At 66.4% G+C, this 57671-nt stretch carries 51 protein-coding genes and 1 pseudogene (2 of these 52 cut by a window edge); 19 read left to right on the top strand and 33 right to left on the bottom strand.

From position 1 onward, the window contains the following. The 14 genes from CBI38_RS02270 to glf all read right to left on the bottom strand — a co-directional run. Positions 1-214: the 5' portion of an acyl-CoA carboxylase subunit beta gene (locus CBI38_RS02270; protein WP_109326052.1), read on the bottom strand. It extends 1331 nt beyond the left edge of the window; the window shows 214 of its 1545 coding nt (coding positions 1-214); it begins with the start codon at positions 212-214; its stop codon lies beyond the left edge, outside the window. After that, on the bottom strand, positions 214-5205 hold the full coding sequence (gene pks13, locus CBI38_RS02265) for a polyketide synthase Pks13 (protein ID WP_109326049.1): 4992 nt from the start codon (positions 5203-5205) through the stop codon (positions 214-216). The genes CBI38_RS02270 and pks13 overlap by 1 nt, the downstream gene beginning before the upstream one ends. A 115-nt stretch (positions 5206-5320) precedes the next feature. After that, entirely contained in the window at positions 5321-7216 is a 1896-nt protein-coding gene (fadD32, locus tag CBI38_RS02260; protein WP_109326048.1) for a long-chain-fatty-acid--AMP ligase FadD32, read from the bottom strand. A gap of 187 nt (positions 7217-7403) precedes the next feature. Further along, the gene (locus CBI38_RS02255) at positions 7404-8393 is read right to left on the bottom strand and encodes an LLM class F420-dependent oxidoreductase (protein WP_109326047.1); all 990 of its coding nucleotides are present in this window, start codon (positions 8391-8393) and stop codon (positions 7404-7406) included. Between the two features lie 193 nt (positions 8394-8586). After that, a complete protein-coding gene (locus tag CBI38_RS02250) occupies positions 8587-9564 on the bottom strand; it encodes a cutinase family protein (RefSeq protein WP_109326046.1) in 978 nt (325 codons plus the stop codon). Positions 9565-9570: 6 nt separating this feature from the next. Beyond that, on the bottom strand, positions 9571-10137 hold the full coding sequence (locus CBI38_RS02245; protein ID WP_109326045.1) for a DUF732 domain-containing protein: 567 nt from the start codon (positions 10135-10137) through the stop codon (positions 9571-9573). Positions 10138-10243: 106 nt separating this feature from the next. Then, the gene (locus CBI38_RS02240; RefSeq protein WP_109334804.1) at positions 10244-12133 is read right to left on the bottom strand and encodes an alpha/beta hydrolase-fold protein; all 1890 of its coding nucleotides are present in this window, start codon (positions 12131-12133) and stop codon (positions 10244-10246) included. 143 nt (positions 12134-12276) lie between these two features. Beyond that, positions 12277-13272 (bottom strand): alpha/beta hydrolase, encoded by a 996-nt coding sequence (locus CBI38_RS02235; RefSeq protein WP_109326044.1) that lies wholly within the window; start codon positions 13270-13272, stop codon positions 12277-12279. Between the two features lie 280 nt (positions 13273-13552). After that, positions 13553-14563: an alpha/beta hydrolase gene (locus tag CBI38_RS02230; protein ID WP_109326039.1), complete on the bottom strand. Its 1011-nt coding sequence runs from the start codon at positions 14561-14563 to the stop codon at positions 13553-13555. Between the two features lie 335 nt (positions 14564-14898). Continuing rightward, a complete protein-coding gene (locus CBI38_RS02225; protein ID WP_109326038.1) occupies positions 14899-16815 on the bottom strand; it encodes an arabinofuranosyltransferase AftB family protein in 1917 nt (638 codons plus the stop codon). 1 nt (position 16816) lies between these two features. Then, the gene (locus CBI38_RS02220) at positions 16817-17722 is read right to left on the bottom strand and encodes a decaprenyl-phosphate phosphoribosyltransferase (protein WP_109326037.1); all 906 of its coding nucleotides are present in this window, start codon (positions 17720-17722) and stop codon (positions 16817-16819) included. Further along, positions 17719-18237: a phosphatase PAP2 family protein gene (locus CBI38_RS02215; protein ID WP_109326028.1), complete on the bottom strand. Its 519-nt coding sequence runs from the start codon at positions 18235-18237 to the stop codon at positions 17719-17721. The genes CBI38_RS02220 and CBI38_RS02215 overlap by 4 nt, the downstream gene beginning before the upstream one ends. Continuing rightward, a complete protein-coding gene (locus tag CBI38_RS02210; RefSeq protein WP_109326026.1) occupies positions 18218-20134 on the bottom strand; it encodes a glycosyltransferase in 1917 nt (638 codons plus the stop codon). The genes CBI38_RS02215 and CBI38_RS02210 overlap by 20 nt, the downstream gene beginning before the upstream one ends. Then, entirely contained in the window at positions 20131-21378 is a 1248-nt protein-coding gene (gene glf, locus CBI38_RS02205; protein ID WP_374432658.1) for a UDP-galactopyranose mutase, read from the bottom strand. The genes CBI38_RS02210 and glf overlap by 4 nt, the downstream gene beginning before the upstream one ends. A gap of 147 nt (positions 21379-21525) precedes the next feature. On the opposite strand from glf, the gene CBI38_RS02200 reads away from it, so the two are divergent. Continuing rightward, positions 21526-22635, top strand: a complete 1110-nt coding sequence (locus tag CBI38_RS02200; protein ID WP_109326025.1) for a glycosyltransferase — start codon at positions 21526-21528, stop codon at positions 22633-22635. Here the strand turns inward: CBI38_RS02200 and CBI38_RS02195 are convergent. After that, complete coding sequence (locus tag CBI38_RS02195) at positions 22632-24194, bottom strand: SpoIID/LytB domain-containing protein (protein ID WP_109326023.1); 1563 nt, start codon at positions 24192-24194, stop codon at positions 22632-22634. The genes CBI38_RS02200 and CBI38_RS02195 overlap by 4 nt on opposite strands. Positions 24195-24431: 237 nt before the next feature. On the opposite strand from CBI38_RS02195, the gene CBI38_RS02190 reads away from it, so the two are divergent. Continuing rightward, positions 24432-26558 (top strand): N-acetylmuramoyl-L-alanine amidase, encoded by a 2127-nt coding sequence (locus tag CBI38_RS02190; RefSeq protein WP_109326022.1) that lies wholly within the window; start codon positions 24432-24434, stop codon positions 26556-26558. 33 nt (positions 26559-26591) lie between these two features. On the opposite strand, the gene CBI38_RS02185 is transcribed toward CBI38_RS02190, so the two are convergent. From CBI38_RS02185 to CBI38_RS02175, 3 genes are all read right to left on the bottom strand, one after another. Then, positions 26592-27413: an HAD family hydrolase gene (locus CBI38_RS02185; protein ID WP_109326021.1), complete on the bottom strand. Its 822-nt coding sequence runs from the start codon at positions 27411-27413 to the stop codon at positions 26592-26594. 55 nt (positions 27414-27468) lie between these two features. Further along, entirely contained in the window at positions 27469-27645 is a 177-nt protein-coding gene (locus CBI38_RS38785; RefSeq protein ID WP_230990059.1) for a hypothetical protein, read from the bottom strand. Positions 27646-27975: 330 nt separating this feature from the next. Continuing rightward, positions 27976-28731 carry a lysophospholipid acyltransferase family protein gene (locus CBI38_RS02175; RefSeq protein WP_109326020.1) on the bottom strand — a complete coding sequence of 252 codons (756 nt, stop codon included), beginning with the start codon at positions 28729-28731 and terminating at the stop codon, positions 27976-27978. Between the two features lie 90 nt (positions 28732-28821). Here CBI38_RS02175 and CBI38_RS02170 point away from each other — a divergent pair, with 90 nt between their 5' ends. Both CBI38_RS02170 and CBI38_RS02165 read left to right on the top strand, forming a co-directional pair. Beyond that, positions 28822-29700 (top strand): hypothetical protein, encoded by an 879-nt coding sequence (locus tag CBI38_RS02170; RefSeq protein WP_109326019.1) that lies wholly within the window; start codon positions 28822-28824, stop codon positions 29698-29700. Positions 29701-29811: 111 nt separating this feature from the next. Next, on the top strand, positions 29812-31392 hold the full coding sequence (locus tag CBI38_RS02165; protein WP_109326018.1) for a Rieske 2Fe-2S domain-containing protein: 1581 nt from the start codon (positions 29812-29814) through the stop codon (positions 31390-31392). Between the two features lie 51 nt (positions 31393-31443). Here CBI38_RS02165 and CBI38_RS02160 read toward each other — a convergent pair whose 3' ends face one another. From CBI38_RS02160 to CBI38_RS02140, 5 genes are all read right to left on the bottom strand, one after another. Beyond that, entirely contained in the window at positions 31444-32628 is a 1185-nt protein-coding gene (locus CBI38_RS02160) for an MFS transporter (protein WP_109326015.1), read from the bottom strand. A 110-nt stretch (positions 32629-32738) separates the two neighbouring features. Continuing rightward, a complete protein-coding gene (gene bfr, locus CBI38_RS02155; RefSeq protein WP_109326014.1) occupies positions 32739-33224 on the bottom strand; it encodes a bacterioferritin in 486 nt (161 codons plus the stop codon). A 77-nt stretch (positions 33225-33301) separates the two neighbouring features. After that, positions 33302-33484 (bottom strand): (2Fe-2S)-binding protein, encoded by a 183-nt coding sequence (locus CBI38_RS02150; RefSeq protein WP_109326010.1) that lies wholly within the window; start codon positions 33482-33484, stop codon positions 33302-33304. 94 nt (positions 33485-33578) lie between these two features. Further along, entirely contained in the window at positions 33579-34835 is a 1257-nt protein-coding gene (serS, locus tag CBI38_RS02145; protein WP_109326005.1) for a serine--tRNA ligase, read from the bottom strand. A gap of 33 nt (positions 34836-34868) precedes the next feature. Further along, positions 34869-35288: an ankyrin repeat domain-containing protein gene (locus CBI38_RS02140; RefSeq protein ID WP_109326002.1), complete on the bottom strand. Its 420-nt coding sequence runs from the start codon at positions 35286-35288 to the stop codon at positions 34869-34871. Between the two features lie 81 nt (positions 35289-35369). Here CBI38_RS02140 and CBI38_RS02135 point away from each other — a divergent pair, with 81 nt between their 5' ends. The 5 genes from CBI38_RS02135 to CBI38_RS02115 all read left to right on the top strand — a co-directional run bounded on the left by CBI38_RS02135 (position 35370) and on the right by CBI38_RS02115 (position 39313). Further along, positions 35370-36476, top strand: a complete 1107-nt coding sequence (locus CBI38_RS02135; RefSeq protein WP_109326001.1) for a septum formation family protein — start codon at positions 35370-35372, stop codon at positions 36474-36476. Position 36477: 1 nt separating this feature from the next. After that, positions 36478-36828, top strand: coding sequence for a metallopeptidase family protein (locus CBI38_RS02130; protein WP_109326000.1), 351 nt, complete (start codon positions 36478-36480; stop codon positions 36826-36828). A gap of 151 nt (positions 36829-36979) precedes the next feature. Further along, positions 36980-37285, top strand: a complete 306-nt coding sequence (locus CBI38_RS02125) for a PE family protein (RefSeq protein WP_109325999.1) — start codon at positions 36980-36982, stop codon at positions 37283-37285. Between the two features lie 34 nt (positions 37286-37319). Further along, positions 37320-38525 (top strand): PPE family protein, encoded by a 1206-nt coding sequence (locus CBI38_RS02120; RefSeq protein ID WP_109325998.1) that lies wholly within the window; start codon positions 37320-37322, stop codon positions 38523-38525. Further along, positions 38522-39313 (top strand): ESX secretion-associated protein EspG, encoded by a 792-nt coding sequence (locus CBI38_RS02115; RefSeq protein ID WP_109325997.1) that lies wholly within the window; start codon positions 38522-38524, stop codon positions 39311-39313. Before CBI38_RS02120 ends, CBI38_RS02115 begins: the two co-directional genes overlap by 4 nt. Position 39314: 1 nt before the next feature. Here CBI38_RS02115 and CBI38_RS02110 read toward each other — a convergent pair whose 3' ends face one another. The 4 genes from CBI38_RS02110 to CBI38_RS02095 form a co-directional block, all read right to left on the bottom strand. Continuing rightward, a complete protein-coding gene (locus CBI38_RS02110; RefSeq protein ID WP_109325995.1) occupies positions 39315-40709 on the bottom strand; it encodes a lipase maturation factor family protein in 1395 nt (464 codons plus the stop codon). A 64-nt stretch (positions 40710-40773) separates the two neighbouring features. Further along, a complete protein-coding gene (locus tag CBI38_RS02105) occupies positions 40774-41445 on the bottom strand; it encodes a histidine phosphatase family protein (RefSeq protein ID WP_109325990.1) in 672 nt (223 codons plus the stop codon). Next, positions 41442-42377 (bottom strand): prephenate dehydratase, encoded by a 936-nt coding sequence (gene pheA / locus CBI38_RS02100; RefSeq protein ID WP_109325989.1) that lies wholly within the window; start codon positions 42375-42377, stop codon positions 41442-41444. Before pheA ends, CBI38_RS02105 begins: the two co-directional genes overlap by 4 nt. A gap of 35 nt (positions 42378-42412) precedes the next feature. Continuing rightward, positions 42413-43114, bottom strand: coding sequence for a hypothetical protein (locus tag CBI38_RS02095; RefSeq protein ID WP_109334802.1), 702 nt, complete (start codon positions 43112-43114; stop codon positions 42413-42415). A gap of 93 nt (positions 43115-43207) precedes the next feature. Here CBI38_RS02095 and CBI38_RS02090 point away from each other — a divergent pair, with 93 nt between their 5' ends. The 5 genes from CBI38_RS02090 to CBI38_RS02065 all read left to right on the top strand — a co-directional run bounded on the left by CBI38_RS02090 (position 43208) and on the right by CBI38_RS02065 (position 47581). After that, the gene (locus CBI38_RS02090; RefSeq protein WP_109325988.1) at positions 43208-43972 is read left to right on the top strand and encodes a DUF2470 domain-containing protein; all 765 of its coding nucleotides are present in this window, start codon (positions 43208-43210) and stop codon (positions 43970-43972) included. A gap of 42 nt (positions 43973-44014) precedes the next feature. Further along, entirely contained in the window at positions 44015-44827 is an 813-nt protein-coding gene (locus CBI38_RS02085; RefSeq protein WP_109325984.1) for a CPBP family intramembrane glutamic endopeptidase, read from the top strand. 264 nt (positions 44828-45091) lie between these two features. Then, on the top strand, positions 45092-46315 hold the full coding sequence (locus tag CBI38_RS02075) for an LCP family protein (protein ID WP_230990297.1): 1224 nt from the start codon (positions 45092-45094) through the stop codon (positions 46313-46315). A gap of 24 nt (positions 46316-46339) precedes the next feature. After that, entirely contained in the window at positions 46340-46891 is a 552-nt protein-coding gene (locus CBI38_RS02070) for a ferritin (protein WP_109325982.1), read from the top strand. Between the two features lie 144 nt (positions 46892-47035). Then, positions 47036-47581, top strand: a complete 546-nt coding sequence (locus CBI38_RS02065) for a ferritin (RefSeq protein ID WP_109325981.1) — start codon at positions 47036-47038, stop codon at positions 47579-47581. Positions 47582-47649: 68 nt separating this feature from the next. Here CBI38_RS02065 and CBI38_RS02060 read toward each other — a convergent pair whose 3' ends face one another. From CBI38_RS02060 to CBI38_RS02050, 3 genes are read right to left on the bottom strand one after another with little or no spacing between them, the layout of a single operon-like run. Then, entirely contained in the window at positions 47650-48564 is a 915-nt protein-coding gene (locus CBI38_RS02060; protein ID WP_109325966.1) for a DUF5926 family protein, read from the bottom strand. A 33-nt stretch (positions 48565-48597) separates the two neighbouring features. Further along, positions 48598-49359 carry a glycerophosphodiester phosphodiesterase gene (locus tag CBI38_RS02055; protein ID WP_109325965.1) on the bottom strand — a complete coding sequence of 254 codons (762 nt, stop codon included), beginning with the start codon at positions 49357-49359 and terminating at the stop codon, positions 48598-48600. Further along, a complete protein-coding gene (locus CBI38_RS02050) occupies positions 49356-50342 on the bottom strand; it encodes a DUF4328 domain-containing protein (RefSeq protein ID WP_418328306.1) in 987 nt (328 codons plus the stop codon). The genes CBI38_RS02055 and CBI38_RS02050 overlap by 4 nt, the downstream gene beginning before the upstream one ends. A 446-nt stretch (positions 50343-50788) precedes the next feature. Here CBI38_RS02050 and CBI38_RS02040 point away from each other — a divergent pair. Beyond that, positions 50789-52575 (top strand): annotated as a pseudogene (locus CBI38_RS02040) (hypothetical protein). A 17-nt stretch (positions 52576-52592) separates the two neighbouring features. On the opposite strand, the gene CBI38_RS02035 reads toward CBI38_RS02040, so the two are convergent. Next, positions 52593-53462: a S49 family peptidase gene (locus CBI38_RS02035; RefSeq protein ID WP_109325961.1), complete on the bottom strand. Its 870-nt coding sequence runs from the start codon at positions 53460-53462 to the stop codon at positions 52593-52595. A gap of 41 nt (positions 53463-53503) precedes the next feature. On the opposite strand from CBI38_RS02035, the gene CBI38_RS02030 reads away from it, so the two are divergent. Then, positions 53504-54433 carry an LLM class F420-dependent oxidoreductase gene (locus CBI38_RS02030; RefSeq protein WP_109325959.1) on the top strand — a complete coding sequence of 310 codons (930 nt, stop codon included), beginning with the start codon at positions 53504-53506 and terminating at the stop codon, positions 54431-54433. 28 nt (positions 54434-54461) lie between these two features. Next, entirely contained in the window at positions 54462-54953 is a 492-nt protein-coding gene (locus CBI38_RS02025) for a metallophosphoesterase family protein (protein ID WP_109325958.1), read from the top strand. 12 nt (positions 54954-54965) lie between these two features. Here the strand turns inward: CBI38_RS02025 and CBI38_RS02020 are convergent, their stop codons facing one another. Together CBI38_RS02020 and CBI38_RS02015 are read right to left on the bottom strand one after the other, a co-directional pair. Then, entirely contained in the window at positions 54966-55559 is a 594-nt protein-coding gene (locus CBI38_RS02020; RefSeq protein ID WP_109325957.1) for an Rv1733c family protein, read from the bottom strand. 100 nt (positions 55560-55659) lie between these two features. Next, a complete protein-coding gene (locus CBI38_RS02015) occupies positions 55660-56631 on the bottom strand; it encodes an AraC family transcriptional regulator (protein WP_109325956.1) in 972 nt (323 codons plus the stop codon). Between the two features lie 81 nt (positions 56632-56712). Between CBI38_RS02015 and CBI38_RS02010 the strand changes: the two genes are divergently transcribed. Together CBI38_RS02010 and CBI38_RS02005 are read left to right on the top strand one after the other, a co-directional pair. After that, positions 56713-57543 (top strand): Rossmann-fold NAD(P)-binding domain-containing protein, encoded by an 831-nt coding sequence (locus CBI38_RS02010; protein ID WP_109325955.1) that lies wholly within the window; start codon positions 56713-56715, stop codon positions 57541-57543. After that, positions 57543-57671, top strand: partial view of an anthrone oxygenase family protein gene (locus CBI38_RS02005; protein WP_109325950.1) — the start only. The gene runs 339 nt beyond the window's last position; the window shows 129 of its 468 coding nt (coding positions 1-129); its start codon is at positions 57543-57545; its stop codon lies off the right edge, out of view. The genes CBI38_RS02010 and CBI38_RS02005 overlap by 1 nt, the downstream gene beginning before the upstream one ends.

Below are 57671 nucleotides of genomic sequence, written 5' to 3'. Positions count from 1 at the left end.
CGTCGCTGTACAGGGCGTTGGGGTCACCGGGCTGGCGCATCAGCGCGCCCACCTCGATGAAGCTTCCGGGGTCGAGGAGCATGTCGATGCGGTCCCGTGCGCTGGGAATCCCCTTCTTCGCACGTTTGGCGATCGCCTGCTCTCCCGCGGGTTCCTTGGCGACGTCGAGCTTTTCGCGCAGCTCCGCCAGCTTCTCTGCGGTGGTCGTGGTCACTACTGTGCTCCGATTCCGACGGCGTGGATGGCCGCCAGCTTCTTGGTGAGATCGGCCCCGACTTTCGCGATGTAGGGCTCGTCAACGATCTGCAGGTGGTCGCCACCGACGTGGATGATCTCCAGGTTCTGAACCGCGTCACCCCAGCCGCCGTCGGGCTTACGAGTCTTGAAAGCGGGCTCGAGCTGCATGACGTCATCGTGATAGCGGTCGGCCATGTACAGGACCACCTCGCCGTCGTACTGCTCCAGCTCGGCAGTCTGGATGGCCCGATTATCGAGCCACGACGTGCGCTGGTGCTCGATGATGCCGCCCGGAATCTTGGTGCCGCTCAGCTTCAGCAATTCGGTGAGGATCTTGACCTGTTCCTCGTCGCTGCCCGCCGCCGCGAGCTTGTCGTACGGCAGCGGGTAGTCGACGTTGTAGGTCTTCTTCGCGAACGCCGCGTAACGCTGCCAGCGCTTCCGGATTTCGTCCGGAGTCTCCGGCACCTCTTCACCCGCCATGACGGTGTCGATCAGGCCGACGATCCGGACGTCGGCACCCTCGGCCCGCAGCAGCTTCGCCACCGCGTATGCCAGCACACCACCGAGCGACCAGCCGTACAGCACGTACGGCCCATCGCCCTGGATCTCACGGATCAAGGGAAGGTACTCGGCGGCACGCTTCTCGATCGGACCCTCCGTGCGCTCGAACCCGTACATCGGCGTGCCCTCGGGCAGTCGCTTGAGCAGCGGCTCGTACACGACGGTCGAACCGCCGGCCGGGTGGAACACGAATACCGGTACGGCAGTGGACCCTTCGGGACGCGCGCGCAGTGTGCGCACCAACCCGTCGATCTTGCCGGAGTCCTCGAGGAATCCGCGGACCACATTGGCCAGCTCCTCGATGGTCGTGGCATCGAGGACGTCGTCGAACGTGATGTCCCCGTTCGCACGCTCGGACAGGCGTGCGGCCAGCTTCTCCGCCACCTCGTCGCCGACGATCGGCAACGTGTTGAAGATGCCTTTCGCGGACTCACCAGTGACGACGGCCCACGTCGCAAAGGTCAGTCGCTCGGCCGCATCACGCGGTGGGACGTCCGAACCCGTCGCATCGGCGAACGCTTCCTTGCTGTCCATCGAATTGCCGTTCGCGACAACGCGTTCCTGTGGGACGGATTCGGTCACAGCCTCGGACACCGGTGCGGCGGCTTCGGTCACAGACTCCGAAACGTTAGCGGCCTCGGCATCATTGGCGGCCTCCGCATCATTGGCGGCCTCCGCGGCCTCGGCGGCCTCGGCGGCCTCCCTCTCGGCCTTCTGCTTGTCGGCGAGCGCCTGCACCTCTTCACGGTTCTCCACCGCGTATCGCAGGTACTTGCCCACCTCCATGAGGTTGGCGTCCTTGACTGCTTGCAACTGAAGCTGCGGGATGTCGAACTCGTACTCGACGCGGTTCTTGATGCGCACCGCCATCAGCGAGTCGAGGCCCAGTTCGATGAGCGGGATCTCGGCAGGCAGATCTTCGGGTGAGTAACCCATCGACTCCGCAACGATCAGCGCCAGGCGATCGTCCAGCGACTGCGAACCGTTCGGGTCCCATTTGTCCCCGATGTCTTCGACGACCTCGGGCATTTCCTCCACCGGCTCGGTCGCCGGCGCCGCGGTAGCGACAGGTGTCGGAAGCACCTCTCCGGAGGAGACCGCAGCATCGAACAGCAGCGTGAAACCGGACGCGGTCCGGCCATGCACCTGAACGGACGCACCACCGGGATGGGTGGTGAGCGTGGTGGTGAGGGTTCCGTCGGCCGGAACCTCGGCATGGGAAATCGACGCAGTCAGAGCGACATCCGACAGCACCTGGGCCGCGGCGGCGGTGACCAACGCGGGCAGGTCGGTGACGGCATCGGCCTGGACTTCCCACACGTGGCGACCGTCGGGCAACGACACGTGCGCACCGGGAACTCGGTTGTTGCCGCTCGACGTGATGCGGCTGTGCACCCAGTACGGCTTCCGGAGCCACGCCGTGCGCGGCACGGACGCGTAGTCGCCGGCGGGCAGCAACGACGACAGGTCGACCGCGTGTCCGTGGACGTACAGCTGCGCCAGCGCGGCGAGCACACCGAGCGGCTCGTCTTCCTTGCGCTTGAGCGTCTGGATGAGCTGCATGTCGTGCAGACCGGCGTCGAAGGCCGTAGCCGCCACCGACATCAAGGCCACCGGGTTCGGGGCGAGCTCCACGAACGTGGTGTGCCCGCTTCCGACGGCGAGGCGCACGGCGTTGGTGAAGTACACGCTGTGCCGCAGACCCTTGGTCCAGTACTCCTCGCGGTGGATCGGCTCATGGCCGGCGCGGTAGAAGGTGTCCTGATCGACCGACGAGTACACGCCACACTTCAGCTTGGTGGGCTCGATCCCGGCCAGTTCGGCGGCCAGTTCACCCAGCAGCGGGTCCACCTGTGAGGTATGGCTCGCGCCCTTCGTCTGAAGGACCCTGGCCATCTTCTCTTCACCCTCGGCCCGCGCGACGATCGCGTTCACCTCGGACTCGGGTCCGCCGATCACCGTGTGGGTCGGGGCCGCGTACACGCAGACCTCGAGGTGCGGGAAGTCCGGGAGAACGGTCTCGATCTCGGCCGCGCTGTACTCGACGAGCGCCATCAGACGGATGTCATCGCCCTCGAGCGTGGCCTCGGCCTCACCCATCAGACGCGAACGGGCGCAGATCACCCGGACTGCGTCCTCCAGCGGCAGACCACCGGAGATGAACGCCGCCGCGGCCTCGCCCATGGAGTGACCGACCACGGCCTCCGGCTCGGCGCCGTGATGGCGCAGCAACGCCGCCAGGCCGATCTGGATCGTGAAGATGCCGACCTGCGACGTCTCGACGTCGTAGTCGACGCTGTCGTCGAGGAACTTCTCCTTCATGGAGTAGCCGGCCTCGTCCTCGATCAGCGCGTCCACTTCGTCGATGGCCGCAGCGAACACAGCATTCTCGAGATAGAGCTGCTTGGCCATCTTGCGGTGCTGTGAACCGAAGCCCGACAACACCCACACCGGGCCCTTCGACGACGGTGAATCAGCCGAGAACACACCATGACCCGGCTTACCCGCGGCGACCGCACGCAATCCGGTGATCGCCTCGGAACGCGTCTTCGCCAGCACCACGGCCCGGGAACGACCGTGATTGCGGCGCGCGAGGGCACGAGCGACATCGGCGAGGGGCGTGGTGCTGCCCTCTTCCGTCTCGAGCCAGTCGGCGAGATCGGCGGCGGCACGGCGACGTCGGGAAGGCAGCGCGCCCGACACCGGAAGGACGACGGTCTGCTCCACAGCCGCGGTCTCTTCCACAGCCGCGGTCTCATCGACCTGCGCGGCGACGTCTGTCGCGTCGGCGCTGTCTGCGCCGGTGATTTCCTCGCCCGCAACCGGCCCGGTGTATTCACGCACGACGACGTGAGCGTTGGTACCACCGAAACCGAATCCGGAGACACCGGCCACCGCGGCGCCCGAGTAGCGCGGCCAGGCCGCACCTTCCGGGATGACCTGCAGGTGTGCCTTGTCGAACGCGATATACGGGTTGGGTCCCGCATAGTTCAGGGTGGGCGGCAGGGTGTCTTCCTGCATCGCCAGCACGACCTTGATGAGTCCGGCCGCACCGGCGGCTGCCTCGAGATGGCCGAAGTTGGTCTTGGCGGACCCGAGGAGCGCAGGCTTGTCGTCGGCACGTCCACGCCCGACGATGCGGCCGAGCGCGTCGGCCTCGATCGGATCGCCGAGGATGGTGCCGGTGCCGTGAGCTTCGATGTAGTCGACAGCCGAAGGATTGATGCCGGCGTCGCGGTACGCGTGTCGCAGAACGTCGGCCTGAGCGTCCGGGTTCGGGGCCGCGAGACCGTTGGAGCGGCCGTCCTGGTTGACTGCGCTACCGGCGATCACGGCCAGAACCCGGTCGCCGTCGCGCTCGGCATCTTCGAGGCGCTTCAGAACGACGAGTCCGCCGCCTTCTGCACGGATCATGCCGTCGGCGTCAGCGGAGAATGCCTTGATGCGCCCGTTGGCGGCCATCACACCGAGCTGGTCGAACCCGAGGGTCCCGGGGGGCGCGATGAGCATGTTGACGCCACCGGCAAGCGCGACGTCGGATTCACCGGTCCGCAGCGAACGTACCGCCTGGTGGACGGCGACCAGAGAGGAGGAGCACGCCGTGTCGAGCGCGACGGAAGGCCCACGGAAGTCGTAGAAGTAGGAGACACGGTTCGCGACGATCGCTGTCGACGTGCCGGTCAGCGCATACGGGTGAGCGCCGCCCTCGGCACTGACCGCCAGCATCTGATAGTCGTTGGCCGAGCTGCCGATGAACACACCGACCTGCTCGCCCTTGAGATCGCTCGCGGGAATGCGGGCGTGCTCGAGCGCCTCCCAGGTCAACTCCATCGCGAGGCGCTGCTGCGGATCGACGTTGACGACCTCGAGCGGAGACATCGCGAAGAATTCCGCGTCGAAACCCTTCACGTCGTCGAGGTATCCACCCAGCGTGTTGGCCTTCTCGACCGCCGCCTTGATCTGCGGGTCGGCGGTGAATTCCTCCCACCGGCCCTCGGGGAGGTCGGAAATGCCGTCGCGGCCCTGCGCGAGCATCTCCCACATCTCGACGGGGGTCTCCCCCGCTCCCGGGAATCGGGTCGAGAGCCCCACGATCGCGATGTCGTGCGAGTCGGACGTCGGCGCGGACGCGTAGTATGCGGCATCGGCCGAATCGTCGATCTGCTCGGGCTCACCCTCGATGATGCGCGTGGCGAGCGAGGCAATGGTCGGATGCTGATAGGCGACCGTCGCGGTGAGCGTCACACCGACCAGTTCCTCGATCTCGCCGCTCAAGGCGACGGCGTCGCGGGACGAGAGGCCGAACTCTTCCATCGGGCGGTCGTCGGTGATCTGGGCGACCGGCTGGCCGGTAGCGTCGGCGACCCAGTTGCGGAGCCACTCACGCAGCTGCGCAACCGTCATGTCGCCGGCAGACCCCGCCGGTCGGTCCGCATCGCTGGTGGTCGCACTTGCGCTGCTACCCCGGTCTTCATTCAATTCAGCCATCAACTCACCAAGCTACCCGTCAGAAAGTGGACTAGTCGGAAACGCTATCGGGGAATGCCGTCTGCGTGTATCCGCCACGCAGGGTCCCTTCGATGTAGCTCGCCTTGCAGGCGCGGCGGGCGATCTTGCCGCTCGACGTGCGCGGAATCGATCCCGCCGGCACCAACAGAATGTCCCGTGCGGTCACACCGTGCCTGCTCGAGATGGCTGCCCGCACCGTGTCGGAGATGGGCTGCGGATCGGCCTTGCCGGCGCCGGGAGCACGCTCGGCGACGATGACGAGCTGCTCCGAGGAATCGTCGGGGTCGAACGACAGCCCCGATTGTGTGTTTTCGAACACGACCGACGGCAACTGGTTGGCCGGGACGGCGAACGCGGCCACGAAACCGGGCCGAAGGGCGTTACTCGCCTCCTGCGCGGAGAATTCGAGATCCTGCGGGTAGTGGTTGCGGCCGTCGACGATCACGAGGTCCTTCACCCGGCCGGTGATGAACAGCTCACCGTCGATGTAGACGCCGAAATCTCCGGTCCGCATCCAATTGGCGTCCTCGGGTGTGCCCTCGGCGTGACTGCCCTCGGCGAGCCGGTTGATCAGCTTGTTGTGGAACGTTTCCGCGGTCTCGTCGGTGCGACCCCAGTAGCCGGTGCCGATGTTCTCACCGTGCAGCCAGATCTCCCCGACCCGGTCGTCGGGCTGCTCGATGCCCGTCTCCGGATCGACGATCGCCGCCCACTGGCTGCGCGCCACGTATCCGCACGACACCTGCGGGATCGCGTTCTCGGCGTCCTGATCGACCTTGACGACGCGTCCCGCATTGAGTTCATTGCGGTCGACGTAGATGACCCGGGCCTCGTCCGAGTGGCGGGTCGCCGACACGAACAAGGTGGCCTCGGCCATGCCGTACGACGGCTTGATCGCGGTCTTGGGCAGACCGTAGGGCGCGAACGCCTCGTTGAACTTGCGCATCGACGACGTCGTCACCGGCTCGCTGCCGTTGATGAGGCCGATCACGTTACTCAGGTCGAGGCTCTCACCGTTCTTCGGCAGACCGCGGGCGGCCGCGTGCTCGAAGGCGAAGTTGGGGGCAGCGGCGAAGGTGCCCGCGCCGTCCGAAACCGCGGCAAGCTCCTTGATCCAGCGGTACGGACGCTGCACGAAGGCACGCGGACTCATGATGGTGATGTACTTGCCGCCCAGCGCAGGCAGGATGACCGTCAGCAGGCCCATGTCGTGGAACAGTGGCAGCCACGTGACGCCGCGCGAGTTCTCGTTGAGCTCGATGGAGTCGACCATCTGCAGGGCGTTGGTGCCTACGGCACGGTGGGTGATCTCGACACCGGCGGGGACACGCGTGGACCCGGACGTGTACTGCAGGTAGGCGATGTCGTCGAGGTCGATCTCGGGGCGAACCCAACTGTCGCCGACGCTGTCGGGAATGGCGTCGACCGCGATGATCCGAGGGCGTTCGGCTGCGGGAAGTGACCGGAAGAACTGGCGAACACCCGCGGCGGAGGAGGTGGCCGTGAGGATCGCGGAGGGCTTGCAGTCACCGAGGACGGCGTGGAGGCGGTCGGTGTGACCGGGCTCGTCGGGATCGAACAGCGGCACCGCAATGGTGCCGGCGTGGATTGCGGCGAAGAACGAGATGACGTAGTCGAGACCCTGCGGCGCGAGGACGGCGACACGGTCGCCGGGCTTGGTGACCTGCTGGAGGCGGGCGGCGACAGCACGCAGGCGATGACCGAACTGTTCCCAGGTCAGCTCATGGGCTTCGCCGTCACGGTCCCGCGAATAGTCGATGTAGCGGTACGCCAACTCGTCCGAGTTCTCTCGCGTGTGACGCTGGACATAGTCGACCAACGTACTGTCCGAGTCGAGCCGGATATGGCCCTTCTCGTCGATAAAATCATCGAACTTCGCGTTCATTCCATCTCCTCCGAAGCGATCACACAGGCACGCCACCGGCATGCCTGCGCCCCAGACTTCCTTCGCCGAATCGGATCTTGTACAACTCGTGGGGAATCACGCGAAACGCGACTCACCCGAATAAGTGCATCGATTCCAAACCATCGATATGTTACAGATTGGCATCGCCGCCCTCGCTACGCTGCGTCTACTCGCCCTTCAGTTGCGAGATGATCGGCGCGAACGCATCCATCTGTGTGGGGAACACGCCGACGTAGGACATTGTCGTCTTCTCGCGCACCATCCGGATCTGATCGGCGATCTCGTCGAAACTGCCGATCGCCAGGTAGGGCGAGTTGAGGATGTCCTCGACCGAGAGCTTGGCGTCCACCTCGATATTGGGTGGGAAGCCCTGATCGAGCGCCGAGAGTGCCATCTCGGCCGTCTGCTCCCGGTCGTCGGTGATGACGATGGTCGTGATCGTCCAGTTCAGCTCGATGTCGTCGAATCGCTCACCGGCCGCTTCGCGGATCCGCTCGACCCGTTCCATCGTCTTCTCGAGCGTGACCCCCGACAGCAACAGCTTGCCTTCCTTGCTGGTGGGGGTGGCGACGGAGATGATGTCCGCGTACTTGGCGGCAAGAGCCAGCATCTTGGGGCCGCCACCACCGACGGCGATCGGCGGGCGCGGGCCCTGGCGGGGCCGTGGACTGCCGGTCAGGCCCTTGATCTGGTAGTACTTGCCGTCGAAGTTGCATTCCTGGCCGCGCAGCAGCGTGTCGAGAATCTGCAGCGACTCCTCGAGCTTCGCGATGCGCACGCCGGGCCGCTCATAGTCGATGCCACCCTTGTCGAACTCTTCCTTCATCCACCCGGCGCCGATACCGAGCTCGAGGCGTCCACCCGACAACACGTCGATGGTGGCCGCATCTTTGGCGAGGATCGCCGGGTGCCGGAAGCCGTTGGCGAGCACCGCGGTGCCCAAACGGATCTTGTCGGTGGCTATGGCCAGCGCACCGAGCGCGGCGATCGGCCCCACCTGATTGCCCAGGTGATCGGGGATCATGAAGCTGTCGAACCCGAGTTCCTCGGCCTTCTGGGCCAGTTTGACGAACCGGCGCGCGCCGCCCTCGTCTGCATTGCCCTCGCCGCCGGCCGCGAATCGGAACTTACGGGGCGGGCTGGCCTCGGAACTCATGTATCGCTTCTCCTGTGGTGAAACGCCCGCGCAACAGGACGTGAACATCGGTGGGATGGGCACGGGTGGTGCCGCAACAGTGCAGCACTCTACCGGTGCCGAGAAACGCACACTACCGGCGAGTACGAGGCGTGCGTCTCTGTTTGGGACGATTTCCGGATCAGGGACCTCGGCATACCCACCAGTCACAAACTCAACTGTGCGGCGGCGTCGGCGCGGCGGCGATCTTCTCCGCTGCCCACCGCGCCATCCACTGGGTGGCCGTGGTGCCGTTTCCGTCCACGACGTACGAGTTGTACAGCGCGTGGACAGGGTTGTTGTTGTACTCGAGCAGGCGCAGCGCGCTGCCGATCCAATTGCCCGGCGCCAAAGCCCGGGCGGGTGCGTCGCAGATGCCGTCCGACGGTGCGCAGATCTCGACCGTGCGGTCGGCCAGTTCCCCGAAGCCACCGGGACGCGGTCCGGTCATCGTGATGCCCGGAATCTGCAACCCGGCGAGCGACAACTCCGCGCCGACACCGACGACCGGAGCACCGATATTCGTGGCGGCCGAGGGGTCCCGGCGGCCGTCGGCGATGAGTCCGACACCGAGAACGAGGTCTTCCGGGACAGGACCGTCACCGGCGCCGATGCTCGACGCGATGTCGCCCGCGATCACCGCACCCTGCGAGAAGCCGGTCAGCAGGAAGCTCGTCAGCGGGCATTCGGCGTGGCGACGGATGAGAATGTCGTTGGCGGCTGCCATCCCTGCGGCCCGGCTGTTGTTGTACGACTGCTGGCCGTCCGGCGGGAAAGCGACCGGATTGGAGAACTGGGCGACGTACGGAACCGTGTAGACGTCGGCCCGCGACGGCGGAAACTGCTGCTGCAACGGCCGGGACACATTGAGCATCAGCGACGCCGGGTTCGCGGTCGGGTTGTACGGATCATCGGTGGGGCTGGACTCCCACGTTCCCGGGACGACGACGACCTGGACGTCCGGGCAGCTCGCGGATTGCGAATCGGGCCGATCCGGGCCGGGCGGGCTCGGGATGGGTTGGGGGAGCCGCCCCGCAAGGAGATACCAGAGTGCGATCAGTGCCAGCAGAACCACCAGCAGGAAGGCCGCCAGCAGTACGAACTTGCGCAGAAGGCTGCTCTTCTTCCGCGTTCCGCGCCCGGTCCCCGTCATCGGCGTTTACTTGCAGTAGGTCGCGTGCGCGACGTCCACGTAGGTCTGCGCGTCGGCTGTCGCCTGCTCCTGGCTGAGCTCCTTGCCCGCCGCAGCAGCCTCGGAGCCCACCATCGCCGTGACGAACACCATCGTGTCGGCGTCGCTCTTGCCTTCTGCCTTGGACTGGCAGATGAAATCGGCGGTGCTCACCGCCATGGTGCCGTCGGCGGCCGGTTCGATGCCCTTGTCCTTCAGTGCGGCGAGGAACCGCTGACCGTCCGCGCTGACAGGAACCTCACTGGGCCCGGGGAAGTCACCGGGAACTTCTTCGGGCTGCTCGGGCGGCGCGGTCGCCGCCTGGCCGGGGCTCGTCACCGGCGCCGACGAGGTGGCACTTCCGCTGGGAGCAGGCGCCGAACTCTCGGTAGCACTGGACGTGGCCGCTGCCGTGGTGGTGGTCGCGGACGGTGTGGACGTCGCCGTGGAGTCGTCGCTGCCACATCCGACGAGCAATCCGCTTGCTGCAACTGCGATCGCGCCGGTCGCCAGTGCTCGTGCGAAGGTGGTGCTGATACGTAAATGCTGCGGCATCTAATTCCGTCCTAGTTTTCCAAGTCGTTGTCTCTCGACAGGGTACAGACGCAGATCGGGCGGGAACCCGGTCCGCTGGACCGGTCCCGCCCGCTGCCTACGCGCATCAGTGCACTTCGGCCTTACCGTCGATCAGGGTGATGTAGCCGGTCTGGAAATTTTGCTGCACACCGCCGGGGATGACGAATTTGTCACTGATCGGGAAGCCGATCCGGCCGGCTTCGTAGCCGACGCTCTTCCAGGCGTCGAAGATCGGACCATTCTCGATCGCCCAGGCGCCGGACAACGGGCTCCAGTAGATGTTGCCGCCCTCGAACTCGTTGAACCGGCCACCGTCCTTGACTGCGATCTCGCTCGTCTTCGGGAACCCGAGCCATCCGCCTTCATACCCGAGCTCGGCGTACTTGCCCATGATCATCCCCTGCACGCGGTGCGTGCCGTGGGCGGGGCTGTAGTACATGGCGCCGATCTCGAAGCCCTGCACGACACCGTCCTTGCCGGGGGTGGGCACCTCGTCGGCCACCGGGTAACCGAGCGGCCCGCCTTCCCAGCCCTGGCGTGCCCACTCCGCGAGAATGGCCCCGCGGATGGCATGCGCACCGGTTTGCGGTGTCCAGTAGATGGACCCGTGCTCGAAGTGATTGAAACGACCGCGACCGTCCGGTGTGCCCAGCTCGGGTGTGGTCGGGTAGCCGAGTGGCCCTGCCGGACCGCCTGCCGCCTGGTAGGCGCCGCCGATGACCCCGGCAACCGGATGGGTGCCCGTGTCGGACTTGGCGAAGATCCTGCCGAAGCGGAAGTCCTGCACCGTGCCGCCCGCGAGGCTGTACTCGGGTGTGAGGCAGTCCCCGATCCACGGGCTGGCCGCCGCGACCCCGGCAATGGAGCCACCCGTGCCGCACACCGGCTTGTCTGCCTCGATGCCCACGGCGGCGGCGAGCTGCGGCCACAGCTGGTGCAGCTCGAACTGCCAGTACGGCCACGAGTGTGTCCCGGACGGGCGGTAATTGACCTGCGCGGGAATACCCAGCTTGTTGAGCTTGGTGGCGAACGTCTGCGAGGTGAGGCGCGAAAGAATCTCCAGACCCATGCCCGCGTAATTGGTGCTCACGCCCGGAATACCCGACGGCTGGTCGTACGGGCCGGTGGTTCCGCTGCCGCTGGAGATGTACAGGCTGACACCCTTGAGCTTGTCGGCCAAGAGGTACGGGTCGTGCTCTTCCCACGCCGAGCTGGTCGGGGGTCCCCACATGGCGTTCGCGTCGAACCCGCCGGCATCACTCATGGCGTACGCGACGGCCTGCGGCATTCCGAGCGCCGTGGTGGTCAGCATGCCCGACAGTGACGCGGCGAAGTCGAAGAATCCCTGGTTGCGAGCGGCGAGGAACATGGCCGACGTCCCGCCCATGGACAACCCGACCACTCCACGCGTCTGCGTGGTACGCCAGTCGCTCTCGAGGATCGGCGGCAGTTCCTTGGTGAGGAACGTCTCCCACTGGTAATTCTGGCCGTTGTCCTGCGCCACCCAGTCGGAGTAGAAGCTGGACTGACCGCCCACGGGAAGGACGACGTTGATGTTCTTGTCCGCGAAGAACGATTCGGCGTCGGTTTCGAGTGTCCAGCCGTTCTCGTTGTCCTGCGCCCGCAGGCCGTCGAGCATCCAGACCGACGGAAACTTCTCGGTCGGCTTGGAATTCCAATCGCGGGCGAGCAGCAACTGGACCTGAATCGGCACACCCATGGACGGAGAGTTGACCCACAGCGCGACCCGGCGGTCGGACAGCCAGTCGACGTGATGAATCGTCGCGCCACTCGGCGCCTGCGTAGCTACCGGGTCCGCATGCACGGCAACCGGCGCAGCGGACGCGGTGGCGGCCGAGGTGAACCCGACCGCCACCGGCACCACGAGCACAGCGGCGAGCGTGGTGAGGACCCTTCTGCGGACCACTCCGGCCGACACACGCTGACGTTCTGCCTCGAGCAGGCCTACTCGCATGACGTTCACTCTCTCTCTGCGCGTCGAGGCCACAACACGGAACACTGCCTCACGTTCCGGTTCTTTCTACACGCAATCAACTGACGAGTGGGGGCGCCGCGCTGTTACCGCTGGTGCAATTGTTACTTCCGAGCTATTTCCGGCTAGCCGATGGTGTTGCTGAGATCCGGTGCCAGATCATGGATCTGCTGCTGCCAGTACCGCCAGCTGTGGATGCCGCGGGGCGGGAAGCTGTAGGTGACGTTCTTGGCACCGATGGTCGCCATCCGCACCTGGAAGGCGCGGGTGTTGGCCAGCGACAGCGCCTCGAGGCTCGCGCCGGTAGTGGCGTTGAACACGTCCATGACCCCGGTGGGGGCGGCGCCGCCGGGGGCGGGAATGCCGTTCGCGGCGGAAACCCAGACGCGGGTGCCGTTGTCGCGGAGTTTGTTGGCGAAGACGAACGGGTCGTTGCGCAGCCACGCCGGGTTCCACGGCGGGCCCCACATCGCGTCGACGTTGAACCGACCGGCGTCGAGCATCGCGACCCGGATGGCTTCACGCATGCCGGGAGCGGAGATGTTCAGGTACCCGGAGAGCGAACCGGCGTAGTTGAACTGATCCGGGTGGTACGCGGCGAGCGTCAGAGCGGCGCTGCCACCCATCGACAAGCCGATGACTCCGTTGCGGGTGGACTGGAAACCGAGACGGTTCGCAAGCGCGTTGCGGAGTTCCTCCGTGAGGAAGGTCTCCCACTTGTAGGTGACCTTCTGACCGTTGAAGGTCGAGTTCGACAACCAGTCGGAGTAGAAGCTGGACTGGCCGCCGACCGGCTGGACGACGTTGATGTTCTGCGCGGCGAGGAACGGCCCGGCGTCGGTGTTGATTTCCCAGCCGCTGAGGTCGTCCTGGGCGCGGAGGCCGTCGAGCAGGTACACCACGCGGCTGGTGTTGCCGTCCGCTGCACGCCAGATGCGGCTCTTGACCGGGCCCATGCTCGAGTCGACCCAGAAGTCCTGGGCTGCAGGGTCGAAGGCTGCGGATGCGGTCGCGCCGCCGCCCACCATGGTCACGCCCAGCGGCAGTGCTACTGCCAGAGCAATCGCGGCGGCGGTGCGTCTGGCCCACCCGCTCGTTCTCGTCGAACCCCCAACTCGCATGAAATCGTCTTCCCTCCGGTTGATCCCTCGCGCGCCGCGGACGCGGCAACCACTCGAACTCTCGTGAAAATCTCACGTACAGACGCCACCCGCGCAGCGATCGCTGCGCGGGTGGCGTCTCGACGGGATCACCTTACTGACAAAACATGTCGTTGCGCACTCCCGGGTACGAGAATTCCGACCGTTTCCCCGGTTCGGGCTCTCTCCGGACAGACCCGGTCCCGGACGACGAGTGCCGTCCCACCCGGAAGGTGGGACGGCATTCGATGTCGAGCTCAGATCACCAGGCGCCGAGCGTGTCCAGGATCTGTCCGCGGGCCTTCCACAGCTCCGAGCTCCAGTACGGCCACGAGTGTGTGCCGTTGGCGGGGAAGCTGAAGTGGGCGGGAACACCGAGGGTGGCCAGGCGAACCTGGAAGGCGCGGGTGTTGGCCAGTGCGAGCGCCTCGAGTCCCATGCCGTTGGCGGTGTTGTAGTAGTCGATCGGTGCACGCGGGTGGTCGAACTCACCGGGCAGGCCGCTGGCGGCCGAGATGTACATCGACAGGCCCTGCAGACGCGGGGCGAACACGAACGGGTCGTTGCGCAGCCACGCGGGGTTCCACGGCGGGCCCCACATCGCGTCGACGTTGAACCGGCCGGCGTCGAGCATCGCGACCCGGATGGCTTCACGCATGCCGGGAGCGGAGATGTTCAGGTACCCGGAGAGCGAACCGGCGAACTTGAACTGGTCGCGGTGGTACGCGGCGAGCGTCAGAGCGGCGCTGCCACCCATCGACAGGCCGAGAACCGCGTTGTTGGTGCGGGAGACACCGTAGTTCGCGAGGAAGTTGGGAAGCTCCTGAGTCAGGAAGGTCTCCCACTTGTACGTGATGGGCTGGCCGTTGAAGTTGCTGGGCGCGTACCAGTCGGAGTAGAAGCTCGACTCGCCGCCGACCGGCATGACCAGGGTGACATTGTCGTTGCGGTACTGGTCCAGCGCGTTGGTCTCGAAGCTCCACGCGTTGCGGTCGTTGCGGGCACGCAGGCCGTCGAGCAGGTAGAGCGCGGCGCTACCACCACGAGCTGCCCACTGCACCTGGACCTTGATGTTCCCCATCGAAGAAGGAACCCACAGCTCCTCGTATCCACCCGACGGTGCGGTGTGGACGGGGGCGGCGTGAGCGGGTGCTGCCACGGCGACGGCTCCACCAGCGACTCCTGCGGCCACAGGCAGTACCAGTGCGGCGGCACCTACTGCCATCGCACGCTGCTTGAGGCGCTGAGACAACCTCGTTCTGGCAAAACGCATGGATACTGCTCTCTCTCTTCGTCTGCGGACTCCGCCAAGAGGCGGTTCCGGCGGATTCCGTCGGGGAACAGGCGACCTGCCGGCCCGGAACTATCCCGGTTCGGCAGCGGACCTCTTCCAAGTCACACTGCGCTCGGTGGACTGTATGTCACACAAAGTTCCCTGACAAACGCTCGCGGAGCATTTGCCGGGGCACTTTCTCGACCACCTTCACCGATGACTCATCATCGACGTACATCGTGACCGAAGGGCCCGGCGTTACACAAACGAGATGTGACGTTCTGGCATCGAGATCTGCAGGTCGGCCACCGGAGACCGCGCCTGCCCGATTCGGCCTATTTCACCGGTTCCGGAAAAGGTGGCTCGAGATTGCACCGCTGAATTTCATACGCGGGCACCCGATCGAAACGGTAACTCGCGAAATCCAACGCATCCTTGAAATTCTGCTTGAAACGCGGCCAGGTCAGTTCGGACCTATACGAGGTCAACAGTTCCTGTGTCTCTGGGCAGGACAGCGCCACGCGCGCTTCCGTCACCCATTCCTCGTCGAGGAATCCGGGCATCCACGGGTGCTTGTCGATCATTCCCGTGTCGACCACCACCCAGTCGGGATAGAGGTTCTTGTCGTGTCCGATGCGGCCGTCGTCAAGACGCTCGGTGTGGGCCGCGAGCGGATACGCGAGGCCCATCTGGTCGAGAACCTTCACATCGAGCCCGACGTTCATGCTCGTCATGCCCAGGTTGAGGAAATAGACCGTGTGGCCTGCACCGCCCTCTGGGATCGGAAGGGGCGGAGGAACGACGAACCAGTACGTGTAGTCGGGCGACGCGATGAGCAGGCCACCGTCCGGGGTGTCCGCAATGGTTTCCGCCATGGCCCGCATCCGGGGATAGTCCAGATAATCGTCGGCGCGAATGGGATGAGCGTGACCGGTATTGAGCACGTAGAACGCGCGCTCGTCGACAATTCCGGATCGCCCGACGACGGCGCCTTCCGGCATTCCGGTGGTATTGGACGCGAAGAATGCCCACACCACCGTGCCCACCCACAGGAATGCCATCGCGAAGAACATCGAGGTTGCGCGATTTCTCCCCCACGACACCTTCTCGGGAATTCGCACCGGAATAACGGCGACGGGGACGAGGAAACAGAACAGCACGGGAAGGAGAACGCGCCCGTGCATGAAGTCGCCGCCGACACGGAGCGAATAGAGACCCAGAATGAATCCACTGCCGAGAATGAATGCAACCACCGCATTCTGCGTCCGGAGCCGGGCGCGTAGGCGTCGGACACGGCTCCCGCGAGTGTGAGCAACACCATTGCCGAGAGACTTGCTGCGACCCCGCCAGGCGAGCACCACGGCGACGAGAAGGAACAGCAACGGAAGCCACAGGAGGTACGGGCCGACCAGATTCCACAGATACGCGAACCCCTGCGACCACTTGGCGCCACCGGCGTCCTTCGACACCGCGGTGTTGGGATACGGGAGCGCGTAGTAGCCCATCCGCCAGATCTGGTACCCGACCGGCACGATGCCGGCCACGAACACCATGACGGTGCGCGCCACCCAGGTCAGTCCGGGCGCGAGGAAGATCATGGCCAGCGACAGGGCGCCCAGAATAGCCAGTTCGGGTCGCACCAGCGGGCCCATTCCCGCGATGAACGCAAGGATCAGCACAGATCCGGTGGAGGGTGCAGCAGCCTGGCTCCAGCGGATCAGCAGCAGCCACAGCAGCGCGATCCAGAAGATGACCAGGCAACTTTCGAGGCCGGACGTGGCGAAGTCGCGCGCAGGCGGAACCGCGATGTAGACCAGGACACCGGCAGGCAGGAGGAACAGCGTTCCGCCCGAGCCGAACGATCCACCGCGATAGAGCCGGGCCGTGCCCAGCATGGCGAGCACGATGGCTGCCGTGGACAGAACCAGGGCAATCGTGAGGACCACGTACTCGAGCCGGCTCTGGGTGAGCCAGCCGAAAGCGTAGACGATGTAGGTCCAGGCGGTACTGGTGTTCGCCTCGACGCGTTCACCTGCGTTGAAGACGGGACCGTTGCCCGCGAGCAGGTTGCGCACGGTGCGCAGGACGATCAAACCGTCGTCGGCGATCCACCGACGCTCCCAGGCTCCCCAGAACATCAGAAGAGCCGAGATGGCCACACCCCCGAGGAAGACCACCCTCGAGAGGATGGCCTTCCGGTGGCGTTCGGTCTGCTCCGCGGCGGCATCCGAGTGTTCGGTGCCTCCTACCACGTCAGACGAGGTAGACAGCGACACCCACCACTCCGATCCAGGCGATGGCGAGGAGTTGGAGCACGCGGTCGCCCAGAGCGATCTCCTCGGGCTCTCCCGCCTCGCCGCCGTCGACGTCGACCGCGTAGCGGAGGATCGCGATGGTGAACGGCACCATGGAGATGGCGTACCAGTTCGTGTTCTTCAGGTCGTCCTGCTGGAAGGCCCACAGTCCGTAACAGAGCACCACGGCCGTGGCGCTGAGGGTCCAGACGAAGCGCAGGTACGTAGTGGTGTAATTCTCGAGCGACTTGCGGATCTTCGCCCCGGTGTTCTCTGCGAGCTGCAGTTCCGCGTACCGCTTACCGGCGGCCATGAACAACGAACCGAACGCCATGACCAGCAGGAACCACTGCGACAACGCGATCTCGGCGGCTACACCGCCGGCGATGGCGCGCAGCAGGAAGCCAGACGAGACGATGCAGATGTCCAGGACGGCCTGATGTTTGAGGCCGAAGCAGTACGCCAGCTGGATACCGATGTACACGGCCATCACGACGGCGAGCTGCCAGTTGGCCAGGAACGACAGGGCGATGGCACCAACCAGGAGGACGACCGCCATGGCGAATGCCAGGTTGACCGGGAGGACGCCGGCCGCGATGGGCCGGAATCGCTTGGTGGGGTGTGCGCGGTCCGCTTCGACATCCATTGCGTCGTTGACGAGGTAGATGCCGGATGCTGCCATGCAGAACACCACGAATGCGAGCGCGACCGGCAGCAGGACGTCGGGCTCCGTGGCCGTTCCTGCCGCGATGGGAGCTGCCAGCACCAGGACGTTCTTCACCCACTGGCGGGGGCGAACTGCCCGGACGATGCCTGTGGCCAGGGATGTCGGGGGTCCGGTGACGACTGCCGGTTCCTCGCTCATTTTTCTCCAAACTTCTGCTCGGCCTTGAGTACCGCAGCCGCAGACGCGGCCCCCAGGGCAGATCCGGCGAGCACATCGGTCGGGTAATGCACTCCCAGAACGAGCCGGGAGAGCAGCATCGGCGGTACCAACAACGCAGGCAAGGGTAGCCCGGTGAGTCGGCCGAGCAGCACAGCAGCCGCCGTCGTGGACGTGGCGTGCGAGGACGGGAAGCTCAGTTTGCTCGGTGTCGACACGTTGACCTGGATGGACGGGTCGACCGGCCGAGGCCGGCGGACCACGCGCTTGATCGCGATCGACGCCGCGTGGGCACCCACCGCGCCGACGGCGACTCCCGCCCACTGACGTCGGCGGGGCTTGTCGAGCGCGGCACCGATTCCGGCGACGGCCACCCAGCCGAAGGCGTGCTCACCGAAGTGAGACATCCCACGGGCGGTGGCGACGACCCCCGGCTTGCCGGCGATCGTCGACTGCACAGACCGCAGAATCTTTACCTCACGAGATGCCGAAGACACGTTCCCACCTCTCCTTGCTGGTCAGGGCAGGAACAGCGTCCTGGTACTCACGTTTGAGATCGGGGAACCGCTGAGCCAGTTCACGGCGCAGCCGCAGGGCTTCCTTCAGCAGCGCGAGGGCCTGCTTGGGGTTGCGCTTGCGGTAGACGACTCCCCTGCCGTCGGCGGTGGTGACCGTGACGCCGTCCACCTGCGAGAGGAGGAACCAGCGTGCGTCCAGCGTCGGGACATTGAGCTGCGGCCGCTCGTGGTGTTCCGTGTGCGCAGGCTTGACGTTGTGAACCAGGCCCTTGCCGAGGCGCACGATCTTCGCCAGCGGGTTGGTGGGCAGACCGACGGCGCCGACCTCGGCCCCGGAGGGCAGCGGCAGGCTGGTCGAGGACGGCAGGACAACGGCGTCCGGAAATTCCTTACGCATCGCATGGACGTTGCCCAGCGCGGTGGGCAGCAGCTCGAAGATGTGCTCGGGTCCCTGGAGGAAGTCGGCGATGGCCTGGTTCTGAATCGCCACGGTCGAGTATTCGAGGCACAGCAGGTGCTTGATGGTGGCCTTCACACTGTTGACCACGAGGCCGCGGACGCTGCCCGGCATGTGCAGGGCCGCGACGACGAGCCGGTTCCGCAGATGGAAGTACGCCTGCCAGTCGATGGCGTCGTCCTTGTCGCTCCACGCCATGTGCCAAATGGCGGCACCGGGCATGGTGATGGTGGGGTAACCGGCCGCGCGGGCGCGAAGCCCGTACTCGGCGTCGTCCCACTTGATGAAGAGTGGGAGCGGCTGACCGAGTTCCTCGGCCGCCTGGCGGGGGATCATGCACATCCACCAGCCGTTGAAGTCGACGTCGATGCGGCGGTGCAGCTTCTTCGAGTTCTCGCGGTCGCTGAGCGGGTACTTGGAGAAGTCGTGGTCGTATTCGACGTTGGGCGCGGCGGTCCACATGAAAATGCTGCGATCGACCACTTCACCCATCGTGTGCAGGTGGCTGCGCTCCTGGAGGTTCAGCATCTGGCCACCCACCAGCATGGGGGACTTGGCGAACCGGGACATCGCGAGCGCACGCAGAATCGAGTCGGGCTCGATCTCGATGTCGTCGTCCATGAAGAGAATGTGCTGGCAGTCGGTGGTCTTCAGGGCCTCGTACATGATGCGGCTGTAGCCGCCCGAGCCACCCAGATTGGCCTGGTCGTGAATGACGAGGCGTTCACCGAGAGCGGCTGCGGCCTCTTCGTACCCGGGCTCGTCCACGACCTTGCGCGTGCCCTGATCCGGGACGATGACGGCCTTGACCACATCGAGCACCAGCTCGTCGGACGCGAGCGCTTCCAACGCCTTCACGCAGTCGGTGGGCCGGTTGAACGTGGGGATGCCCACGGCCACGGTGCCCTCGCCCGGCGCATCGATCGGCGCGAACCAGCCGGCGCTCTCGAGGACGACCTCGGTGTCGGAGGTGATGTCGAACCAGATCCAGCCGCCGTCCTCGAAAGGCGCCAGCTCGATCTCGAACTCCATCGCGGCGTCGCCGTCGAGGAACTCGCGTCCCTCGACGTGGATGCGGGACGAGTCGGCCTTCGAGCGGTACACGTCGACGCGGCCGTGGCCGGACAGATCCAGCCGCAGCACCACCGACTTCAGGATGGTCCAGCGACGCCAGTAACTCGCCGGGAAGGCGTTGAAATAGGTGCAGAACGAGGCCTCGGACTCCGCACCGACCGACAGCGACGTCCGCGACAGCGGGTGGGCGCGACGACTGTTGGTCTTCGCTTCCTCCACGTAGAGGGTGCGCACGTCGAGGGGCTCCCCCGGCCGGGGCACGAGAATGCGCTGCAGCAACGACTTGCCCAGCAACGACGGGTCCTCGGTCCCCTGCTCGGCCTCGAGCAGGTGGCGGGCGCTCATTCGGAGTCCCCCACGAGTTCCGCACCGGATTCGAAGTGCGGTCGAAGGGAGTTGTCGAACATCGACAGCGCGCTCGCGATTGCCATGTGCATGTCCAGGTACTGGTAGGTGCCGAGGCGTCCGCCGAACAACACCTTCTTCTCGGCCATCTCCGCCTTGGCCCGGTCCCGGTATGCGGCGAGTTTCTCGCGGTCCTCACGGGTGTTGATCGGGTAGTACGGCTCGTCCGCGCTCTCGGCGAAGCGCGAGTACTCGCGCATGATCACCGTCTTGTCCTTCGGATAGTCCCGCTCCGGGTGGAAGTGGCGGAACTCATGGATGCGGGTGAAGGGCACGTCGGCGTCGTTGTAGTTCATCACCGGTGTTCCCTGGAAGTCGCCGGTCTCGAGGACCTCGGTCTCGAAGTCGAGCGTGCGCCAGCCCAGCTCCCCCTCCGAGTAGTCGAAGTACCGGTCGAGGGGGCCCGTGTAGACGACGGGGGCGTCCGGGTTCGCGGCACGCAGCTCGTCACGGACGTCGAAGTAGTCCGTTTCCAACCGGACCTCGATCTTCGGGTCCTTTGCCATGTTCTCGAGCCACGCCGTGTAACCGTCGACGGGGAGGCCCTCGTACGTGTCGTTGAAGTAGCGATTGTCGAACGTGTAACGCACGGGCAGTCGAGTGATGTTGCCCGCAGGCAGGTTCTTGGGGTCCGTCTGCCACTGCTTCGCGGTGTAGTCCCGGACGAAGGCTTCGTACAGCGGGCGTCCGATCAGGGAGATCGCCTTTTCCTCCAGGTTGGACGCTTCCGCCGGGTCGATCTCACTGGACTGCTCGGCGATCAGCTTCCGCGCCTCCTCCGGGGTGAAGAAACGGCCGAAGAACTGCGACACCAAGCCGAGGCCCATCGGGAACTGGTACGCCTGCCCCTTGTGCAGTGCGAACACCCGGTGCTGGTAGTTGGTGAATTCGGTGAACTGGGTGACGTAGTCCCACACGCGCTTGTTCGAGGTGTGGAACAGGTGTGCACCGTACTTGTGGATCTCGATGCCGGTCTCCGGCTCGGCCTCCGAGTAGGCGTTTCCGCCCAGGTGGTGGCGGCGGTCGAGCACCAGCACACGCTTGCCCAGCTGTGTTGCTGCACGCTCGGCGATGGTCAGTCCGAAGAATCCGGAGCCGACGACGATGAGGTCGTATCCGGCCGCGCTGTCGCGCTCCGTCTCGGCCTTCGCGGGGGCAGTGGTCTCTGGGTTTGCAGCGGTCACGGTGAACCAGGGTAAGCGACTCGGCCCCCCGTGCGCGGCCACGGGGTGCACGGACACCCTCGCCATGCACGAGGAGTTCTCCCGGTATTCACCGCTTCTGCGAACCTCGTTGTTCCCACCGTCGCGCCGATCCCGCTCAATGATCGGGTGCGCATCGTCCAGCTGGCCAACTTCTACGGACCGCGGTCGGGCGGGCTCCGCACTGCCCTGCACAACTGGGGGCGTGGCTACGCCGAGCGCGGCCACGAAGTGGTCCTTGTCGTCCCAGGTCAGCGGGATAGTGAGGAGGTTCTGCCGGGTGGGGTTCTTCGGATCACCCGGGCGGCCCCGGTGATCCCGGCGACCGGCGGCTACCGCATCGTCAATCCGCGGCGCGTGGCCGACGTCGTGCGAGGACTGCGACCCGACGTCCTCGAGGTGTCCGATCGGCTGACGTTGCGTGGTTTCGGCGGCTGGGCCCGCGACCGCGGCATTCGCAGTGTCGTCGTCTCACACGAACGTCTCGACCGACTTCTCGGCCAGTTCGCACCGCGTCGTCTCGCCACCGGGTGGGCCGATGCCGCGAACCGCCGCATGTCGCGCAACTACGACGCCGTCGTCTGCACGACGGACTTCGCAAGCGAGGAGTTCCTCCGGATCGGGGCACCCAACCTGCACCGGGTGCCACTGGGGGTGGATCTGGCGATGTTCCATCCCGGCAAACACGATCAGGGCATGCGCGACTCCTACGCCGGGCCGGCGCAGCGCTTCCTCCTGCACTGTGGCCGCCTGTCGGTGGAGAAGCAGGTGGAGCGGAGCATCGAGGCGGTCCGCTTACTTCGGCGCGAAGGGCACGACACCCGCCTCGTCATCGCCGGTGACGGACCCCGGCGGGAAGCACTGAAGTCCCGGGCACGCGGACTCCCGGTCCACTTCACCGGGTTCATCAGCGACAAGTCGCAGCTCGCCGCCCTGTTCGCCTCGGCCGACGTGTCGCTGGCACCCGGCCCGCACGAAACGTTCTGCCTGTCGGCGCTGGAGTCGCTGGCAGCGGGCACCCCGGTAGTTGCGTCACAGTCCTCGGCGCTGGCCGAGATCATCACACCGGGGTGCGGCGCCCTGGCGCGCAACCGCGGCTCGGCCTTCGCGGAGGCGGTCAGCAGCGTCCTCGAGATTCCCGCGAATACTCGGCGGGCGTCCGCCAGGCGTCGGGCCGAGGATTTCGGCTGGGCCGAATCCGTCGACGGAATGCTCGCGGTGCTCGGGGACGACCGCTAGCTGCCTCCGGTCGGGATCCAGTCCCGGAGCACACTCGCGTCGATCACCTGCGCACCCAGCTTCTCCGTCCAGATGATGGTTCCGTTCTGATACATCCGAAACTTGCCCGCCTCGGACGGCAGCATCATCTCCGGACCGACCGGTGCACCGAGCGTGCTGTTCACTCCGCCCAGTTCCTTGTACTTCTCGGCGATCGGCGATCCCGGGTTGGTGCCGACGGTGTCGTCGTCGGCGAGACTCGGGTCGGGTTCGCCCGGCACCGACGGCTCTCCCGGTATCCCGACGCCCTCGCCGACCGTGAACCAGTCGGACTTCAGTTTCAGCTTGGCCCGCGCCTGCGCCCCCGTCGCCTCCGTGGTACCGGCGGAACCGACTACCTTCACGCCGGTGACCCGGCCCCCGTCGACGCCGAAGTTGTTGCGTGTCACCACTTCGAAGGTGTGGAGTTCGCCCACACCGAACGCGGTCGCGATATCGCCGGCCGTCAGCGTGACCGCCCAATCGTGGTGCGGCGACGCGGTGTCGCCCTGGTCCTCGACAGCCGGAAACTCGCCACCGGCCGTGAATCCGCCTGTCGACGACGAAAATTCGGCGGCAACGGCCTTGTTGTCCTTGACGAGGATCATGCCCTGAGTCGAACGCACGGCATCCGTGGTGCGAGGATCCTCCACCGCGGAGCCGCCATAGACCTGGCAACTCTGAGTGTCGCAGGTCCGCGCGTAGGCCTCACGACTCTCGGCGGCAGCGTACGAGCGTGCGGCAACCGCCTGTGCCCGAAGGGCTTCCGCACCGCCGGTATCGGTCCACTCGGCCTTCGCCTCGACGGGCACGACCCCGAGCAGGTAGTCCTCCATGCCGAGGACGTTGACCGTGCGCACGGCTGCGCCGTCCAGCGCGACACCGAGTGCACCGCGGTACGGCGTGTCGCCGGCACAGAAGGTGAGGTGTTCGTTCGGCGGACGGTCGGGCCCGAGATCGACCGGGTCCACCCACGGGTGGTCCGTGACGTCCTGCCACAGCACCTCCCCGGCGCAGCCCCGGGTCACGACGACGTTGGCGCCACCGCCCGCCGTCGGCGTGAGATGCACGGCTTCACCCGGCCCGACGGGCTTGCCCGCCACGACCGCACCGACGGCGGAATACACGTCGAGTGTCTGATCGTCGCGGCCCTGTAGTCGCACGCTGATCTGCGCGTCCGCGAGCGTGCCCAGGGTGGTTCCGCCGTAGTAGTGGGCGAGGATGCGCTCGGCTGCCCATCCCTGGTCTTTGGCGTATCCGTAGGCGCCCCACTGGCCCATCCCGCGACCGTGCCCGTTGCCGTGTCCGGAGAGCGTGAACGGAGTGTCCGAGGCGACCGACTCCCGAATCTCCGGCTCGGCCGAGCGGAGATGAACCGCCATGCCGGCAGCGCCCACCACGAGGAGAGGGGCGATACCGAGCGCCGACACGCGCGCCACCGACGACGTCCATCCGCGCCGAACGGGACGTCCCGCGATGTACCGCCTTCTGCGTGTCCAGGCAGTTCTCCCTGCGCGGATCCCGAATTCGGTCTTGGACATCAATGCACTCCTCATCGCTGAAACAACGAGCTCCGAAGCGCGGTGAGTGCCTTGCTCCGGCGGGTCCTAAGAATTCGGGATAAAGTCTCAATGTAAGGTTGAGCGTTATGGACCTGTGTGACTAGTGTGGCAAGAGTGATTCGAGTTGGCAACATCAGTCACACAGGTCACATCGGCATCACAAGTTGCAGATGAGCGAGGCCTGCTCGCAGGAAACTACAACTGAGGAGAGTCCCCTTGCCGCACCGCCGACCGAAGCCCTCGATCGTCCTCGGGGCTGTCGCTGCTCTGGCTGTCGCAAGTCCCGTTGCGGTCTACGGCATCAGCAGCGCCCCCTCCGACGTCCGCTCCACCAACGAGACCTCTGCCTCCGCGGTGTCCACGGAGATCGCCCAGGTAGTGCTCTCCCAAATTCCCGACATCGTGATTCCGCTGAAGGAACTGACGGGGCTGAACCTGCCCGACGTCAATATCGGCGATCTGCGCAACGTGAAGATCCCGCCGTACATTCAGATTCCGAGCAATCTCCCCCTGCCGGCCGGAATTCAGATCCCCAACCTGCAGATCCCCCTGAAGCTTCCCGCTCCCGGTGACGTCTCCGACCCGGCGATCTTGCCGCCTGCCGACCAGCAGCCGGGAGCCATCGTCAAGCAAATCACCCGGGACACCCCGTTCAGCATGGTTGCGCTCACCTCCGAGACCGTGGCGTCCGCGGAGTCGAAGGTCCGCGCCCTGCGAGCCGACGGAACCTGGGGCGATTGGTTCTCCCCCGACATGATCGACACGCGGCGCACCGACAGCACGGCGTCGAACGGCACGGTGGCCACCGAACCGGTGTACGTCGGGTTGACGAAGGCCATCCAGATCCTGACGCCCACGACTGCGCCGGCATCGGCCGCCGGGCCGGTACCCGCTCCGGCGGCGCAGCCTGCACCTCCGGCGGCACCTGCACCTCCGGCTGCCGCGGCGCCCGCGGGTGCTGCGCCGCTGGGGTACACACCCGCTTCCGTCGACCGACCGCTGCGTCAACAGCCGGCCCAGACCGGTGCCGACGACGTCACCGCCGTGCTCATCGAGCCGGGCAGCGGACCGGGTGACGGGGCCCTGAGCGACATTGCGGCACCGATCGGCGGTTCCGGACCCAAGGTGATCACCCGCTCCCAGTGGGGCGCCGACGAGTCGATCCGTTGCGACGAACCGACGTACGACGACTTCATCGGTGGTGCGACGGTGCACCACACCGCCGGCGCCAACGACTACTCCAAGGCCGAGTCCGCCGAAATCGTCCGGGCGATCTACGCATACCACGCGCAGACGCTGGGCTGGTGCGACGTCGGCTACAACGTGCTGGTCGACAAGTACGGGCAAATCTTCGAAGGTCGCGCGGGCGGTCTGGACCGTCCGGTTCAGGGCGCGCACGCGGGCGGGTTCAACGAAAACACCATGGGCATCGCGATGATGGGTGACTTCTCATCCGAGGATCCGCCGCAGGCGACGATCGACTCCGTCGGCAAGTTCCTCGGATGGAAGCTCGCCAAGGCGGGACTCGATCCGCTCGGCCAGACCACGATGTACTCGGAAGGCACCGAGTTCACGCCGTATGCACAGGGTGAGGCCGTCGACCTGCCGGTGATCTTCGCGCACCGAGACGTCGGCAACACCTCCTGCCCCGGTGATGCCGGGTACTCGCACATGGACGAGATCCGTCAGATCGCGGCCGCGAATAGCGGTGGCGGCGGCGACAGCGCATCACTCGCCTCGGGACCTCCGGCGGGCGAGACCCCGCCTGCGTCCGCGCCGGGAACGGATGCGAGCGCGAGCCTCGGCGCAGGCATCCCGGCCCTGGTCAACGAAATTCTTCGGCTGACGGACCCCTCCCCCGTCGCACAGAAGTGGGTGGCCGAAGGCGGTGACACCGGCCCCCTCGGGCAGGCCGTCACCGGACTGCTGCAGGCGAAGGCCGGCAACCAGGGTGCGAAGTTCACCAACGGAGCCATCTACACGTCACCCAACGGGGGTGTGTGGTCGGTTCTCGGACAGATCTTCAAGACCTGGCAGAACCTGGGCGCCGACAACGGCGAGCTGGGATTGCCGACTTCCGACGAATACCCGATCCCGGGTGGGCTGCGCACCGATTTCGAGAACGGCTCGCTCATCTTCAACGAGCTCACCGGCATCGTCACCAAGGTGTTGAAGACCTACAACGACGCCTACGCGGAGGCGTACCGCGACGGCGCCAGGGTCGACGCCGCGGCGCCCGCCGCACCGCCCGCAGATCCGGCACAGCTGCCGCCGGCACCTGCACCTGCACCTGCACCGGTCGAGCCTGCGCCGGCCGCTCCGGCACCAGCTCCGGTGGGCTGACGGAACTGCATCACCCTCTCGGGCGCTGGTGGTTTACGACCACCAGCGCTCGAGTACTTTTGCCACCCCGTCGTCCGAGTTGGTTGCGGTGACCTCGTCGGCAGCCGCCTTGGCGTCCGGATGCGCGTTCTCCACGGCCACTCCTCGACCCGCGAGATTCAGCATCGGGATGTCGTTGGGCATGTCACCGAACGCGACGATCCCCGACGCCGTGACCCCGAGCTGCTCCATCACGATCGCGAGGCCGGACGCCTTGCTGATCCCCGACGCCGACAGCTCGATCAGACCGTTGTCCGTCGAAAATGTGAGGTCCGCGCGGGCGCCGAGGTGGGGCCGCAAGACGTCGACCATCGCCTGGCTCGACATTCCGGGCACTCTGATCAGCAACTTGACGGCAGGCGCTGCCAGAACCTCGTCCTCGGACATCTCGGTGTTGTCCGGATTGAGCCACGCATGCTGATAGCCGGGAGAGCTCACGAACTGGGGTGTGGCCGCGTCGTGAGCGCTGACGCCCACACGTTCCGCCGCCAGCCCCGCGCCCGGCAACATCTCCAGAGCGATCTCCGACAACCAGGTGAGGGTGTCCACGTCGAGCGTCGCGGCGCTGAGCACTCTGTCACTGTCGGCGTCGTAGATGACGGCGCCGTTGGCGCAGACGGCGAGGGGCGCATAACCCAGGCCCTCCACAACGGGATGGATCCACCGCGGCGGGCGACCGGTGGCGAGAACGAACGGGGTTCCCGACGCCACCACCGACTGCACGGCGTCACGGGTGCGGGCACTGACCCGTTCGTCGGGCCCGATCAGGGTGCCGTCGACATCGGACGCTACAAGGGTCGGTCGGTCTGGGCTCACCCGGTCATTCTGCCTGCACGGTTCTTCCCCGTGCCGAGCGGCCGCCGGGCTCGGGCTACCGGTGGTGTCGCAACTCGGTCTCGCGGCGGTCCATCTCGGTGGCTTCCTCGATCGTCGGGGCACTGCCGCCGAGACGTCTCGGGACCCAGTACGCCCCGGCCGGATGCTCGAAGCCACTCTGCACGTGATGCAGGATGCCTTCCATCCGCGCGTGCAGCGCCGCGGTGAGCAACTCCGGCGGTCCCGTCGGCCCGATCGGCCGGAATCACGCCGCGCAGCGACATGGCGAATGCGTGCACCAACGGCATCCTCGCAGCCGCGCATGAGAAATTCATCACCCGGGTCGCGCGCGAGCCCGGCCTTCGCCATCAGTCGCAGTTTCCTGTCCGCGGCGGCCACCGTCAGCGCCAGCTGAACGAAGTCGAGGTACGCGGTGTGATTGACCGCGAGCCCGCGCCGCTCGTCGCCGGGATGTTGTCGAGTCCGGTGCGAGAAATCCTCAGTCCCTGGAAACGGGACAGCGCCCTTGCCGCCGACTCGACAAAGACAGGTTCCACCCGATCTAGCTCCCGGACTCCCGGGCCTGTCGAGCCTGCGCCCTCTTCTCGGCGTCGGCGGCGTCCAACTTGTCGGCCTCTTCCAGCGTCGGCGCGCTGCCGCCGAGTCGCGCGGGCACCCAGTAGGCGCCCGCGGGATGGTCGTAATCCTTCTGCAGGTCGGCGAGCATTTCCTGCATGGTGGTGTGGAGTTTCTTCGTCAATTCGGCGGCGGGCTCGATCGGCGCGATGGGCTCACCGACAGCAATCGAAATGGGGGTGTTGGTTCGCCCGAGGCGCTTCGGGAACCCCTTGGTCCACACGCGCTGCGCACCCCAGATCACGATCGGGATGATGGGCACGTCGGCCTCGATCGCCATCCGTGCGGCGCCCGACTTGAATTCCTTGATTTCGAAGCTGCGACTGATTGTGGCCTCGGGATAGACGCCGACCAGCTCCCCGCGGCGCAGCCGGTCGACGGCAGCCCGATACGAATCCGAACCAGCCCCGCGGTCGACGGGAATGTGTTTGAGGGCCCGCATGATCGGGCCCGAAATCTTGTTGTCGAACACTTCCTTCTTCGCCATGAAGCGGACGTACCGCTTCACCCTGCGCGCCGGGAGCCCCGCATAGGTGAAGTCCATGTAGCCGGTGTGATTGATCGCGATCACCGCCCCACCCGTCGCGGGAATGTGCTGATCGCCCTTGACCGTGAACTTCAGCCCCTCGAAGGCGAATACGGTGCGGGCAATGCCGATGACGGTTCGATAGACGGGTTCCACAATCGGCTAGCGTAGCCGGGTATCGGCGATCTGGCCCGAAGTCGGGGACGGACGCTCGGCGGGGAGTCGGCAGGAGGGCGTGTGAAGGAAATGGGCCGCACGGGCAGGGGGGCGTTCGCGCCCGCACACACATTCGCCCTCGTGGTCGGGATCCTCGCCTCAGCGGCGGCCTGCGATTCCCAGTCCGGCATCCCCGTGGACGCCGCGGAGGCAGACGTTGCGGCGGCAGAAGTCGCGGCGGCAGGAGTCGCGGCTGCCCCCACCTCCACCGCCGACAGTCCCGGTACCGTGCCTCCCACCTCGGCCCGGCCGGCCCCGCAGGTGGTCGTCGGTGAGGTCCCCGGCAATCCCGAGGCCGCCGACGCCGTCCGCGCATGGGCTCTCGACCTCGTCACGGATCCCGAGGGGCTGACCTCGACCTGCTGGACCCTGCCGCCGGCTCAGATGGCCGAACAGTACGAGGACACCGGCGCAGTGCTGCGGGCCCTCGCACAACCCGGTGTCGACGGGCAGTTCTCCGTGTCGTGGACGGGTGGCGGCACCACCGTGTCGGTCAAGCGGAGCGAGATCGCGTCGGGTTACGCCTGCCCGCACGTCCATCCCGCCGGGACGGCCGACGTCTACACCCCGGCGGACGCCGAACACGCGGTGGCGAGGTTCCTGTCGCGGGAGGCGGGACGACCGGTGAGCCCGGCCGACACCGAGACCGCCTATCCCTTGATCTGCCCCGGGTTCAGTCCGTGGGACCCCTCCGGGGCGGGGGACGGTGGACAGCCACCGCTGAAGCAGGACCCCGACGTTCTGGCCGACACCACCGCGTTCGCGGCAGACGACATGACCACCACACCGGTCCGCGGCGACTACGTGAACGTCACGGTCCCGGTCACCGATGTCTCGGGTGTGACGAAGACCAAGCAGGTCACCTTGTCGATCGGCCAGGACGGCTACTGCCTGGGCGAAGTAACGTAGGCGGCTCCGCCGCCCGTGCGCCTTTTTGGCTGTTGGGGCTACCGGAAAGGCGCATGGTTGGCGCAGCCGCCTACCCTGGAACAGTCGCTCAGCTCTTCAGGAGGCATACCAGTGCAGGTCACCAGCGTCGGCCACGCCGGATTTCACATCCAAACCGAGGCAGGATCGATCCTGTGCGACCCCTGGGTGAACCCCGCGTACTTCGGGGCGTGGTTCCCGTTCCCGGACAACACCCAGCTCGACTGGGACGCCCTCGGCAACTGCGACTACCTGTACGTATCGCACCTACACAAGGACCACTTCGATCCGGAGAACCTGAGCAAGCACGTCAACAAGGACGCCACCGTTCTGCTCCCCGACTATCCGGTGCCGGACCTCAAACGGGAACTCGAGGCACTCGGATTCCATAAATTCTTCGAGACCGAGGATTCGGTCAAGCACAGGATCAACGGGGCAGGAATCGAGGTCGCTCCGCAGGCCCCGCTCGCGCCGGGCGACCTGGACATCATGATCATCGCCTTACGGGCGCCCGCCGACGGACCGATCGGCGACTCCGGTCTCGTGGTGTCCGACGGCGAGACGACGTGCTTCAACATGAACGACGCCCGGCCCGTCGACATGGACGTCCTGCACGACGAGTTCGGGAAGATCGACATCCACCTGCTGCAGTACTCAGGCGCCATCTGGTACCCGATGGTCTACGACATTCCCACCAAGACGAAGGCCAACTTCGGCAAGCAGAAGCGTCAGCGCGGCATGGATCGGTGTCGCAGTTACATCGAGCAGGTCGACGCCACCTGGGTGGTGCCCTCGGCAGGTCCGCCGGTGTTCCTGGACGGCGAGCTGCGTTACCTCAACGACGACCGCGGTGACGAGGGCAACATCTTCCCCGACCAGATCACGTTCCTCGAGCAGATGAAGATTCACGGCAACGACGGCGGGATATTGATGATCCCGGGGTCCACCGCGGATGTGAAGGGCGGTGCGCTCACCCTGACGCACCCCATTCCCGACGCCGAGGTCGACAAGATCTTCGCCGAGAAGGCCGCGTACATCGAGGACATGGCGCAGCGGATGGCTCCGGTCCTGGCCGCCGAGAAGGCGGGGTGGGCTCCGGCCGAGGGCGAACCGTTGTTCGAGGCGCTCAAGGCCAAGTTCGAGCCGATCATGAAGCAGTCCGACCTGATCTGCGACGGTATCGGTTACCCGGTCGGTCTGGTGATGGGTGACGAGACCGTCGTCCTCGACTTCCCGCAGCGCATCGTCCGTCCGCGCGGGGAGAAGGACGGCAAGTACCGCTACGGCTTCCGTATCGCGCCCGAATTGGTCCGCACCGTGCTCCGGGACGACGAACCCGACTGGGTGAACACCATCTTCCTGTCCACCCGCTTCGAGGCGTGGCGGGTCGGCGGCTACAACGAGTTCCTGTACACGTTCTTCAAGTGCCTCACCGACGAGCGCATCGCCTACGCCGACGGCTGGTTCGCAGAAGCCCACGACGACTCGGCGTCGATCGAGCTCGGCGGCTACGAGATTCAGCGTCGCTGCCCGCACCTCAAGGCCGACCTGTCCAAGTTCGGCGTCGTCGACGGCACCAATCTCACCTGCAACCTGCACGGCTGGCAGTGGGACCTCGAGTCGGGTCGCTGCAAGACGTCGAAGGGCCACGAGCTGCGGTCCAGCAAGCTCTGATCGCTCGGGCGAATGTACCTTTCGGCGCATCTGAGGCGCCGAAAGGTACATTCACCCGGCGGTGGGTGTGTCCAGCCGAACCGGTGGCAGCCACCGGCGCACCAGGACCGCCGACAGCAGCACCGGGACAGCCAGTGCGGCAACGAGTGTGGTGACCGAGAACCACGTCGAGCCGACAGCGAAACCCACGTAGATCAGAAGTGCGGTGATCTCGCCGAACAGCCCCGACACCGAGGTGACGGTGGCCCGCGCCGGACCGGTGATCGCGTCCTGCACACGAGCTTCCGACACGATCATGGCATTGCCGAGGATGCCGTAGCCCGCGCCGATTGCCGCGAACCCGGTGACACCACCCAGAAGCGCTCCGGCACCGAGCAATACGGCACCCGCTGCGACGACACGGCTCATCGTCACCGCTCGCATCGACGCCGTCCGGCCGGCCGCCGCGGTACCCACCACTTGGCCGGCGACGGTGATGGCCACCAGCAACGGCACCGCCGCCGTCGCGGTGCCACCGTCGCGGGCGAGCAGGCCGAAGTACTCGTCGAAGGCGAGAAATCCGACGAGCACCGACGACAGCACCACGCCTCGGCGGAGCACCGTGTCGTGCGACACCTCCCCGACCCCGGCCCGGAGCATCCCGGCGTAGCGGGACAGCAGTCCACGCCCGCCGGCCACTTCCCGTGTTTCGTCCGCGTCGGCTGCTCTCGGCGCAGCGGGAAGCAGTAGTGCGAAGCCTCCGTGCACCACCGTCGCAGCGACACTGGCCCATCCGACCAGCGTGTAACCACCCAGAACGAAGAGCGGCGCCGCGGTCAGCGTGGCGACGAGGTTGCTCGCCATGGCGCCGGAGTTGGCGTAGCCGAGGAGCCGGGCGAAGGTCTCCGACTTCCCCCGCGCGGCAAGTTCGTCGTACAGCAACGCCTCGAACGTTCCGGACTGGATGGCGCCACTGATGCCCCACAACACGAATCCGGCTGCGAAGCCTGCATACGACGGCGCCACCACCCACACGGTGAATCCCGCGGTGTACAGGGCGGAGGCGAAGACGAGCAGTCCACGCCGGGACACGGTGTCGGCCCACGCGCCCGAGGGCACCTCGGCGACGAACGATACGACGGACCAGATGACGAGTAGCGACGAAATCTGTCCGACGCTGAGGCCGTGGTCGGCGAACAGCAGGTCGTAGAGACCGAAAAGCGGAATGAGGTCACGCGTGGCGGTGTAACCGACCACGCGGACGGTGAGCGATCGCTGGGAGCTGGGTCAAGGCTGAGCGGCGGGATATCTCACGCGCCCATTTTTACACAGAGCGCCCAGCGAGTCGCGCGGTTTTCGTCGATCGACTACCCGGCTGTCGGTGGCTGATCGACGAGCTGGGCCATGTACAGCTGATCGCCCATCTTGTCCATCAACTCGATCTGTGTCTCCAGATAGTCGATGTGCTCCTCTTCTTCCGCGAGGATGCCTTCGAGTAGCTTCGCCGACGTCGCGTCGCCCTTCTCCCGGCACATCTGAATTCCGGGACGCAGGCGTTCGACAACCTCGAGCTCGACCGCGAGGTCGGAGTGGAACTGCTCTCGCAGATCCTGTCCGATGCGCAGCGGGAGCAGCTTCTGATAGTTCGGTAGCGCCTCGAGAAAGAGGATGCGGTCGGTCAAGATCTCGGCGTGAATCATCTCTTCGATGGACTCGGCACGCGTCTTCGCCGCCAGTTTGGTGAAACCCCAGTTGGCCTGCATCTTCGAGTGCAGGAAATACTGGTTGATTGCCGTCAGCTCACTCGTCAACTGTTCGTTGAGAAGAGCGATTACCTCGTCGTTACCGCGCATGACAACCTCCGGTCGCCGGGACTAATGCGACCGTATCAGGCTCGACCACTCTCCGCAGCGGATCGTGGTGTCAGTTGTCAGGCAGCTGTGCGATTACGCTCCGCGTACGCACAGAGAATTTCTTCGAGGCGGTCGACGCAGGTTCCACACCCCCATCCGGCTCCACATCGCTCACCGATGGCATCTGCAGAGTCGGCACCGTCGTGCACATGTTCGTGCACCTCGGTCTCGGTGACGGCCTTGCAGATGCACACGAACATGTGGAGCTCCCTTACGCGAACTATCTGATTAGGTAAGGGTTACATCATTGGGGCGCAGATGCAAGGGTAGCCTTGCATAACGGACAGTATTCTTTTACGGCTTCAATACGTCCGTACCGACGAAGGGCACCAGCGCCTCCGGCACGCGTACCGTCCCATCGGACTGCTGGTGGTTCTCGAGGATCGCCACGATCCACCGCGTGGTGGCCAACGTGCCGTTCAGGGTGGCAGCAGTCTGCGGCTTCCCGTTCTCGTCGCGGTACCGCACGCCGAGGCGCCGCGCCTGGAACGTCGTGCAGTTCGACGTGGATGTGAGCTCGCGGTACGCCTGCTGGGTGGGCACCCACGCCTCGCAATCGAACTTGCGGGCAGCCGAGGAACCCAGATCGCCCCCGGCGACGTCGATCACCCGGTAGGGGACGTCGATTGCGGCCAGCATGTCGCGCTCCCAGGCCAGCAGACGCTGATGCTCGGCGTCGGCATCCTCGGGCTTGCAGTAGGTGAACATTTCCACCTTGTCGAACTGGTGGACCCGGATGATTCCGCGGGTGTCCTTGCCGTAGCTGCCTGCTTCCCGGCGGAAGCAGGTCGACCAACCCGCGTACCGCTTCGGGCCTGCGGAAAGATCGAGGATCTCGCCCGAGTGGTACCCGGCGAGCGGGACCTCGGAAGTTCCGACGAGGTAGAGGTCGTCGTCGGCAAGGTGGTAGATCTCGTCCGCGTGGGCGCCGAGGAATCCGGTGCCCGCCATGATCTCGGGGCGCACCAGCACGGGGGGAATCATCATCTGGAACCCGTTGGCCATTGCCTTCTGCGCGGCGAGCTGCAGCATTCCGAGTTGCAACATGGCGCCGAACCCGGTGAGGAAATAGAACCGGGCGCCGGACACCTTCGCGCCGCGTTCCATGTCGATCAGTCCCAGCGACTCGCCCAACTCGAGGTGGTCCTTGGGCTCGAAGTCGAACGTGGGGACATCGCCGACCGTGTCCAGGGTGACGAAGTCGTCCTCGCCACCGGCCGGGGCGCCGTCCTGGACGATATTGGAGATCGCCCGGTGCGCGGCATCGAGCGCGGCCTGCGCCTCGTGCTGCTCCGCCTCGGCCTGCTTGACCTTGGCCGCGAGTTCCTTGGATCCCTCGAGCAGCGCGGGCCGTTCCTCGGGGGACGCCTGGCCCACCTTCTTACCGAAGGCCTTCTGCTCGGCGCGCAGAGTGTCACCGGCGAGTACCGCGGCGCGACGGGACGCATCGGCCTCGAGCAGCGCGTCGACCAGCGCAGGATCTTCACCGCGGGTGCGCTGCGACTCGCGGACGGCGTCGGGGTTCTCGCGGAGGAACTTCAGGTCAATCACGGTGTCAAACCCTACCGGGCGCCTCCGGCGCGCTCATTCGGGTTTCGGTTCCAGCAGGCTCAGGAGATCTTCCCGGCCGAACATGCGCGCGGCGTCCACCGCGGTGGGGTGCCCGGCTGTGGGGTCGGCACCGCCCGCGACGAGGGTGCACACCACCCCGTCCTCACCCTTGAACAACGCCCCTGCCAGCGGTGACTGGCCCTTGTCGTTGAGTCGGTTGACGTCGGCACCGCGGTCGATCAGAGCCTGGACCGCCTCGGCATGGCCGTGGTAGGCGGCCAGCATGACGAGGGTGTCGCCGTTCTGGTTGGTGAGGTTCACCGGGACCCCGGCGTCGATGTACGTGGCCAACGCCACTGCGTCACCCGCGCGTGCGGCATCGAACACCCGGCCCGCGAGTTCCTGGAGTTCCGGATCCACAGGTTCGGCGGAGGGCTGCGAATGGTCGTTCATGGCACTCGAAGCTACCCCGCCGCGAACCTGATCGAAGGAGTTGTTCTGCTTCTCGCACCGGAACGGGCATGATGGAAAACGATGTCCTCAGATCAGCCGAACGGTGCCGAACCGCAGCCCGGGAACGCCGGGCAACCGACCAAGGCACCCCGCACCATGTCCGCGACCACGACGCGTCGCGCGCTCGCTGCTGTCGCGATCGGCGCCGTGGTCGCGGCGATCGCGACCTTCGCGATCGCAGGTGGGTTCGAGCGCAGCGAGAATCTACCCACCCACTCGGGCGACCCCGGACCCCAGGCCACCGCGTCGGTGGAAGGGGAGGCTTTCGCATCGGCGATCGCCGGCGACTGCCTCGACTGGACACCGTCGAACGATCCGAAAGAGGATCGCAAGGACGTCGCGAAAGTCGACTGCTCCGAGGAGCACCGTTTCGAGGTGGCGGCCCCTCTGGATCTCAGTGTCTACCCGGGCGCAGAGTTCGGCCCGGGTTCGCGCTACCCGGGCGCCCTGCGGTTCGCCGAGCTGCGGGACGAGCACTGCGTGCCCGCCGTCGAGACCTACCTGGGTTCGCGTTTCGACCCTTACGGGAAGTTCAGCGTCGGTCTCATGTTCCCCAGCGAGGCAGGCTGGACCGCCGGGGAGCGCACCCTGCGGTGCGGTCTCCAATTCTCTGGCACCGCAGGCACTTTGCTGCCTTTCAGTGGGCGGGTGGCCGAGCAGGACCAATCCAATGTCTGGGATCCCGGCACCTGCATCGGCATCAATCAGAATGTCCCCACCGATCCCGTCGACTGCGTGCAGCCCCACGCGTACGAGGTGATCTCCGTGGTCGATCTCGGCACCCAGTTCCCGGGTTCGATGCCGTCGGTCGAAGATCAGGACAAGTACCTCGAGGGCGTGTGCACCCAGGCGTCCAACGAATTTCTCGGCTCGGCGGACGCGTTGCGGAACAAGACCCTCACCCTGTTCTGGGACAACCTGGAACTCGACAGCTGGCTGGCGGGCAGCAGGCGCATCAACTGTTCGGTGGGCAAGGAGACCGACACCGGCGGCTTCTCGACCATCACCGGGTCCGCCAAGGGCGACATCCTGATCAACGGCGCAGCGCCGGTACCGCCACCGCCTACTCCGGAGGGCAGGTCGATGCCGACACCGCTTCCCGGCGCAGCTCCGGTTCCCGGGCGCTGAGGTGCCGGTTCTGATGACGCCCGACCGATTCGAGGAATTGGTGGGGGACGCTCTCGATCTGATTCCGCCTCAACTCGCGACCGCAATCGACAACGTCGTCGTCCTCGTCGACGACCGCAACGAAGACGATCCGCATCTCCTCGGGCTGTACCACGGAATAGCGCTGACCGAACGGGACAGTCATTACGGCGGTTCGCTACCCGATACGATTACCATCTACCGCGACGCCCTCCTCGAAATGTGCAGTTCAGAGGAGGAAGTCGTTCACGAAGTGGCCGTTACCGTGATCCACGAGGTTGCACACTACTTCGGGATAGAAGAAGATCGCTTGCACGAGCTCGGCTGGGGATGAACGGTTTTCCCGAGAATTTTTTTCTCGGGATCGGGGGGAACCGAAGAGCGCGTGGCGGCGTCCAAGGAAGTAGGGACGCTGCACCATGCAGTTCGCTTGCCGGGGGGCAACTGCCTTCCGTACCCGCCTAGGTCAGAAGGAGTTCGACGCAATGCCAGCTCTGCACGTCGCACCCGAAGCTCTTGTCGCCGCCGCCGTGGAACTCGACGCGCTCGCCGCGCGCCTCGAGGCTTCGGTCGCACTGAACTCCGCAGCAATCCGGGTACTCCCGTCGGGGAGCGAAGAAGTCTCCCTCCATGCCGCCGGTTACTTCAACACGGTCGCAGGAACGTTCACTCCTGCTGTCGCCCAAGGAATTCTCGAGATGCGGGAGACCGCGAACACGCTCCGCACCCAAGCCGCTCTGTACGCCGCCGAGGACTTTGCCCTGGGCGCGTCGCTCGCTGCGGGCATGTGACCGGTACGCCTCGAGACCAGTAGGAGAATCGCACATGACCATGGGACTGACAGGTGTCATCTGGTTGCCCCGCGGGGCCACCGTCAACTCGACCACGCTCATCGCGGGCGCAGGCCCGGTGCCGCTCAGCGTGGCGAGCGCTGCATGGACTGCGCTGTCCACCAGCTTCGTCGACGCCAACCTCACGCTCGTTCGGGTGATGGCCGAGCTGGCCGCCGGCTGGCAGGGCGTATCGGCCGTGGCCGCACTCGCCAAGATCACGCCGTTCACGGTATGGACGGCCGAGTGCGCCGAACTGGCGGCAGACACCGCCGTCAAGGCCGGACTCGAGGCGGGCGCATACACGACGGCCGCCCTCATCATGCCCAGCATTCCCGAGATCGTGGCGGTCAAGACCGCGAAGGCCACCGCCTACTCGACGGGCGGTGCTCTCAACGGTTCCGCGGCAGTCGCCGAGGCCGCCGACCGGGCGATGGACATCCGGGCAGGGCTCGTGATGGAGGGGTACGAGGCCGCATCCAACATCCTCGCGCTCAAACGCCCGTACAAGCAGCCCCCACGCATCGTCACCAAAGCCGATTCCAAAGAGGTCGGAACCTTCGAGGACGTCCCGCAGGACGGCAACTTCGACCCGACACGGGCCGCCGCCGCCGCGCTGATGGCGGCCGGTCAGAATCCCGCGGTCACCACCGCCGCATCGCAGGTCGGCAGTATCGCCGGTACCACCGTTTCCACCGCCACGTCGGCGGCGAGCAACATCGGTGGGGCGGCGCTGTCCGCGGCCACCAGCTCGGCGGCCACCCCGATGATGGCTGGTGCGCCGATGCTGTCGGGTGGCTCGTACAGCGGTGGCGGCGCGGCTTCCACGTCGACGGCGGCAGCACGGACGTCGGCCGGTGCGCTCGGTGCCGGGACGGGAGCCGGCGGTGCGACTCTTCCCGAGGGCTGGGGAAAGACGGATGCTCTGGGCCAGGGTGCTCGGCCCGGAGCGCCCGCGGCCACACCCGGCGCAGTGATCGGAGACGTCCGGGCCGACATGAATCCCGCTACGGCGGCACGTGGAGCAACGGGTAGCGGACCCATGATGAGCGGGCGCGGCGCGGGTCCGGCCGGTTCGCAGGACGACGAAGAACGGGACACCCCCGATTATCTGAAAAACTTCGAGCACTTCGCCGACGGACGCACGGTCATTCCTTCGGTGATCGGCGCCAACCCCGACCACCCGGAGAGCGGACGTTGATAGACCTGGGCACCCAGGCGGGACCGACCCTGCCGGCGGCGACCCTGAGCCTCGACGAGATGGATGTCCTCGTCGACCGGCTCGCGCTCGACGTCCTGCCGGTGGTGCTCGACGCCGGCCCGCGGTACGACTCGTACGAAGCCAGGGACACAGCGTTTCGCGACGCCGTCGCCGGCCTCACCGCCCGGGATCTCCTCCCGGGCGGTGAGGTTCGCGCCGAGCTTGCTGCCGGGCTGCAGGTTCTTGCCCGCCCGCGGTGGGAAATTGCTCTGCGCTGGTACGTCGACGGAAGCATCTCGCGGTTGTGTGTTTCCCGGGGCGACACCATGTCGGTGCTCACCATGCGCGCCGGCGACACCTACGTGGTGCAGGACGCCGGCGTCGACATCTTTGCGCCGGTCATCGCTGCCCTCGGCACCGCGGAGCCGATGGACTTCGGCGTGGTCAACGCACCCACTGCCCAACTCGGTGAGGTGTTCGACGCGGGAGGTGACGGTAACGCTCTCGCGGCTGGCCTCACCGCACTCGGTGTCGCGCCGTCCGATGCCACCGCGTTGGGCACCGCGATGGCAACCTGCAACACCTACGCCGAAATAGTGGGAATCGTGTACGGCGACGGGCAGTACGACCCCGTCGGTGGTCCCGTTACCGTATTCGACACGCACAAAGGGCGAATCGTCGGCACGTCCAGCGTATCCGCGCATGGCGTCGCCTGGTCTTCTCTGAGCCCGGGTACACCACAACGTCTGCGCCAGGCCCTCGAGTTCCTGGCCGACAGATTGCACTGAGTTACACCGGTTCACGCTTCCACCACGCCCCCGTCTCGCGGCGCTCCTTCCAGGTGGTGAACCGGTAGCGGTACAGGCGTGCACGCACATGTTGAGGCGGGGCGTCGGGGAAAGGATTGTGGCGCAGGAGTTTCAGCGTGTCGCGGTCGTTCCTCAGCAGCCGCTCCACGAAGGCAGGAAACCATGGATCGGCATAGCCCGGTGAGATCGGAATAAACCAGAACAACCAATCGAGCCGCAGATGGTACGGCGCGAACTGCCGTGGCCGGCGATTCACATCACCCGGTTTTCCCTTGAACTCGTACTCCTTCCATTCGGACTGCGCGGTGATCGCCGAGTCGGATGTCCCCTCCACAATCACTTCGTACCGAACTTTGGTGACGCTGCCGAAGGCGCCGTAGGTGTTCACCAGATGCCACGAGTTGAACGACGCATTCATCCGCTGACCGTGCGAGATCATGTTGCGGATCGGCCAGTAACTCAGCACCACCACCAACGCTGTCACAGCGACCACCAGGACGACGAAATACAGCGGCGCCGACGAACTTCCCTCCGGGAGCGATACCGGCACAACCATCTCGAACACACTGTCCGGGATGACCGACAGACCCAGCACGATCGTGATCCAGTTCAGCCAGGAGAAGTTACCGCTCGCCACCAGCCACAGTTGAGTGATGATCATGACGGCCGCGGCGATCGCCGCCACCGGCTGGGGCGCAAACAGCCCGAACGGCATCACTAATTGCGCGAAGTGATTTCCCAGCACCTCGAGCCGGTGGAGTCTTTTCGGCATTCGGTGGAAGTACCAGCTGAGCGGGCCGGGCATCGGCTGGGTTTCGTGGTGATAGTAGAGGCAGGTGAGGTCACGCCAGCATTTGTCGCCGCGCATCTTGATCAGTCCGGCGCCGAACTCGAGCCGGAACAATAACCACCGCACCGCAATCAGCACCAGAATCGGCGGACCGACGGAGGAGTTACCGAGGAAAATCGCCAGAAACCCGGCTTCAAGGAGTAGCGACTCCCAGCCGAAGCTGTACCAGATTTGCGAGACGTTGACGATCGACAGGTAGAGGATCCACAGCACCAACCACACCAGCATGCAGGCGGCAAGCGGCATGAATTGCGTCGCACCCAGCAGAGTCGCGAGTGCCAACCCGGCGCCAGTCCAGGCAACTGCCGCGAAGAACCGATCCGAGTAGTGGAAGTGAAAGACACTCGGTGCGCGTGCGAAGGGGACGGCCCGCAGGAACCGCGGAATCGGCATCATGCCGTCACTACCGACGAGCGGCCTGAACTGATGCACCGCGCCCAGGAAGGCGACAAGGTAGATCGCCGCGAGCCCCTCGGTGACGAGCAGCCGCCCGAGGGAATAGTCTTCGGCTACGAACCATTCCATTGCCGTCACTCCTCGAGGACGGTTTTCTCCATCGTCGCGCAGCGGGTGGAAGTCCGCAACGCATTCACCCCATCGGGTCGTCGGCCCCGGGAATCACGCGATGTTCGAACGGCGGCTCGATCGTTCCCCACCGCACACATTCCCAGCCTCCGCCGGGGGTCGGTACCAACTCGACCGACTCCGTGTTCGCGAGGTGGTTATTGGCGGCGAACAGCCCGGGAACATCCGCCAGCTGTGCGGCGACGAGGCGGATCGCGGCGCCGTGGCTGACGAGGACGACATCTCCCGATCGGTTCGGATCGTCGAGATACTCCGCGCGCAGGGTATCGACGACCGGCACGTAGCGGTCGAGGATGTCGTGAGCGGATTCGCCACCGGGTACGCGGGCTCCCAGCTCACCCGCGTGCCACAGGTGGAATGTCTTCATGAACAGGGCGTGCGATTCATCGTCACGGCGATCCTCGAGTTCACCCGCCTGCGCCTCGTACAACCCCTCACGGGTCTGGGCGGTAAGCCCGGTGGCACGTTCGACCGCGCCCGCCGTCTGCCGGGCGCGCAGGGCCTCCGAGTTGACGAGCGCAGCGAGCGACGCACGGGCCGCGAGCCGGGCCCCGAGAGCGTCGGCCTGGGCCTGCCCCTCCGGGGTCAGCGGTGCGCCGGGCAGCCGGGTGTCGAGTCGGCGTTCGACGTTCGCCTCGGTCTGTCCGTGCCGTACCAGAATCAGCTTGCCGCTCACAGTTCCCTGTCTCCCTGACGGATTCGTTCGATCCAGTCCGCCGCGTCTCCGTCGGACGGCGGGGGCGGACCACTCGGGTTCGCGGCCGGCCACGAGCCGAGGAAGCGCACGGTCGACTTGCGGTGCAGCGCGCGGAATGCCTCGGCGACCAGCGGATCGTCGAGGTGACCGATGCAGTCGACGAAGAACCGGTAGGAGCCGGGTTCGGTGCGAACGGGCCGGGATTCGATGCGGATGAGGTCGATTCCGCGAGTGGCGAACTCGGAGAGGACGCTGACGAGCGATCCGGGTTCGTTGTCGGGCTGCAGCACCGCGGAGCTCCGGTCGCTACCGGTGCGCGGCGGGACCCGCGTCGGGGCGGTGACGAGCACGAACCGCGTCCGCGCGCCGGCTACGTCCGCGACACTGCTGGCCAGTGCGTGCAATCCGAGACGCCTGCCGGCCAGCGCGGTCGATACCGCGGCGTCGGCGAGACCATGCGAGACGTCCTCGGCCGCACCCGCATTGGACGATGCGGTCTGAATCTCGGCGTCGGGGCAGTTCTTGTCCAGCCAGGTCCGCACCTGGCCGGCGGCGACGGGATAGGCGCGCACGGTCCGCACCTGGTCGAGGCGATCGATGCCGGGTCGACCCAGAATTTCGAACGCCACGTCCAGTTCGGTCTCGGCGACGATCTGTAGCCGTTCGCCCAGGGCCAGGGAGTCCAGCGTGGGCACCACAGCCCCCTCGACAGAGCTCTCGATGGGGACGACGGCACCGTCGACCACACCGTCGCGTACCAGCTCGAGCGTGGCCGGGGGGCTGGACGCGGCGACGCGTTCGACCGGCCCGTCGAAGGCGCCCGCCCCCTCGAGTTCGGCGAGCGCCATTTCCGTGAAGGTTCCCGAGGGTCCGAAGTACGCGATCTTTGGCACGCCTATGAGATTACGCATCGAGAGTTGACGGCCCGGCGCTATGCGGTGAATCTTTATCGCAACCCGGCGGCGGCGAGTTCGCGACTCACCCGGGCGGGATCGCTCACCTCGATGCCCAGCAGCACTTCCCGGACAGCCTCGGCCGCCTCCGGACCGAGCGCCGCAAGCTTCTCCGCGGTCGGGTCGGCGAGAGCCGACCGGACGTTGTCTCCGCGCAGCGACGCGACGGTGCCGGACAACAGGGCGAGCACCTCGGCGGCGTCACACGCCCTGGCCACGTATCCGACGTCCGCATGGGCGAGGACCGCCAGGAAATCCGCCACCTCACCGATGGAGCATCCACTGCCCAGGCCGGGGATGCGTCCGGCATCGGCGAGTTGCTGCGCCGATTCTGCGAGCCCGAGGTCGCCGTCGCCGACGAACACGGCGAGCGGCGAGGGCAGTCGCAACGCGAGTGCGTCGCCGAGCTGCGCCGCAGGGCAGTCGAGGTGGAATCGGACTGCCTCGTAGGACGCCTGTTCTCGGGTACGCAGCTCGGCGGGGTCGATGTCGAGGCCGACGATGATGCGGCCCGCGTCGGTGCCGTGGCAGCCGATCAGAGTGGACGCAAGAACCACCCGGGGCCCGACTGTTCCTCCGATCGTGTCCGCGGGGTCCGCGGATACTCCGGCGGTGGGTGCCGCGCTGAGCAGGCCTTCGAGCAGCGACTGCGGTCCGCGCGAACGCGGAACTCCGAGGGAAAGAGGAATTGCCACCTCCACACCGTAATCCTGCGGTGGTCTTGCCAACCGACGCACGTCACATTAGGTTAGGTTTACCTCAGTACCGCTGCTCCCGAAGGAGGCTCCATGCCCGTCACGACTACCGGACCGACCACCGCCGAGCGTGTGCGTAGTTCGTGCGCACGGACCCAGGAGGCAGTACTCGCTGTCGAGGGCAGCGCTCCTACGGTCACGTCCGTCCACCACCTGCGCGCCGGCGGAGACGTCGTCGTCGCGGTGCCGACCGACTCGGCGGCGGCCACCCTGTCCTGGTTGGCCGGTGGCGGCGGAATCCCCGCGGTCCTGGAGCTGACCGACAATTCCCCGCTCCCACTCCGCGAGCCCGTGCGATCACTCGTCTGGCTACGGGGCACCCTTCACTCCCTGTGCGAGGCGCACACCCGCGCCCTCGCGGACGAGGTCGCCTCCGAATACCCGCATCCCGGACTGCTCGACGTCGGGCACGACGCCACGCTGTTGCAGCTACGGCTCGAATCGGCCGTCGTCGCCGACTCGACCGGCGCCGAACCCGTCTCCCTTCCCGACCTGCTCGCAGCCAGGCCCGACCCGTTCTGGGAAATGGAAACGGCCTGGCTTCAGCACCTCGACGAGGATCACACCGACCTCATCGACCTGCTCTCCCGCAAGCTTCCACCGCACATGCGGCAGGGACGCATCCGTCCGCTCGGCATCGACCGCTACGGGTTGCGGTTGCGCGTCGAGAGCGACAACGGTGACCGCGACATCTGGATGCCGTTCGCGAATCCGGTGGACGACGCCCTGTCGCTGAGCCGGGCGATACGACTGCTCGTCGGATGCCCCTTCGTCAACGGTCTGCGCGCCCGCGGCTGATCGGCATCGGCAACTCAGGGTCCCGCGCGCTAGCGTTGCCGCGTGATCTCGCGGACAACGCTCGACTCCTGGTTACGCCCCGCATCACCCGAGCTGCCGGTGGTGCCGGCGAAGGAACGCCGCGGGCTGTGGATCGAAATCACGATCGTCCTGCTCGTCACCTTCGGGACCAGCGGGTTGTCGGGATTGCTGTCGCTGACCGAGTCCCTGCTGACGCCCGGTGACCTCGCCGACCAAGCGGTGGCGCTGAACGTCGCACGCGCGGAGAACCAGTTCATCGATGCGGCACGGCAGCTGCTCGGTGTCGTGAAACTGCTGTCCTGGGCGGCGCTGGGTCTGTATCTCCTGTGGCGTGGCGGCATCAGCCTCGCCTCGGTGGGGCTGGGGCGTATCCGGTGGCGACCCGACGCGGTACAGGGTGTCGGGCTGGCTGCGCTGATCGGGCTCCCCGGCCTCGGCTTCTACTTGCTGGCGCGTGCGGTGGGCGCCAACCTGACCGTCGTCCCGAGCACGATCGGTGACCATTGGTGGCGGCTTCCCGTCCTCGTCCTCTGGGCGATCGCCAACTCGGGGGCCGAGGAGGTACTGGTCGTCGCCTATCTCGTCACCCGACTGCGGCAACTGGGATGGAGCGAGAACTCGTCCCTGCTGGCGTCGGCCCTGCTGCGTGGCACCTACCACCTCTACCAGGGCTTCGGCGGCGGGCTGGGCAATGTGGCGATGGGTGTGGTGTTCGGCCGGTACTGGCAGAAGACCGGCCGGATGTGGCCACTCGTGATCGCGCACGCCACCATCGACTCGGTGGCTTTCGTCGGCTACGCGGCACTGCGTGGCCACGTCGGCTGGATTCCGTAATCCTTCGAGACCAGTAAAGTCGTGCGGGTGACCGGCGACGCACCCTATCCACCGCTGCCGCCCCGTCCGCCTCGGCGGACGCAGGGCGGCGGGCCCGCGCCGCAGTCGCCGAACCGCCGTACCCCACCTCCCGGCCCGCACGGTTCCGCCCCGCCTCCGCCTCCTCGCGTTCCGCCACGAGGATCTCCGGGACCGCCGCCGCCGCGACCCCGGCACCCGGCGCCCCGCCCCGGCCCAACAGGTCCGCCTCCGGAAGGAACCCAGGTGATCCGGCGAGACGGGCGAGGTACCCCACCCGCCCCGCAGCAGGCGTGGTCGCAGGCGCCCGAACCGCGATTGTCGCGGTCCGCGCCTCCTCGCTCGGATGGCTACGCGCCCACCCAGACGCCGCAGCCCTATCGTGAGCCACCGCAGTATCGTCAGGCGCCGCAGTACCGACAGGCGTATGTCCCGGATCGGCGCCCCCCTCGCAACCCGCCGCCCCCGCTCGCGCCTCCCCGCAACCCCGAACCACCGCGTCAACGCAGACCCAGACGCCGGCGAAACTGGGGCAGTCGCATCGGCATCCTCTTCCTGGTGTTGATCCTTGCCCTCGCCGGCATGACCTACTACCTGGACACCTCCCTGAACCGGGTCGACGCCCTCGCCGATTACGACGGCCGGGTCGGCGACACCCCCGGCACCAACTGGCTGCTGGTCGGGTCGGACAGCCGCACCGGGTTGACACCCGAACAGGAGCAGGAGTTGTCGACCGGCGGCAACAGCGGTCCCGACCGCACCGACACCATCATCGTGATGCACCTCCCGAGCAGCGGCGGGCCGGCGACCATGGTGAGCATCCCCCGCGACTCCTACGTGTCCATACCGGGCTACGGCGAGGACAAGATCAACGCGTCGTTCGCATTCGGTGGCCCGCAATTGCTGGTGCAGACGGTCGAGGAAGCGTCCGGGCTGCACATCGACCACTACGCCGAGATCGGGTTCGGCGGTTTCGCCGGGATCGTCGACGCCATCGGTGGTGTCGAGATGTGCCTGGATGCCCCCATCGACGACCCCCTCGCCGGCATCAACCTGGCGCCCGGCTGCCAGGAGCTGTCCGGCTCGGACGCCCTCGGATTCGTCCGCACCCGTGCAACGGCGCTCGCCGACATCGACCGCATGAACCACCAGCGGAAGTTCATGGCCGCGCTGATGGCGAAAGCCACCAGCCCGGCAACGTGGCTGAACCCGTTCCGGGTGTGGCCGCTGGTCACCGACACAGCCAAGTCGTTGCGCGTGGACGAGGGCGATCACATCTGGAACCTCGCAATGCTCGCGTGGGCGGTGCGCGGTGACATGGTCACCACCACGGTCCCGGTGGCCGGATTCGAGGATGTCGACGGTTCGGGGAACGTGCTGGTGTGGGACGACGAACGGGCGTCGCAGTTCTTCGGCGCCCTCGCCGAGGATCGGCAGGTTCCCGCCGAACTGGTCACCACAGGCCAGTGACGTCGCATCCGTAAACTGAGCCGCATGACACAGTCGGCGCCAACGAAACCCAGTGAATTCCACCACCTGCTGCAACAGCAGATCCGCAACGAATTCACGGCGTCACAGCAATACATCGCGGTGGCCGTCTACTTCGATTCCCACCATCTCCCGCAGTTGGCGAAGCGGTTCTATACCCAGGCCACCGAGGAACGCCGCCACGCGATGATGATGATCCAGTACCTCCTCGATAATCACGTGGACGTGACCGTTCCGGGTATCGACGACGTGATCACGGATTTCGACTCGGTGCGGGCACCGGTGGAACTGGCGCTGAAACAGGAAGAAGCGGTCACCGAGCAGATCACGAAACTCGCCCGCACGGCCCGCGACAACGGGGACTACCTCGGCGAGCAGTTCATGCAATGGTTCCTCAAGGAGCAGGTCGAGGAAACTGCGGGCATGAACACCCTGCTGACCATCGTCGACCGCGCGGGCCACGATGTGTTCAACGTCGAAGACTTCGTCGCCCGGGAGATGAACGCCGCCCCGCGCGCCGATTCGACCGCGCCCAAGACCGCAGGTAGTGGAGCCTGAAGGCGCCCCTGATAAACCCGAAACGGTGCGCGATAATTCGGCGGAATTCGCGCCGAATTAGGCCGCAATAAGTTTGGGAACCCTTGCCATAATTAGGCAGAACTTGCATGACAACGCCGTCTGACCAGCTATATCGTGTGTCCCATGACTTCCGTTGACGCGCACAAGACAAAATTCCACGCTCTGCTGCACGACCAGATTCGCAACGAATTCAACGCGTCACACCAGTACACCGCGACTGCCGTCTATTTCGATAATGCGGACCTTCCGCAGCTGGCCAAGCACTTCTACAAGCAGGCCGTCGAGGAACGCAATCACGCGATGATGATCATCCAGTACTTCCTGGATCGCGGAATCAACGTGGAGCTGTCGGGTGTCGACGCCGCGAAGGGCAACTTCGAGAATGCGCGTGAGCCGATCGCGCTGGCTCTGACGCAGGAGAAGACGGTCACCGAGCAGATCGTGCAGCTCGCGAGCACCGCCCGCGAAGAGGGCGACTACCTCGGCGAGCAGTTCATGCAGTGGTTCCTCAAGGAACAGGTCGAGGAGGTCGCCAGCATGACCACTCTGCTCGCCATCGCCGACCGCGCGGGCGCCAACATGTTCCATCTGGAGGACTTCGTCGCTCGCGAGATGAGCGTCGTGGACGACACCGCCGGAGCGCCTGCTGCCGCCGGCGGCGCCATCTAGGCGGCTCCGCCGCCCGTGAGTGGTTAACGAGTCTCTGCACTCCTTAACCACTCACGGGCCCGGAGGGCCTAGCGCAACGTGACCTGGCGACCGCGGAGGCCGTCGCGGGCGCGGCGCTCGTCGGTGGTGAGCGGAGCATCGACGGCCAGCGCCTGCGCGAGTCGGTCACCGAGCTCGACCGTGGCGGCCGCCCACTCGTTGGGGTGCTTCTCTCGATCCAGGTCGAAGACCGGAACGAGAAGGCCGTGCGTCCGGAAGGAGCCGGCATAGCGCGACCCTTCACCCAGGTGCAGCCCGCCGGTGGCGTGGACCCGCGCCAGCGCCAGCATCAGGTCGTCCTCGTTTTCGGGACGCACCCAGCGGATGTGCGCCTTCTCCCCCGCATCTACCCACCACGCCGCCACGACGCCTTCGGCTTCGACCCGCGCGGACGGCATGATTGCCGCGTTGGCGTGCTGCACCGTGGTCGCGACCTCGGGTGCCGGTTCCACCCCTTCGGGGATCCACCAGTTGAAATCCTGGTGCACCGTGATGTCGAGCAGAGCGTCCGCGTCGATCACCTCGGCCGGTGCGGGGGTGTCGGCACCGGGGTTGGCGGAGGCCAGCGATTCTCCGGCCGCGGCGTCTCGAACCCACACGACGGAGGCCGCCAAGTCGGCACCGAGGTCCGCAGAGTGCGCCTGGACCTGTACACCGACGAACCCGGTGGCGTCCTCGCCTTCGTCACGGACGAGCGCCGCCACGGCACCCGGCAGGACGGTCGCCAACGTCACCGGACGCGAGGAGTCCTTCACCGGCAGCGGTGCTGTTGCGGAGGGGACGAATTCACGCAGCGCGACGAGGTCGCATTCCGCGGCAAGGCCTTCGAAGGGGCGCGTCACGGCCGCGGCGGCACTTTCCCGTTCCGCCTTCCGCTGCGCGAGCTTCTCGGCGCGGGCACTGTCGGGCTTCGGTCCACTGTTTCTCTTGCTCTTCTTTGCCACGACGCCAAAACCTACACGCCGGAAGAGCCTCGGTCAGGAGGCCAGCCAATTCTTGGTGCGCCCGGGGTGGTTGGTAGCCACCCAGCTGACGCCGAGTTCGCGACACAGAGCGACATCGGTCCGATCGTCGACGGTCCAGCAGTAGGTGGCCCGTCCTGCGGCCGCGGCCTTGTCGACCATGTCGGGGTGCTCGTGCAGGGTCTTGACCGAGGGACCCACCGCGGTGGCGCCGACCGTCGTGGCCGCTCCTCCGCCGAGATAGCGGGCCGACTCCCCCAGCAGCACGGTCGGGAGCATCGGCGCCGATCTCCGGATCCGCCAGACGGCTCCGGCCGAGAACGACATCACGACGGCGCGCGAGTGGTCGGCCGACGGCGGGGACGCGATGCCGAACCGCTGCAACTCGGCCAGGACCTTGCTTTCCACGAGCCCGCCGAACCTGACGGGATGCTTGGTTTCGATGAACACCTTGACGGGCCTCGCCGAGGCGAGAGCGAGCTCGATGAGCGCACTCAATTCGAGAAGTTCGGCGGGCTCTTCGGCGGTGCCGTAGTTATATTGGGCCAGCTCGTCGCGCGTCATCTCGCTGACGACGCCTACGCCGTCGGAGGTGCGATCGATGGTGCGATCGTGGACGCACACGAGGTGGCCGTCCTTCGTGAGCCGCACATCGCATTCGAGCCCGTCGGCACCCTCTCTCAGCGCGAGTTCGTACGCGGCGAGGGTGTGTTCGGGCTTGGCTGCGGACGCACCACGATGCGCGACGACGAGCGGTCCGCGCCGATCGGGGCTCACGAGGCGAGCGCTTCCTGATCAGGTGTTCCCGAGTTCTTTGCCGGTAGTTCCGATTCGGACGGCGGATCGGTGGCGATCACCCAACGGGTGACCGCTTCCTTCGTCCCCTTCAGAGTGCGGCCCTCGAGTCTGCGCAGAACCAGCAGGGCGAGCAGCGCGGTGGCCGCCGCGATCATTGCGGTGAACGCAGACAGGAGGACGCCGTCAGCCATGGCCTGCAACCCGGGACGGGACCGCCAGAACCAGTTGAAGACGAGGAGGACGACACCGAAGACCCACATGGCCCACCAGGCGCGCACGAGCGTGACAGCTCGGGGATCTCGCCGGACGACCTCGAGTAGGAACACACCCGGCATCACCAGGTTGAGGCCGGGGACGGCGCAGCCGACGATCAGTTCACCGGCGGAACGCGGATCCGACCGACGCTCCCGGGCGAATGTGCGGCGGCGGATCCGCAGCAGCCAGCACACGCCACTGATGCCGGACAGCAGGGCAAAGAGCATTCCACCGGCTTGGGTGACGAAGACGGCGACATCCGAGACGGCGAGCACGGTCGGGTCGACCAAACGGGTCCTGTTCCAGACGAGGACGGCGTAGCGACCCAGTTCAGCCGGCACGGCCAGCGCGTACAGGCCGGCGGTGGCGATCAGGAAGGTGGCGGCCTTGTCGGCGAGTGCTTCCGGCCAGTTCCTCCCCCCAGGAGAAGAATCGACATGGTCCTGAAGTCCCCAACGCGGAACGTCGGTGTAGTGGGGTGTCGGACTGGGCGCAGGTGGATCAGCGGCCAGCCCCCCACGCCGGAGGGGTGGTCGCGCCACCCAACGGAAGCCTCGCTGATCGGGAGAAAGCTGCTGCTCCGTCCGGATGGGTGCGAGGAGCACGCCGTGACAGCGAGGACACCACTGTGCCGGGGCGCCGAGAACTGGCCACCGGCCGGCGCATCGTGCGCACACCTGAATGACGCTCATGCCGTCCGCACCCACTTCACAGTTCCGATTCTGTCACGACACACCTGTTGGGGTCGGGCAGCGACCGATTCGTCCTTTTCCCGCCAATTTTGTGAGCTGCGCCACGGGGATTCTCGAGTTATCCACAGTTTCCACAGGTTCATCCACAGTTATGAACACTGCTCACACCGCGCAATTCCTGGTCAGAAGGCGTGGACAATCTCCGTTGTTGACAGCCTCGACATGAACGGTCCACAACCGTGGATGAACTTGACACCGCAGGTCGGTGAACGATGCGATTCGGCTGGGCGACGGCGCGGCCCGGAATTACCCCTCCATGCCGGGTTGCCCGCGAAGCAACCCGAAAACTCCGGACCGGCCGTCTTCTCCCCCACCGCGTGCCGGGGCAGATTTTCCCCGACACCTGATCTGACGCGGCCCGGTGCCGTTTGGTTCCACTCGATCTGTAATCTCGGAAAACGATGACGGACGACGTCGGATCGCGGTGGCAGCTCGGACCCGCCCGCGTCCTCCACCTGGCTCTGGGCCTCATCGCCGTATCGCTACTCGTCCGGTCGTGGGTGGCAGCTCGCAGCGACTTCTACTGGGACGATCTGATCCTCAGTGGCGGGGCGGGAGCCTGCCGCTCCTGTCAGCCGACCTTCTTGTCTACGACCACGACGGTCACTTGATGCCCGGCGCCTTCCTGGTCGCCGGTATCGCGACGCGAATCGCGCCCTACCAGTGGATCCTGCCGATGCTCACGATGATCGCGCTCCAGGCGGCGGCGTCCTACGCGGTCTTCCGGTTGTTGCGCAAAATTCTGGGACTGCGGCCCGCGGTGCTGATCCCTCTGGTGCTGTATTTGTTCACGCCGTTGACGGTGCCCGCGTTCGCGTGGTGGGCGGCGGCGCTCAACGCACTACCTCTGCAGATCGCGCTGGCCTGGGTGGCGGGTGACGCACTGGAGCTGTGCCGGACGGGACGACGCAGATACGCGATCTCCGCCATCCTCGTCACCGTCGCGGGGTTGCTTTTCTTCGAGAAGTCTGTGGTGGTGCCTTTCGTGGCGTTCGCGACCGTGGCGTTGCTCGCCCACGTCGACGGCGCTCCTCGACCGCTGTGGTCCACACTGCGGCGCGGCGCTCCCCTGTGGATCGGTTCGGGAGTGGTGCTCGGTGGGTGGGCGGCGCTGTACCTGTTCACCGTGGAGTCGCAGTTCGAGTGGGCAGGACCGTCTCGGGCGTTCCAGTTGTTCCACCACGCGACCTCGCTGGGTCTGGTGCCGACGTTGCTCGGGGGGCCGTGGACGTGGGACCGCTGGATTCCGAGTCCGCCGTGGGCGTCTCCGTCCCCGGCTCTCGTGGTGGTGAGCTGGCTGGTTCTTCTCGCTGTGGTGTTTGCGACGATGCGATCGAAGCGGCGCATCGGTGCGGTGTGGATTCTCACTGCCGGGTATTTCCTGCTGTCGGTGGCCGCGATGGTGGTCACCCGATGGGGAGCCGACACCACCTACGAGCTGGCCCAGACTCTGCGCTATTTCACCGACACGGCGGTCGTGTTGGCGATCGGTACCGCGCTGATCGTGCGGGCGCCCGCGCGGGGGCCCGTCCCGGTCCCGTTCCTCACCCGGCCGGTCGTGGCGGCGACCGTGGTCGCCGCGTTCGTGGTCGGCAGCCTGTGGTCGACGTACACGTTCACGCGGAGCTGGGCGGAGAACCCGACCACCGACTACCTGACCACGGCCCGCGCCTCCCTGGCCGAGCATCAGGACGCAGCCCTGCTCGAACAACCGGTGTCGATCTGGGTGCTGCTTCCGGTGGCGTATCCGAACAATCTCGTCAGCCGGGTCTTCGCGCCCCTCCCGGACCGTCCTGCATTCGCCGACAGCACGGACCGGCTACGGATGCTCGACGACTCCGGGAAGTTGGTCGACGCGCAGGTGACGTGGGTGCGGTCGCTCGAGCCGGGGACGGTACCGGACTGCGGGCATCTGGTGGACCAGCGCAGCTTCGTCCCAGTCGCTCTCGACGGCCCGCTGACGGGATGGGAGTGGACGGCCCAGCTGAACTATCTCGCCAGTGCGGACGGTGAGCTTTCCGTGGCCATGGAGGTCGGTGATCCCGTGCGGGTGCCGGTGCACCGCGGGCTCAACTCGGTGTACGTGCGCCTCACGGGCGGCGGGCAGAGTCTGCGGGTGAAGACGCTGACTCCTGACCTGTCGGTGTGTGTGGGTGTGGGCCCGGTCGGGGTCGTCGTACCGAAGTAGCCGGGCGTCCCGGGAGATCAGAGGCCGTACCGGGACCAGGCGATACGGGTACTCGCCGCCCCGACCACGGCTGCCAGTGCGTCGTCCCATCCGGCGGCGGGCAGACCGAGTTTCGCGAAGAGCGACCGGCGCGGGCCCGTCAGTTCGATGGTGGCGTCGGGGAATCGCTTCTCCACCACCTCGCGGAGGGTGCCGATTCCGTCCACGACGCCGAGTTCGACGGCCCGTCGGCCCAGCCACACTTCGCCGTTGAACAGCTCTTCCTCGGTCGCCTTCAGCTTGTCACCGCGGCGTTCGATTACCCAGTTCCGAAACTCGTCGTGGATGCCCTCCTGGATCTGTTCGAGCCACCGCACGTCCTCCGACTTCTCCGCGAAGAACGGGTCGAGGCGGGCCTTGGCCTCGCCTGCGGAGTGCAGCCGTCGCTCGATGCCCATGCGGTCGATCAGTTCCGAGAATCCGAACCCCGCCGAGATCACGCCGACGGAACCGACCACCGACGTCGCGGTGGCATAAATTTCGTCGGCCGCACATGCGAGCCAATATCCGCCGGACGCCGCGACATCTTCACAGAACGCAAGCACCGGCAGTTCGTGCTCGGACGCGAGCTGCCGTATGCGGGCGCCGATGTACTCACTCTGCGTCGGCGAACCACCGGGACTGTTGATGAGGAGTGCCACGGCCTTGGCGCCGTGTGCGGTGAAGGCCCGGCGAAGCGGTTCCTCGACCGACTCCGCGCTCAGGACCCGCCCGAAACCGGCGCCTCCCGACGCAATCATTCCGTGCAGGCGCACCACCGGGACCACGCCCGCACCGCCGCCACCGAGTGCGTCGGGCAACCTGTCGGCCAGCGGTTTCGGCAGGGAGAGCGGGATCTTCTTGGCCATGAATTCAGCGTACCGACGACGCATCGGGCAAAGTGGCTGCCATGGAGTTGCGAATCTTCACCGAACCTCAGCAGGGCGCTACCTACACCGACCTTCTGGCCGTGGCGCAGGCCGCCGAACAATTCGGCTATGGCGCATTTTTCCGCTCCGATCACTACCTCGCGATGAACAGTGAGGGCTTGCCCGGCCCGACGGACGCGTGGATCACCTTGGCCGCTCTGGCCCGGGAGACGTCCACCATCCGGTTGGGCACCCTCGTCACCTCCGCGACTTTCCGCCATCCGGGACCGTTGGCCATCTCGGTGGCGCAGGTCGACGACATGAGTGGTGGACGCGTCGACCTCGGGATCGGCGCCGGCTGGTTCGAGGAAGAGCACAAGGCGTACGGCATCCCGTTCCCTGTGCTGAAAGGGCGTTTCGAACGACTCGAGGAGTCGCTGGCGGTGATCACCGGGCTGTGGCGCACACCTCGTGGTGAGTCCTTCTCGTACAGCGGGAAGCACTTTCAGATCGAGAACTCACCTGCCCTTCCCAAACCTCGACAGCCGCAGGGCCCTCCCGTCGTGATCGGCGGTGCGGGCAAGAAGAAGACGCCGGCTCTGGCCGCGAAGTACGCCGACGAGTTCAACGTTCCCTTCGCCTCCATCGAGGACACGCGCAACATCATCGAACGAGTCCATCTCGCGTGCAAGACCATCGACCGCGACCCCACCGAGTTGGTGTATTCCAACGCGCTGGTGTTGTGCTGTGGCCGCACCGAGGAGGAAGTGTCCCGACGGGCCTCGAACATCGGGCGTGAGGTGAGCGAACTGCGGGAGAACGGACTCGCCGGGTCGCCCGCCGAACTGGTCGACAAGATCGGCCGTTACACCGAAGCGGGATCGCAGCGCATCTACCTGCAGACCCTCGACCTGAGCGACCTCGACCACCTCGAACTGGTCGCGAGCGAGGTACTTCCGCAGCTGAGCTGAACCAGGACAACTACAGCACAATCAGGGTATGAGGTTGCTGCTTCTTGCCGACACCCATGTGCCCAAGCGTGCGCGGGATCTTCCCGCCCTCGTCTGGGAGGAGGTCGACAAGGCCGATGTGGTCATTCATGCCGGGGACTGGGTGGACGTGGCGCTGTTTGATGCCCTCGAGGAACGGTCCACCCGGCTCGTCGCCTGCTGGGGAAACAACGACGGCGACGACCTGCGCGCGCGGATGCCCGAGACGGCTGAGGTGACACTGGAGGGGGTGCGCTTCACTGTCGTGCACGAGACCGGGGCGTCCACCGGCCGGGACAAGCGGATGTCCGCCGCCTACCCCGACACCGACGTTCTCGTCTTCGGGCACAGTCACATTCCGTGGGACACGGTCTCCGACACGGGTCTGCGCCTACTCAATCCGGGGTCACCCACGGATCGGCGTCGTCAGCCGTTCTGCACGTACATGACGGCCGAGGTTCGGGACGGGGAACTGCGCGAGGTCGAACTGCACCGACTGTGAGGGGCTGCCCGGTCAGTGGCGGGTGGTCGAGTCCAGGAACTGGCGGAGGTCGCGGTCCCACTGGGCGTCGCGGGCATGGTTGAGGGACGCCCGGGTGATGAGGAATCCGGACATCGCGATCATCATCACCACGAACCAGGTGAACAGTCCGGCGATCACTCCGGCCACTCGTGCGGCAGACGCCGACATCGGCTGGGTGGTCAGGTTCCCTTCGCCGTCGACCCAGATCTGTTCCTCGGTGCCGGCGGGAGTGGCGGGATCGACGGTGATGTCGGCGCGGCGGGTCTGGTCACCCCACGTCCACTTGGCCGGGGCGGTATCGACTCCGGACGGTGCGACGTCGGAGGACATCGTCACGCCTGTGGAGTCGGCGAGGGTGGTCGCGGTGACGGTCCGAAACTCGGAGGTCTGCTGCTCGGCCAGCACCTCTTGACTGGCGGCGGTCTTCGCACCCGCGAAGATGGCGAGCGGAAGCATCGCAAAGGCGAGCACGATCACTGCGAGCGTGAGAAGGTTCTCGATGCGGTCGGAACGTCGCATCAGAGGGTTGCGCCGGGTGGAGCCGGGCCGCAGCGGCAGCCCTCCCGCTCGAGAGTTCTTCCACATGTCGTTCCGGTCCTCTCGCCGACAATCTCCTGCTTCCAGGGTCGTACGCTTCGCAAACAAGATCAAGTCATCGAGGTGTGTGCTTGGGCACTGTGTGGTATTACACCTCTACTGATACTCCTCCCGAGGTTCGTCCGCATAGGGCCAGTTCCCGGTGTTCTTTGGGGCTCATTCCCCGTACTCGCTTGAATGCCGCACTCAGCGCGAAACCGCTGCCGTACCCGACTCGTTGCGCAACCGCGGCCACGGTGGCGTCGGGCTCGCGGAGCAGGTCGGCGGCCAGAGCAAGCCGCCAGTGGGCCAAGTAGGTCATCGGCGGCTCCCCGACCAATTCGGTGAACCTGCGGGCAAGGGCAGCCCGGGACATCCCGGTCTCGGCGGCAAGCGAAGCGACGGTCCATGGTTGCGCCGGATTGTTCTGCAGGATGCGCATCGCCTTGCCGACCACCGGATCGGTCTGTGCCCGCACCCACGACGGCGTCTCGACCGCAGGCCGGGCGAACCACGCACGCAGCACGGCGATGAGCAGTAGATCGAGCAACCGGTCGAGAACCGCTTCTTGACCGGGCTCGTCGCGCACCACCTCGTCGTGCAGAAGGGTGACCAGCCGGGAGTCCCAGTCGGTGCGGCGTTGCACTATCAGCGGGGGCAGCGCCGACAGCAGGCGGCGGCTGATCTCGCCGGGAGTCGTATACGTTCCGGTCAACAGCACGGTGCGGCCGTTAGGGTTGTTTCCCCACGTCCGGACGCCCAGATCCATCGATTCGGCGAGCGGTTCCCCGTGCAGCGTCGTGCAGCTCTGGTCGGGATTGATGACGACGCGCGGCGCCCTCGCCGGGTCGTCCGCAACGACGTAGCGTTCCGGTCCACGCACGACGGCGATGTCCCCCTCGGTCAACCGGATGGGTTCACCGGCATGGGGGGAGATCCACGCCTCGCCGCGGCCCACGGCCACGAGACTGAGCGGTGCACGGTCGTCGATCTGCAGCGACCACGGTGGTTCCATGATCGAGCGGAGCACGAAGGCTCCGGTGGCTCGGGGACCGCTGATGAGACCGGCGAGGGGATCCATGGACGCGATCGTAGACGCTGACGTATGGATGAGCGCTTCTCGACCATGGATAGTCTCACCACTTCCGTCTTGACTGGACGCATGACAACGACAACCTCCACCCTCGTCCTGACCGGCACCGGCAAGATCGGCGGTCGCGTTCTCCGCGGACTCGGCGCCGCGGGAGCGCCCGCCCGCAGTGGTTCACGATCCGGCCACCCGCCCTTCGACTGGGACGACGAAGACACGTGGACGCCCGCGCTCGAGGGCATCAACTCGGTGTACATCGCCTACTACCCAGACCTCGCCGTGCCGGGGGCCGCCGAGGTGGTCGAGAATTTCACCGAGACTGCGGTGGCAGCCGGAGCACAACGGCTGGTCCTGTTGTCCGGCCGGGGCGAACCGGAGGCGGAGCGGAGCGAACAGGTGGTGCAGAAGTCGGGCGTGGAGTGGACCATCCTTCGCTCGAGTTGGTTCAGCCAGAACTTCAGTGAAAGTTTCATGGCCGACTCGTTGCGCACCGGAACTCTCACTCTGCCCGTCGGCGATGTCCTCGAACCCTTCGTCGACGCCGACGATCTCGCCGACATCGCCGTCGCCGCACTCACCGAGGACGGACACGCGGGCGAGTTGTACGAGGTGACCGGCCCCCGCTTGATGTCGTTCGCTGACGCCGTCGCCGCAATCTCGGAGGCAACGGGGCGCGACTTCCGTTATTTCACCACCACTTCGGCGGACTATGCGTCACTGCTGGCCGCGGCGGGGTTGGCCCCCGATGCGATCGGTTTGCTCACCTACCTGTTCGAGGACGTTCTCGACGGGCGGAATGCATATCTCACCGACGGCGTGGAGCGGGCTCTCGGACGGGCACCGAAGGACTTCACCGACTACGCCCGTGCCGCGGCGGCAGCGGGCGTCTGGAAGGAGGGTTGATGGTGCGTTCCCTGCTGATCGTCACGGCCGTGGGGGCGGGGTTGATCGGCGGTGTGATGTTCGCGTTCTCGACGTTCATCATGCCGGCGCTGAGCCGCCTCGAACCGCGACAGAGCATCGCGGCCATG

Origin of the sequence: Rhodococcus oxybenzonivorans, assembly GCF_003130705.1 — a bacterium.
GTDB lineage: Bacteria > Actinomycetota > Actinomycetes > Mycobacteriales > Mycobacteriaceae > Rhodococcus_F > Rhodococcus_F oxybenzonivorans.
The sequence above is the reverse complement of the archived record's forward strand: the minus strand, read 5'-3'. Positions and strand labels throughout refer to the sequence as shown.

Coding starts and splice junctions, on each gene's coding strand:
- pks13 (WP_109326049.1), bottom strand. CDS start 5,205: ATGACGGTTGCGCAGCTGCGTGAGTGGCTCCGCAACTGGGTCGCCGAC.
- fadD32 (WP_109326048.1), bottom strand. CDS start 7,216: ATGAACGCGAAGTTCGATGATTTTATCGACGAGAAGGGCCATATCCGG.
- CBI38_RS02255 (WP_109326047.1), bottom strand. CDS start 8,393: ATGAGTTCCGAGGCCAGCCCGCCCCGTAAGTTCCGATTCGCGGCCGGC.
- CBI38_RS02250 (WP_109326046.1), bottom strand. CDS start 9,564: ATGACGGGGACCGGGCGCGGAACGCGGAAGAAGAGCAGCCTTCTGCGC.
- CBI38_RS02245 (WP_109326045.1), bottom strand. CDS start 10,137: ATGCCGCAGCATTTACGTATCAGCACCACCTTCGCACGAGCACTGGCG.
- CBI38_RS02240 (WP_109334804.1), bottom strand. CDS start 12,133: ATGCGAGTAGGCCTGCTCGAGGCAGAACGTCAGCGTGTGTCGGCCGGA.
- CBI38_RS02235 (WP_109326044.1), bottom strand. CDS start 13,272: ATGCGAGTTGGGGGTTCGACGAGAACGAGCGGGTGGGCCAGACGCACC.
- CBI38_RS02230 (WP_109326039.1), bottom strand. CDS start 14,563: ATGCGTTTTGCCAGAACGAGGTTGTCTCAGCGCCTCAAGCAGCGTGCG.
- CBI38_RS02220 (WP_109326037.1), bottom strand. CDS start 17,722: ATGAGCGAGGAACCGGCAGTCGTCACCGGACCCCCGACATCCCTGGCC.
- CBI38_RS02210 (WP_109326026.1), bottom strand. CDS start 20,134: ATGAGCGCCCGCCACCTGCTCGAGGCCGAGCAGGGGACCGAGGACCCG.
- CBI38_RS02195 (WP_109326023.1), bottom strand. CDS start 24,194: ATGTCCAAGACCGAATTCGGGATCCGCGCAGGGAGAACTGCCTGGACA.
- CBI38_RS02170 (WP_109326019.1), top strand. CDS start 28,822: ATGGGCCGCACGGGCAGGGGGGCGTTCGCGCCCGCACACACATTCGCC.
- bfr (WP_109326014.1), bottom strand. CDS start 33,224: ATGCGCGGTAACGACGAGGTAATCGCTCTTCTCAACGAACAGTTGACG.
- CBI38_RS02150 (WP_109326010.1), bottom strand. CDS start 33,484: ATGTTCGTGTGCATCTGCAAGGCCGTCACCGAGACCGAGGTGCACGAA.
- CBI38_RS02140 (WP_109326002.1), bottom strand. CDS start 35,288: ATGAACGACCATTCGCAGCCCTCCGCCGAACCTGTGGATCCGGAACTC.
- CBI38_RS02135 (WP_109326001.1), top strand. CDS start 35,370: ATGTCCTCAGATCAGCCGAACGGTGCCGAACCGCAGCCCGGGAACGCC.
- CBI38_RS02125 (WP_109325999.1), top strand. CDS start 36,980: ATGCCAGCTCTGCACGTCGCACCCGAAGCTCTTGTCGCCGCCGCCGTG.
- CBI38_RS02120 (WP_109325998.1), top strand. CDS start 37,320: ATGACCATGGGACTGACAGGTGTCATCTGGTTGCCCCGCGGGGCCACC.
- CBI38_RS02110 (WP_109325995.1), bottom strand. CDS start 40,709: ATGGAATGGTTCGTAGCCGAAGACTATTCCCTCGGGCGGCTGCTCGTC.
- pheA (WP_109325989.1), bottom strand. CDS start 42,377: ATGCGTAATCTCATAGGCGTGCCAAAGATCGCGTACTTCGGACCCTCG.
- CBI38_RS02090 (WP_109325988.1), top strand. CDS start 43,208: ATGCCCGTCACGACTACCGGACCGACCACCGCCGAGCGTGTGCGTAGT.
- CBI38_RS02070 (WP_109325982.1), top strand. CDS start 46,340: ATGACACAGTCGGCGCCAACGAAACCCAGTGAATTCCACCACCTGCTG.
- CBI38_RS02065 (WP_109325981.1), top strand. CDS start 47,036: ATGACTTCCGTTGACGCGCACAAGACAAAATTCCACGCTCTGCTGCAC.
- CBI38_RS02035 (WP_109325961.1), bottom strand. CDS start 53,462: ATGGCCAAGAAGATCCCGCTCTCCCTGCCGAAACCGCTGGCCGACAGG.
- CBI38_RS02030 (WP_109325959.1), top strand. CDS start 53,504: ATGGAGTTGCGAATCTTCACCGAACCTCAGCAGGGCGCTACCTACACC.
- CBI38_RS02025 (WP_109325958.1), top strand. CDS start 54,462: ATGAGGTTGCTGCTTCTTGCCGACACCCATGTGCCCAAGCGTGCGCGG.
- CBI38_RS02020 (WP_109325957.1), bottom strand. CDS start 55,559: ATGTGGAAGAACTCTCGAGCGGGAGGGCTGCCGCTGCGGCCCGGCTCC.
- CBI38_RS02015 (WP_109325956.1), bottom strand. CDS start 56,631: ATGGATCCCCTCGCCGGTCTCATCAGCGGTCCCCGAGCCACCGGAGCC.
- CBI38_RS02010 (WP_109325955.1), top strand. CDS start 56,713: ATGACAACGACAACCTCCACCCTCGTCCTGACCGGCACCGGCAAGATC.